Annotated in this window: 43 protein-coding genes and 2 pseudogenes (2 of these 45 running past the window's edge); 25 read left to right on the top strand and 20 right to left on the bottom strand. The window is 57.7% G+C overall.

All coding sequences use genetic code 11. From position 1 onward, the window contains the following. Both A6U86_RS12135 and A6U86_RS12130 read right to left on the bottom strand, forming a co-directional pair. Window positions 1-902: the 5' portion of an NAD(P)H-dependent oxidoreductase gene (locus A6U86_RS12135; RefSeq protein WP_068391148.1), read on the bottom strand. It extends 424 nt beyond the left edge of the window; 902 of the gene's 1,326 nt are visible here — the first part of the coding sequence; the start codon lies at window positions 900-902; its stop codon lies beyond the left edge, outside the window. 312 nt (window positions 903-1,214) lie between these two features. After that, complete coding sequence (locus tag A6U86_RS12130) at window positions 1,215-2,204, bottom strand: sugar-binding transcriptional regulator (protein WP_068391144.1); 990 nt, start codon at window positions 2,202-2,204, stop codon at window positions 1,215-1,217. A gap of 389 nt (window positions 2,205-2,593) precedes the next feature. Here A6U86_RS12130 and A6U86_RS12125 point away from each other — a divergent pair, with 389 nt between their 5' ends. The 7 genes from A6U86_RS12125 to A6U86_RS12095 are packed head-to-tail and all read left to right on the top strand — an operon-like array spanning window position 2,594 to window position 9,304. Next, window positions 2,594-4,150, top strand: a complete 1,557-nt coding sequence (locus tag A6U86_RS12125) for an ABC transporter substrate-binding protein (RefSeq protein WP_068391204.1) — start codon at window positions 2,594-2,596, stop codon at window positions 4,148-4,150. A gap of 4 nt (window positions 4,151-4,154) precedes the next feature. Beyond that, complete coding sequence (locus A6U86_RS12120) at window positions 4,155-5,102, top strand: carbohydrate ABC transporter permease (protein ID WP_068391136.1); 948 nt, start codon at window positions 4,155-4,157, stop codon at window positions 5,100-5,102. A gap of 1 nt (window position 5,103) precedes the next feature. Then, complete coding sequence (locus tag A6U86_RS12115) at window positions 5,104-5,946, top strand: carbohydrate ABC transporter permease (RefSeq protein WP_068391134.1); 843 nt, start codon at window positions 5,104-5,106, stop codon at window positions 5,944-5,946. A 4-nt stretch (window positions 5,947-5,950) separates the two neighbouring features. Continuing rightward, window positions 5,951-6,994, top strand: coding sequence for an ABC transporter ATP-binding protein (locus A6U86_RS12110; RefSeq protein WP_068391132.1), 1,044 nt, complete (start codon window positions 5,951-5,953; stop codon window positions 6,992-6,994). Continuing rightward, complete coding sequence (locus tag A6U86_RS12105; RefSeq protein WP_068391130.1) at window positions 6,994-7,986, top strand: carbohydrate kinase family protein; 993 nt, start codon at window positions 6,994-6,996, stop codon at window positions 7,984-7,986. Before A6U86_RS12110 ends, A6U86_RS12105 begins: the two co-directional genes overlap by 1 nt. A 6-nt stretch (window positions 7,987-7,992) precedes the next feature. Further along, window positions 7,993-8,685 carry a hypothetical protein gene (locus A6U86_RS12100; RefSeq protein ID WP_068391128.1) on the top strand — a complete coding sequence of 231 codons (693 nt, stop codon included), beginning with the start codon at window positions 7,993-7,995 and terminating at the stop codon, window positions 8,683-8,685. After that, a complete protein-coding gene (locus tag A6U86_RS12095) occupies window positions 8,678-9,304 on the top strand; it encodes a hypothetical protein (protein ID WP_068391126.1) in 627 nt (208 codons plus the stop codon). The genes A6U86_RS12100 and A6U86_RS12095 overlap by 8 nt, the downstream gene beginning before the upstream one ends. 112 nt (window positions 9,305-9,416) lie before the next feature. Here the strand turns inward: A6U86_RS12095 and A6U86_RS12090 are convergent. The 3 genes and pseudogenes from A6U86_RS12090 to A6U86_RS12080 form a co-directional block, all read right to left on the bottom strand. Continuing rightward, window positions 9,417-12,679, bottom strand: a pseudogene (locus tag A6U86_RS12090) (error-prone DNA polymerase). Beyond that, a complete protein-coding gene (locus A6U86_RS12085; RefSeq protein WP_083196811.1) occupies window positions 12,679-14,193 on the bottom strand; it encodes a DNA polymerase Y family protein in 1,515 nt (504 codons plus the stop codon). Before A6U86_RS12085 ends, A6U86_RS12090 begins: the two are co-directional and overlap by 1 nt. Continuing rightward, window positions 14,114-14,872, bottom strand: coding sequence for an ImuA family protein (locus tag A6U86_RS12080; protein WP_068391124.1), 759 nt, complete (start codon window positions 14,870-14,872; stop codon window positions 14,114-14,116). The genes A6U86_RS12085 and A6U86_RS12080 overlap by 80 nt, the downstream gene beginning before the upstream one ends. Window positions 14,873-15,134: 262 nt before the next feature. Between A6U86_RS12080 and dinB the strand changes: the two genes are divergently transcribed. Continuing rightward, window positions 15,135-16,226, top strand: coding sequence for a DNA polymerase IV (dinB, locus tag A6U86_RS12075; protein ID WP_068391122.1), 1,092 nt, complete (start codon window positions 15,135-15,137; stop codon window positions 16,224-16,226). On the opposite strand, the gene A6U86_RS12070 is transcribed toward dinB, so the two are convergent. Continuing rightward, a complete protein-coding gene (locus tag A6U86_RS12070) occupies window positions 16,223-16,717 on the bottom strand; it encodes an SOS response-associated peptidase family protein (RefSeq protein WP_068391121.1) in 495 nt (164 codons plus the stop codon). The two genes, dinB and A6U86_RS12070, sit on opposite strands and share 4 nt — an antisense overlap. Window positions 16,718-16,777: 60 nt before the next feature. On the opposite strand from A6U86_RS12070, the gene A6U86_RS12065 reads away from it, so the two are divergent. The 11 genes from A6U86_RS12065 to A6U86_RS12015 all read left to right on the top strand — a co-directional run bounded on the left by A6U86_RS12065 (window position 16,778) and on the right by A6U86_RS12015 (window position 26,150). Next, window positions 16,778-17,368 (top strand): SOS response-associated peptidase, encoded by a 591-nt coding sequence (locus A6U86_RS12065; protein WP_068391120.1) that lies wholly within the window; start codon window positions 16,778-16,780, stop codon window positions 17,366-17,368. A gap of 344 nt (window positions 17,369-17,712) precedes the next feature. After that, complete coding sequence (locus tag A6U86_RS12060; protein WP_141683692.1) at window positions 17,713-18,624, top strand: DUF6884 domain-containing protein; 912 nt, start codon at window positions 17,713-17,715, stop codon at window positions 18,622-18,624. Next, window positions 18,621-19,745 (top strand): DGQHR domain-containing protein DpdB, encoded by a 1,125-nt coding sequence (dbpB, locus tag A6U86_RS12055; protein WP_068391117.1) that lies wholly within the window; start codon window positions 18,621-18,623, stop codon window positions 19,743-19,745. The genes A6U86_RS12060 and dbpB (A6U86_RS12055) overlap by 4 nt, the downstream gene beginning before the upstream one ends. Continuing rightward, entirely contained in the window at window positions 19,742-21,109 is a 1,368-nt protein-coding gene (gene dpdA / locus A6U86_RS12050; protein ID WP_068391115.1) for a tRNA-guanine transglycosylase DpdA, read from the top strand. Before dbpB (A6U86_RS12055) ends, dpdA begins: the two co-directional genes overlap by 4 nt. Continuing rightward, a complete protein-coding gene (gene dbpB / locus A6U86_RS12045) occupies window positions 21,027-22,145 on the top strand; it encodes a DGQHR domain-containing protein DpdB (protein ID WP_068391199.1) in 1,119 nt (372 codons plus the stop codon). The genes dpdA and dbpB (A6U86_RS12045) overlap by 83 nt, the downstream gene beginning before the upstream one ends. After that, a complete protein-coding gene (queE, locus tag A6U86_RS12040; RefSeq protein WP_068391113.1) occupies window positions 22,142-22,774 on the top strand; it encodes a 7-carboxy-7-deazaguanine synthase in 633 nt (210 codons plus the stop codon). Before dbpB (A6U86_RS12045) ends, queE begins: the two co-directional genes overlap by 4 nt. Next, complete coding sequence (queD, locus tag A6U86_RS12035) at window positions 22,771-23,127, top strand: 6-carboxytetrahydropterin synthase QueD (RefSeq protein ID WP_068391111.1); 357 nt, start codon at window positions 22,771-22,773, stop codon at window positions 23,125-23,127. The genes queE and queD overlap by 4 nt, the downstream gene beginning before the upstream one ends. A gap of 13 nt (window positions 23,128-23,140) precedes the next feature. Beyond that, window positions 23,141-23,842: a 7-cyano-7-deazaguanine synthase QueC gene (gene queC, locus A6U86_RS12030; protein WP_068391108.1), complete on the top strand. Its 702-nt coding sequence runs from the start codon at window positions 23,141-23,143 to the stop codon at window positions 23,840-23,842. A gap of 13 nt (window positions 23,843-23,855) precedes the next feature. Further along, window positions 23,856-24,419, top strand: a complete 564-nt coding sequence (locus tag A6U86_RS12025) for a VUT family protein (protein WP_068391105.1) — start codon at window positions 23,856-23,858, stop codon at window positions 24,417-24,419. Continuing rightward, complete coding sequence (locus tag A6U86_RS12020; RefSeq protein ID WP_047519117.1) at window positions 24,416-25,330, top strand: hypothetical protein; 915 nt, start codon at window positions 24,416-24,418, stop codon at window positions 25,328-25,330. Before A6U86_RS12025 ends, A6U86_RS12020 begins: the two co-directional genes overlap by 4 nt. A 19-nt stretch (window positions 25,331-25,349) precedes the next feature. Then, a complete protein-coding gene (locus A6U86_RS12015; RefSeq protein WP_068391102.1) occupies window positions 25,350-26,150 on the top strand; it encodes an HAD family hydrolase in 801 nt (266 codons plus the stop codon). An 82-nt stretch (window positions 26,151-26,232) separates the two neighbouring features. On the opposite strand, the pseudogene A6U86_RS36145 reads toward A6U86_RS12015, so the two are convergent. Beyond that, window positions 26,233-26,424: pseudogene (locus A6U86_RS36145) on the bottom strand (DUF736 family protein); the annotation flags it as partial. A gap of 174 nt (window positions 26,425-26,598) precedes the next feature. Further along, entirely contained in the window at window positions 26,599-27,804 is a 1,206-nt protein-coding gene (locus tag A6U86_RS12010) for a DNA sulfur modification protein DndB (protein WP_068391094.1), read from the bottom strand. A 403-nt stretch (window positions 27,805-28,207) separates the two neighbouring features. On the opposite strand from A6U86_RS12010, the gene A6U86_RS12005 reads away from it, so the two are divergent. Both A6U86_RS12005 and A6U86_RS12000 read left to right on the top strand, forming a co-directional pair. Continuing rightward, complete coding sequence (locus A6U86_RS12005; RefSeq protein WP_068391087.1) at window positions 28,208-30,514, top strand: hypothetical protein; 2,307 nt, start codon at window positions 28,208-28,210, stop codon at window positions 30,512-30,514. Continuing rightward, window positions 30,511-36,846, top strand: a complete 6,336-nt coding sequence (locus A6U86_RS12000; protein WP_068391082.1) for an AAA domain-containing protein — start codon at window positions 30,511-30,513, stop codon at window positions 36,844-36,846. Before A6U86_RS12005 ends, A6U86_RS12000 begins: the two co-directional genes overlap by 4 nt. Before the next feature lie 4 nt (window positions 36,847-36,850). Here A6U86_RS12000 and A6U86_RS11995 read toward each other — a convergent pair whose 3' ends face one another. The 11 genes from A6U86_RS11995 to A6U86_RS11940 all read right to left on the bottom strand — a co-directional run bounded on the left by A6U86_RS11995 (window position 36,851) and on the right by A6U86_RS11940 (window position 53,386). After that, window positions 36,851-37,549: a hypothetical protein gene (locus tag A6U86_RS11995; RefSeq protein WP_068391079.1), complete on the bottom strand. Its 699-nt coding sequence runs from the start codon at window positions 37,547-37,549 to the stop codon at window positions 36,851-36,853. Beyond that, entirely contained in the window at window positions 37,542-40,817 is a 3,276-nt protein-coding gene (locus tag A6U86_RS11990) for a hypothetical protein (RefSeq protein WP_068391076.1), read from the bottom strand. Before A6U86_RS11990 ends, A6U86_RS11995 begins: the two co-directional genes overlap by 8 nt. Window position 40,818: 1 nt before the next feature. Then, a complete protein-coding gene (locus A6U86_RS11985; RefSeq protein WP_068391073.1) occupies window positions 40,819-41,709 on the bottom strand; it encodes a hypothetical protein in 891 nt (296 codons plus the stop codon). After that, the gene (locus A6U86_RS11980) at window positions 41,706-44,216 is read right to left on the bottom strand and encodes a DEAD/DEAH box helicase (RefSeq protein ID WP_068391070.1); all 2,511 of its coding nucleotides are present in this window, start codon (window positions 44,214-44,216) and stop codon (window positions 41,706-41,708) included. The genes A6U86_RS11985 and A6U86_RS11980 overlap by 4 nt, the downstream gene beginning before the upstream one ends. 57 nt (window positions 44,217-44,273) lie before the next feature. Next, window positions 44,274-45,656 carry a hypothetical protein gene (locus A6U86_RS11975; protein ID WP_068391067.1) on the bottom strand — a complete coding sequence of 461 codons (1,383 nt, stop codon included), beginning with the start codon at window positions 45,654-45,656 and terminating at the stop codon, window positions 44,274-44,276. Further along, window positions 45,653-46,087 (bottom strand): Mov34/MPN/PAD-1 family protein, encoded by a 435-nt coding sequence (locus tag A6U86_RS36140; RefSeq protein ID WP_369333207.1) that lies wholly within the window; start codon window positions 46,085-46,087, stop codon window positions 45,653-45,655. Before A6U86_RS36140 ends, A6U86_RS11975 begins: the two co-directional genes overlap by 4 nt. Before the next feature lie 532 nt (window positions 46,088-46,619). Further along, complete coding sequence (locus A6U86_RS35170; RefSeq protein ID WP_141683691.1) at window positions 46,620-47,117, bottom strand: hypothetical protein; 498 nt, start codon at window positions 47,115-47,117, stop codon at window positions 46,620-46,622. Between the two features lie 93 nt (window positions 47,118-47,210). Further along, entirely contained in the window at window positions 47,211-50,564 is a 3,354-nt protein-coding gene (locus A6U86_RS11955) for a UvrD-helicase domain-containing protein (protein ID WP_068391056.1), read from the bottom strand. Further along, window positions 50,561-51,202, bottom strand: a complete 642-nt coding sequence (locus A6U86_RS11950) for a hypothetical protein (RefSeq protein WP_068391052.1) — start codon at window positions 51,200-51,202, stop codon at window positions 50,561-50,563. The genes A6U86_RS11955 and A6U86_RS11950 overlap by 4 nt, the downstream gene beginning before the upstream one ends. Continuing rightward, window positions 51,199-51,993 carry a hypothetical protein gene (locus A6U86_RS11945; protein ID WP_141683690.1) on the bottom strand — a complete coding sequence of 265 codons (795 nt, stop codon included), beginning with the start codon at window positions 51,991-51,993 and terminating at the stop codon, window positions 51,199-51,201. The genes A6U86_RS11950 and A6U86_RS11945 overlap by 4 nt, the downstream gene beginning before the upstream one ends. Before the next feature lie 265 nt (window positions 51,994-52,258). Then, window positions 52,259-53,386 carry an RHE_PE00001 family protein gene (locus tag A6U86_RS11940; RefSeq protein WP_068391045.1) on the bottom strand — a complete coding sequence of 376 codons (1,128 nt, stop codon included), beginning with the start codon at window positions 53,384-53,386 and terminating at the stop codon, window positions 52,259-52,261. Between the two features lie 68 nt (window positions 53,387-53,454). Between A6U86_RS11940 and A6U86_RS11935 the strand changes: the two genes are divergently transcribed. Genes A6U86_RS11935 through A6U86_RS11925 form a run of 3 tightly spaced genes read left to right on the top strand, consistent with a single transcriptional unit; the run spans window position 53,455 to window position 57,017 of the window. Beyond that, complete coding sequence (locus A6U86_RS11935; protein WP_068391042.1) at window positions 53,455-55,107, top strand: Mu transposase C-terminal domain-containing protein; 1,653 nt, start codon at window positions 53,455-53,457, stop codon at window positions 55,105-55,107. 6 nt (window positions 55,108-55,113) lie between these two features. Next, entirely contained in the window at window positions 55,114-55,992 is an 879-nt protein-coding gene (locus A6U86_RS11930) for a TniB family NTP-binding protein (protein ID WP_068391039.1), read from the top strand. A gap of 53 nt (window positions 55,993-56,045) precedes the next feature. Further along, window positions 56,046-57,017, top strand: a complete 972-nt coding sequence (locus A6U86_RS11925) for a TniQ family protein (RefSeq protein WP_068391036.1) — start codon at window positions 56,046-56,048, stop codon at window positions 57,015-57,017. Window positions 57,018-57,032: 15 nt separating this feature from the next. On the opposite strand, the gene A6U86_RS11920 is transcribed toward A6U86_RS11925, so the two are convergent. Then, window positions 57,033-57,551 carry a DUF6428 family protein gene (locus tag A6U86_RS11920; protein WP_068391034.1) on the bottom strand — a complete coding sequence of 173 codons (519 nt, stop codon included), beginning with the start codon at window positions 57,549-57,551 and terminating at the stop codon, window positions 57,033-57,035. Between the two features lie 42 nt (window positions 57,552-57,593). Between A6U86_RS11920 and A6U86_RS11915 the strand changes: the two genes are divergently transcribed. Continuing rightward, on the top strand, window positions 57,594-57,671 hold the 5' portion of the coding sequence (locus A6U86_RS11915) for a helix-turn-helix transcriptional regulator (RefSeq protein ID WP_068391032.1). 279 nt of this gene lie beyond the right edge of the window; only the first 78 of its 357 coding nucleotides appear in the window; it begins with the start codon at window positions 57,594-57,596; its stop codon lies beyond the right edge, outside the window.

The raw sequence follows: 57,671 nt of genomic DNA, 5'->3' as shown, positions 1-57,671 counted from the left end.
ATTCGCGGATGGGACATGTCGGCAACAACGAACACGCCGGGGGCAACGCCCTTTCCGATCGAATAATCGACGACCCCTGATCTCGTCAGCACACCGCCGTCTTTTTCCGGCACAAGTACTGATGACAGCTGGTCGAGCGTGGCGGCCGGCCCGTGCATGCCTGGCTTATCCGGCACAAGACCTGTTGCGTTTGCAATGGCGGCCATTTCCACCATCGTTTTCGAACCGTCCACGAATTCCACCAGCATGCGTACATTCATGTTTCGGCGTGCCGCTTCCTCGGCGTACTGATCCGGGACAGCGTCGATATTTAACGGGTTGTTTTTGCCTTTGCCCGCTGCGACGATTGGGTGACCCATCGCTGAAACGAACTCGATCAATTCAATGCAGGAGGACGGCTCGTCTCCCGCGCCTAGAGAGTAGGTAACTCCAAGCCGCTCGGCCTCGCTTTTGAGATATGCGCCAATCGTGACGTCCGCCTCGACGTTCATCATCACGAGGTGCTTGCCATGCTCCATGGCCGCCAGGCCGATTTCCGCGCCCACGGCCGGAACGCCAGTGGCATCGATCACAACATCAATCAGTCCGCTATTGAGGATATTGCTGGAATCGGCCGTGATGGCGATCTTCCCGCCCTCAATCACAGAATTAAGCTGATCCGCCGTGCCCGCTTCGCGATGATGGCCATCAGACCGATAGGCGATATCGACGGCTTCGCGAGCACGGGCGACGTTGAGATCGCAAATTGCCCCGATTTCAATCCCGGGCATATGGGCAACTCGGGTCACAATATCTGTGCCCATTTCCCCACTGCCGATTAGACCAATACGAATAGGCTTTCCCTCGGTCTCACGACGCACGAGGTCACGTGCGAGCCCGGTTGGCGCAACGTTGATGGGCATTCCATTCCTCCCAAATTCATCCGGGATGATTGGTAATGTACATTTGTTATTCAGTCAACATGTATGTTCTGTTTTGATCCGGTGTTCCCATGAATTTGCGCGTTTTTATCGCGTCCGGCGAACATTTATCGCCGGATTAAACATTACGCAGACTATTGATAGAGGGCTTAGTCGCCAGCAAAAGCTGGTCGCCCCATGGTCGCCATTTGGCTTGAGAAATAAGGCAATGCCAGGGTGCCTACGCCGCCGCGCGGCGTAAGGGGCCGGACGAAAGGCGCGGGGCTGGGCCAGTTATTAATGCACCGACCAAAACTAGCGTGTAGCGCTAGGCGCGTCAGCCGTTGAACCGAGTAACGCGCCGGCGGTCTGTTCGTCGGTCACAAAAGTGGTCGGCTTGATCGTAATGAGAGACGCGCGAAGCGCCTCCAGCTTTTCCGGTCCTCCCGAGATCAGGATACGCTCAGGGGTGCGCCGCAGTCGCTCGAGATTCACTGAGATAACCCGAGCGTTGACCTCGTGGTCAATGACATTCCCGTCTTTGTCAATGAAGTTGTACAGAACGTCTCCGACCGCACCGGCGTCTATCAAAGAGCGGCGATCCGCTTCACTGAGATATCCGGTTCGATAACTTGTGGTCAGAGCAGAAATGCCCCCGACCGAGAGAAGCGCGACGTCGAGCTTATCCGCCATCTCAAAGATGGCGGCAAGGCCGCACCTTTCCAGCAACGCATGCTTTGTCTCTGGGCTGTCAACCACAGCTGGCGCCGTAACGAGGAAGCCCTCGCCCTTAAACAGCTCTGCGAACTGCCAGGCAAACTCAGCGGGATTGAAGCGACGGGCAGCAGAAATGCCGCCGAGCAGGGAGACGACGCGGAAGTCATCAAGAGCGGCGCCGGCAATAAATGGCAATGTGTTGTACAGAGTGCGCCCCCAACCCACGCCGACGATCATGCCGGAATGCATCATGCCCGTGATTAGCGTTCCGGCTGCCGCCGCAATCACCTTCGTCGGATCACCCTCAGCATCAGCGAAGGGCGCGACAATCACCTGCTTTATTCCAAAGGTAGTCTCCAGCTCTCTTTCAAGAGCGATCATATCAGAAAGCGCCGAAGATATCGTGACCCGGACCTCGTTGCGGCGACGAGCTTCCGCAAGAAGCCTGACGACCATGACGCGGTTGATGCCCAGCTGAGCAGCAATGTCGTTCTGCGTGTAATTCTCAATATGATAGAGCCACGCCACTCGCGCCCGCAGCCTTTCAGACTCGCTTTGGACGATGGCAAGTGGAGACGTGGTCTGCATTTAGCTTCCTTCCGGATCTATGAACTTGGTGCGGATAGCGCGATGCCGGATCCAACCTTTTCCACGACGGACCGCCACGCGCCGAGTTGTGAGTTTGTTGTCCTGTACAAGATTTATCACGCACTGGATAGATCGGCTTCAATCGCTCTCCGGACGAGCGCTGCAGTGCACAAAGGTATTTTAAATGTAGACGATGTTCTACATTCGCGAGAAACATCAGCCAAAAAAATGGTTGACAGTCGCCAAATATGAACACAATGTATTTTTTAGTAGCAATTGTTCTCGCCTTCCGGCAGGGCAAGGGCTAATGGAGCGGAGTGGAGGCCGCGCCAAACCTACTTGCCTCCATTGGCATTCAACTGATTTATTCGGACTGGGAGGAGTACAACATGACAGTTTTAAGTTCGGGCGTATCGCGCCGCGGATTTCTGAGACATACCGCAGCTTTCGGGCTCGCCGCAGGCGCAGCCTCAGCGCTCAAGCTGCCCGCGTTTGCGCAATCGGGTCTACCTGATGTCCAATCCGTTTTGGACAAAATTTCCGTTAAAGACTATGTCCGCGAGGACTACCGCAAGCTCTACAAAATGTCTGATGATCCGCTGTGGAATCCGGCGAAGGACTGGATTCGCACGGTAGACTGGGAAAAGATTCGCTCGGAGCAGACCGGAAAGACAGTCCGATTTGCCGTGGGCGCCGCTGACCAAGAGTCTGCGGCCGAGGGACTTAAACCCTTTGAACAGCTGTCGGGCATCAAGGTCGAACTTGTTCCAATCCCCGACGACAGCTTCTATGACAAGGCGGTTTCGGAATTCATATCCGGCAACGCGTCCTTCGATGCCTTGCAGTTCTTCTCGCCCTGGCTCGGCGACTTTGCAGGCCCTGGCTTCCTTGCCGATCTCAGCGAGTATGCGGAAAAGTGGAAGCTGCCGCTCGACGATTTCTATGACACTTATCGTCTGAACTACGGCTATGTCGGCGGTAAGCTCGTCGGTATCCCGTTCGACTGCGACGTCCAGATGGTGCATCTGCGCAAGTCGATCATGGAGAAGATTCTCGGCGGACCGATTGATCGAGCTCAATCGGTGCCGACTTATGAAGAACTCATTCGTATCACTGGTGAGGCCAACAAGCTCGGTGGCGGCGTAGCCGGCGTCGGCTTGATGGCAGCCCGTGGTTTCTGGGCAACTTACACCTGGGAACATATCGCGGCACAAGCCGGCCTTTCACTGTTCGACAGCCAATGGAATCCGCAACTCACCAGTGATGCCGGAATGAAGGCCATGGATATCATCATGGCTCTTCAGAAAAATGCCATCGAAGGTGTTTCCGGTGCAGGGTGGGGTGAAAACCGCGCCGCTTGGCTTGGTGGCCAGGTCGCAGCAAACATCAGTTGGCAGGACAGCGGCACGCAAGCCATGCGGCCTGATCAGTCGAAGATCGTCGACGATTTCGTGACGATCTACGAACCGCGAATCTCGGGGGGTGTATTCGCCCCGCCGAACATTGCCGGGTCGACTTCCTGCGTTGCAGCCACGTCGCAAAACCCCGAGGGCGCGTTCCTTATGCTCGCCTTCCTCACGACTTCGTCTATCATGGCGATGAACGAAGCGAATGCGAACGGCGTTGCCCCAGGCTACCGCTCGGTTCTCGCAAACGAACGTCTCCGGGCGGTCAGCCAACCCATGAAGGTCTGGGCGGACAGCCTGGAGCACGCATGGTGCGCGCCCCGTATTCCTGGGATGTTCGAAATGGAGCAGGCGCTCGGCAATGAAATCAACCGGGCGGTCACCGGTCAGATTTCATCCAAGGAAGCCCTCGAGAACGGGCAAAAGGCCTGGAAGAGTATCTTGGAGAAGAATGGCTTCTCCGGTGGAAACGCTCCCATCGCTTACGCGGACGCGGAGCCAGGACTCTATGTAGGCAAAGGCAAGGCGCTGCCTTTCTAAGATCATGACCCATTCGACTCAAAGACTTGAAACGGAGGCGGCGTTTGCCGCCTCCACCGTAAAGGTACCCGCAAGACCTCGCCCCCGCTCGGCTACGGCGCGGAAGGTCTTCCCGTACCTCTTGGTTGGACCTGCTGTAGCCTACCTGCTCGCGATCACCCTGTATCCAGGTCTGTTCGCGATGTACCAAAGCCTCTTTGTCGTCAAGTTCGTGAACTGGTCTTGGGTTGGGCTCGGCAACTACACGAGGATCATCCAAGATCGCGAATTTTGGGCGGCGTTGGGAAATACCGCCATCATAGGCGGGATCTCCCTGACCCTGCAGTCCGTGATCGCGATGACCGTAGCTTTCTTCTGTTACCGCGACCCCCTTGTCCGCGGCTGGCGCATCGTTTTCCTGATGCCGATGCTCTTTATGCCCTCGGCGGTGGCATTCATCTGGAAGCTGGCGTTTAACGACGGCCGGGTAATCTCCGACATCCTCATGTCGATTGGATTGGTTTCCAACAATGTCGACTGGCTTGCGTCCGTCTGGCTCGCCAGACTTACACTGATCGTCGCGGACGTGTGGCAGTGGACGCCCTTTCTTTTCATCATCTTCGTCGGCGCTCTTCAGGGGCAGGACGAGGAAATCGAGGAAGCGGCTCGATTGGACGGGGCCAGCTGGGGTGCAATTTTTTGGAACATCTCACTGCCGATGATGAGGCCTATCATCGTCGTCGCCGTAACGTTGCGCGGCATCGACATCACAACGATGTTCACAAACGTCTACATCATGACCCAAGGCACACCAGGCGGCGCGACGGAGACGATGAGCTACTTCATCTATCGTCAGGGCTTCAGGATGTTCAATTTCGGATACGCCTCCGCGGCATCTGTGCTGATGCTGATCTTCACGATCGTAATCGCTCAAACTGTCGTTAAGCGCGCATTCAAATCTGGGAAATCATGAGATGGCTAGCATTCGAAAAAGCGGCGGTGAAAGCCTTATTCTTCGCTACATCATACTTGTCGCATGGGCGCTCGTTTGTCTCGTACCAATCATCTGGTTCCTGACGATCGGCTTCAGGCCAAGAACGGAAATCATTGTACCAAGGCCCATTTACTGGCCCACCTGGAGCTTGGACGCCTGGCGCCTGCTCGTCAGCGACTGGCCCATAGCTTCTTATCTGCGAAATTCGGTTGTTGCGGTCGCGGGCTCTGTCGTTATTGACCTGATTCTGGCGATCCCCGCAGCCTTCGCTTTGGCTCGCTATGAGTTCCGCGGTCGGGAGGACATCGGTTTTTATATCCTGTCGACGCGGATGATGGCGCCGGCCATTGTCGCAGTGCCGATCTTCTTCCTCTTCAAGAATATGGGTCTGCTGGATTCCGTCTGGGCGCTGATGCTCATTTACGCGGCCATCAATCTGAGCCTCGTCACATGGATTATTCGCAGCTACATGCTGGATATTCCAAAGGAACTGGAAGACGCTGCCCGCACTGACGGCGCGGGGGATCTAACCATTCTTTGGGAAATAATGATCCCGGCGTGCCTTCCTGGCATAATAACGGCAGCGGTGATCGCCGCCATCTTCGCAATTAACGAATTCCTCTTCACCCTCCTCATCGCATCGACCTCGAAGGCCTATACGATGTCCGTCGCTCTCGCCAATTTCACCGGCGGCTCAGACGGGGTGATCTACAACGCTATCGCACTCGTCTCGTTCCTCGCATTCGCTCCGATCCTGATCCTCGTCGTCCTGATCCAGAAGCATCTCTCGCGCGGACTCACGATGGGCGCTGTGAAAGGATAATTCCATGGCCTCGATTGAACTCAAGAACGTCGTGAAGAGCTTTGGCTCCTTCTTTGGTGTCCAAGACGTAACCCTCGATATCGCCGATGAGGAGTTTCTTGTCCTTTTGGGACCATCCGGCTGCGGCAAAACCACGACCATGCGCATGATTGCTGGTCTGGAACAACCGACAGGGGGTGAGATCCGCATCGGCGGCAACGTCATGAACGAAGTCGATGCACGAGATCGCGACGTTGCCATGGTCTTTCAGGGCTATGCCTTGTACCCGAACATGTCGATCTACGAGAACATTCGGTTTCCTCTGAGAATGAGGCGCATCCCCAGGGACAAACATGACAGCCTCGTTCGTCGCGCCGCCGACATGGTCGAGCTCGGACCTTTCCTAGAACGCAAGCCTGGCGCGCTTTCCGGTGGCCAGAGACAGCGCGCTGCGCTCGCCCGTGCCATTGTTCGTCAGCCGCAAGTCTTCCTCATGGACGAGCCGCTTTCGAACCTCGATGCAAAGCTGCGCGCCAGCATGCGCGTCCAGATCAAGCACATGCAGCGCGACCTGAAGGTAACCACGGTTTATGTGACACACGACCAGATCGAGGCAATGACGCTTGCTGATCGGATCGTCATCATGAACAAAGGGATAATCCAGCAGATCGGAACCCCCGATGAGATCTATTCGAATCCGGCGAATACCTTCGTCGCGGGATTCATCGGATCGCCCCCGATGAATTTGGTATCGGGGGTGGCGCAAGGTGGAGTCTTCTCGGCTCCTGGCGTGAAGGTCGCCTGCCCTGCCGAGCTGTCCGGTCAGGTCACGCTCGGTTTTCGGCCGGAGGATTGCGTGGTCGGCGGCGAGAATCTCCAAGGCACGGTCTACGGCGTAGAGCCGACCGGCGATATCACTTACCTGTCGGTCCGTACTCCAGAGAAGACCTTCGAAATCAAAGCCGGCCGAGATTTCCGCGCGAAGATTGATTCCAGCGTATCGATCGGATTTGATCCTGGTCGGCTCTACTATTTCGACGGTGACGGCAACAGGATCGGAGCTCAGTGATGTCGGCGACCTTTGATTTCAGTTGCGTCGGCTTTTACACTTTCGACGCTCTTTGCCGACCGGTTACGGAAATCCCGCCGGCTGGGCAGACTCTGTTCGTGGAAGACTTTACCCTGGCCGTATCCGGCGCGGCAGGTTCCGCCGCCATTGTGGCCGCCAAATACGGCCTTAAAGTGCAGGCGGTCGGCGGAGTTGGTTATGATGACATGGGCGATTGGGTCCGGATGAAGCTCCAGTCGTTCGACGTAGACACCACGATGATGCGACGCTACGAGGGCTACTCAACGTCCTGCTCAATCGTGACGACTCGACCGAACGGCCAGCGGCCGGCACTCCACAAGCGCGGTGCCACCGATGCATTCTTCGTGTCGGATTCCGAAATTGATCGCGTTCTTGACACTAAAATCCTGCATGTCGGCGGTGTCGGTCTGATGAACCGGATGGATGACTGTGGTCGTACTGCAGAAATCATGGCTGAAGCGCGTCGGCGCGGCGTCATTACGACGCTCGACGTCTTCGCTTCGACATCCGCCGATCTCCCCAAAGTCGAAGCTCTTCTGCCCTACACGGACTACTTTCTTCCCTCTGAAGAAGAAGCTCAGGCGCTTTCGGGGTTGACCCACAACAAAGATCTTGCGGATTTCCTGCTTGGCAGAGGGGCGAAATGTGTGATTCTGACGTTGGGAGCAGAGGGCGCCTACTACCATGACGAATCGGGCCTAGAGTTTCACTCGCCGGCATTTCAAGTCGATGTGAAGTGCACATGCGGGTGCGGTGACTGCTTCAATGGCGGGTTCGCGAGCGGCCTGGCAAAAGGATTGTCGCCTCAGGATGCAGTCGAACTCGGCCAAGCGTCCTCCGCGTTGAACGCCACCGGCTTGGGAAGCCAGGCTGGCGTGGCCAATTACGATGCGACTCATGCATTCATTAAGGCTACACCGAGGCGTCAATTGCAGTATGATGTAGCGGCTCTGACAGGTGCACTGAGGTAGGTTGGTATGTCGCCCGATTTCGCTCCACAAACGACGACGCGTTTGAAAGATGTACTCCGATCGCTGCGTTATACGCTCAGAAAGGGGCGTGACACAGTAAAGGAGACAGCCCCACGGCGACTCCCGGCACCGGCATCGGAGATCGCCCTTTCCGCTCTTGGCGAGATCGAAGTGTTCGCGCGCAACGTTGATCAAATCGCGTGCAAGTTAGCGCATTCAGTGGTCGACGATTCAGCAGAAATCAAAAGCTTCAGCGATGTTATTGCTTCTGCGCGGCCGCAATACGAGTTTTCGATCGCTTTCTATGAGACAACGAAGATTGTATTGGGCCGTCTCGGCGCTAGAAGAACGCTTATCAATCAAAGCGCGGCTCTAAGGGCCTTTGGCCGAATGGCTGCGTCCCATGACGTCTACCACCTTGCAGCACAATTAACGGTGCTCCTTGCGGATGAAGGCTCAATCACAATTGATCAAATAGACAACCGATCACTCGTGACACGCCCGGAGCTAATTGTCGTCGCGGTTTTCGCCGGGATGCTTTCACTATTAGCGGAACAGGATGATGCTGATAGAGAAGCGATGATCTTCGCCGCAACGGACATAGCGGTCGCCCTTCGAGAGAAGATCATGGATTCTTATCAGAAACGCGATGCGTCCGCGTTGGCCGCGCTTTTTGAACGGTGCGCCAGCCATGTTTGATTTGTCGCGATCGGTGCACAATCTACCCCGGACTAACAAGCCGCTAAGGATAGCGGTCAGGCAATTTCGTTGGTTCAAGGAAGCGTTTCATGCACACGCGGTGTTCTGCGGCGAAACAATGGCTTGCGCCTTCTCGATCGATGACGTCAAGCTCGCGGGAGCCTTTGTTCGCTGGCTTGATAGTATCGATCGTCAGAAGCCGAAGGAGAGCACGGAACGACGTGAATTTTTTGAGTTTGTGCCGTCTCTCGTACTGCGCGAGTTGGTCGCGGACATGCCCGTAAAGGCGACGCGCCCTCCTGCCAACGTTGATCCGATATCACCGGAAGCGTTCTGGCCAGAAGGATATGTCGCGACGACGTTTTGTCTGACGGTCTATGCTGCCACGATGGGTCAGGAATTTCACAGAGATGTTCATGTCAGCCAGATCGTCGATGATCTACGAAGCTGGTGGTCATTCCGGGAGAATGCCCGCGAAGATTCGGATTATGCCGCAGGCTTTTTCCAGTTGCTGCTCGGCAACGAACCCAACTGGTGGATGCCTGGTAGTTTCGGCGCTCGCACTCGTTCTGCACGCGACGAGGTACTGAACGAGACTGTTTACAATTCCGATAGGTGAAACGACGGAAGCTTTGCTTCGGTTTGAAATCAGTTGACGCCGGCTTCACTGCGGGGCAGCATTACATAACAATTGCAGGGAAAGACGGGCAAACTCCGTCGCCGCCTCCGGATCACTGAAAATTCCGGCTTTTGACCTTCAGCGTATTGATATGAAGATCCGGCACGAACATATCCCGCGCCCGCACACCGGGAACCGGCCGCTCGCGCGAATCCGGACTTCCCGGAGAGCCATGGGCGAACTCGTCACCCCGGCCCGTCGGCGGCCGGAATGAGCCGTCGCGCTCGGCAAGGCTCGACAGGTCGGTCGAGAGATCGAAGAGCTGCTGGGCGACCAGGTGCACCACCTCCCCTTCCCGCTGGATCCTGCCATTGATCGCCATCATGCTGGCGCCGAGCACCACCCTGCGCGACCGCTCGAAGAGCTTTGGCCAGACGACGACGTTGGCCACACCGGACTCGTCCTCGATAGTGATGAACATCACGCCCTTCGCAGAGCCTGGTCGCTGACGCACCAACACCAGGCCGGCGGCCATCAGCCATTGCCCGTCACGCGCCGTCATCGCTTCGGCACAGGTTACGATCTGACGCTTGGCGAGGTCGCCCCGCAGTAAACTCAAGGGGTGCTGCCGGAGTGTCAGGCCGGTATGACCGTAATCCTCAACGACATTGTGGCCCTCAGTCATCTGCCGCAACTCGACTTCCGGCTCCTGCTGCTCAGCGATCGCCCGCGCCTCCCGTTCCGCCGCGGCGGTAAACAGAGGCAGCGGCTCGTCGCGGAGCGCCTTGATTGCCCAGAGCGCATCGCGTCGCTCGAGACAGAGAGACGGCAGGAAGGAATCGGCTTCGGCAAGCTCTAAGAGTGAGGCGACCGGAACGCCGGATCGACGCCACATGTCGTCGACGGATGCGAAGGGCTCGTCGGCGCGCGCGGTGGCGATCCGCGCCGCGTCGGCGGTCGCCAACCCGCGCACCAGACGCATGCCGAGCCGCACCGCATGCCGGTCGGTGCCTTCGATCTGCTCCAGCGTGCAGTCCCAGCGCGAGCGGTTGATGCAGACGGGACGGACCTCGACGCCGTGCTTCCTGGCATCGGCGACGATCTGCGCAGGGGCATAAAAGCCCATCGGCTGCGAATTCAGAAGCGCCGCACAGAAGACGTCCGGAAAATGGCATTTCACATAGTTGGAGGCGTAGGCGATCAGCGCGAAAGAGGCGGCGTGGCTTTCAGGAAAGCCGTAGGAGCCGAAGCCTTCGAGCTGGCTGAATGTCTTCTCGGCGAATTCTGGCGTATAGCCGTTCCGGACCATTCCGGAGACGAGCTTGTCCTTGAAGCGCGAAACGCCACCCGTGAACTTGAAGGTCGCCATGGATTTCCGCAGTTGGTCGGCCTCGCCGCCCGTGAACCCCGCACAGACCATCGCCACCTTCATTGCCGACTCCTGAAACAGGGGCACTCCCAGTGTCTTGTGGAGGACCGCCTCCAGTTCGGGTGTCGGGTACTCGACCTTCTCCTTGCCCTCGCGCCGGCGCAGATATGGATGCACCATGTCGCCCTGGATCGGCCCGGGGCGGACGATCGCCACCTGGATGACGAGATCGTAGAAGGTCCTCGGCTTCATGCGTGGCAGCATGGACATCTGGGCGCGGCTTTCGATTTGGAAGGTGCCGAGCGTATCCGCCTTGCGGATCATCGCGTAGGTCGCCGGATCCTCCTGCGGGATCGTCGCAAGGTCGAGATGCTCATGTTTGTCCTCGCGGATCAGGGCAAACGCCTTGGCCATGCAGGTCAGCATGCCGAGGGCCAGCACATCGACTTTCATGAATTTCAGCGCCTCGATGTCGTCCTTGTCCCATTCGATCACCTGCCGGTCGGCCATGGTCGCCGGCTCTATCGGCACCAGGTCGTCGAGCCGGTCATGGGTGAGCACGAAGCCGCCGGGATGCTGACCCAGATGGCGCGGTGCGCCCATCAACTGCTGGGCAAGTCGCAAGGCCAAGGCGAGACGTCTGTCCTCCGGATTGAGACCGAGGTCGCGCACGTGCCGCTCGCTCACCTCCTCCGACCAGGACCAGATGCCTGATGATAGCGCCTTGATCAGATCCTCCGGCAAACCGAGCGCCTTGCCGACATCGCGAATAGCGCCCTTGGCGCGATAGCGCGTGACGGTCGAGCAGAGCGCGGCCTTGTCATGGCCATAGGTCTTGTAGATCCACTGGATGACCTCCTCGCGCCGTTCGTGCTCGAAATCGACATCGATATCGGGCGGCTCGTCGCGCTCCTGGGAGACAAACCGCTCAAACAGGAGATCATTGGTGTCGGGGTCGATCGAGGTGACGCCGAGCACATAGCAGACGGCGGAATTGGCGGCCGACCCCCTGCCCTGGCAGAGAATGCCCTGCGATCGGGCATACCGGACGATCGAGAAGACGGTCAGGAAATAAGGCGCGTAGCGCATCGTCTCGATCAGAGCGAGTTCATGCCGAATGGTCTTCTCGACATGGTCAGGCAGGCCCTCGGGATAACGTGTCTTGACGCCCTCCCAGGTGCAGTGCTCGAGCGACTCTTGGGCGGTCATGCCCGGGATCAGCGCCTCCTCCGGGTATTGATAAACCAACTCTTCGAGCGAGAACCTGCACCGGTCAACAATCTCCTCCGTGCGCGCCAGCGCTTCCGGGTACCGGGGAAAGAGACGAGCCATTTCTTCCGGCGGCTTCAGATAACGATCGGCGTGCCGCTCGCGCTCGAAGCCGACATCATCGATCGTCTTCCTGGTCCGAATGCAGGTGACGACATCCTGCAGCTGCCGGCGGCCGGGTTCATGAAACAGCACATCATTGGTGACGACCGTCTTCACCCCGTGCTTCACCGCAAGGTTCGAGAGCTGGTGTAGCCGCAACTGATCATTCGGGCGCCGACGCAGGCAGAGCGAGACATAGGCGCGGTCACCGAAGACGCCGGCCATTTTCCTGAGCTGCACAGCGCAGGCGTCATCCGGCATGTCCGGCACCAGGACGCCGATCAGTCCGTCGGCATAGAGCGCCACGTCATCGAGATGCAGGATGCACTTTGCTTTGCCTCCCCGGCCCTTGCCCAAGGTCAGCAGCCGCGTCAGCCGGGAATAGGCGGCGCGGTCGGTCGGATAGACGAGGATCGACATGCCGTCGGACAAATCGAGGCGGCAGCCGACGACGAGCCGCAGGCCCGTGGTGCGCGAGGCCTCGAGCGCCCGACGATGCCGGCGAGGCTGTTGCGGTCGACGACGCCAAGCGCTTCGATGCCCATGCGTTTTGCGGTCGCAAACAGTTCCTCGGCCGAGCTCGCGCCGCGGAGGAACGAGAAATGCGTGGTAACCTGAAGCTCGGCGTAGCGCATCACGCAAACACTCCATGCAGGAACCATTTGTGCGATCCGGTTTCCGCATCGACGCCATCACCGGATCGAAAAATCCAGAAGCGCTCGCCGGCGTCATCCTCGACGACGAAGTAATCGCGCACCGCGATCCATTCGGCACTGCGTTTCCACCATTCGCCAAAGATCCGCTCGGAACCGTCGGCACGCTTCACCCGGCGCCGCTTGCCGCGCCAGATAAATGAGACCGGCGGATGATCCGGGAGCAGGGCAATCACTTCGATCAGTTCGGAACGCGCCAGAAGCCGGGGCGGCCTCAGCCAATGCATCGGCCACGTGGCGCCGTCCTCTTCGGCCGTGGGGGCGATGCGCTGGACGCAGCGTTCCGGGACATCGCTTGCGACCGGCGCGACACGGAAAATCCGCTGGCCACCGCGATTGCCGAGGACATCAATGAGCGGCGTCACGTCGGTGATCTGCTCCTCAACAAGCGGTGAGGCCGACTGTGCTTCGATCAGCGGTTCGGCGATGATCGCGGCCAGGCTGAGCTTCTCGATGCCGAAACCGGGCTCGATCCTTTCGATGCGATCGCGGAACAGTTTTGTCAGCCAGGCAATGTCGCGGACGGGTTTGGCCGTGCCAGCCCGAAGCGCCTGCATCGTGTTATCGACGCGGTGGATGATGAGGTCGGCACCGCGGACGCCCAGGCCACGCTTTTCGAGCTCCTGACAGAGCTGGCGCACGAGGCGGGTGACGTATTTCTCGATCGTCTCCGGTGCTCCGATCGGTTCGGCGAAGGATTTTTGGACCTCGACAAGTTCCGCCGGGCGGATCGGATCAATGGGTTCGGCGACACGTCCGAACATCTGGTCGAGACGCCGTCCGAGCTCGGGGCCGAAGCGCAGGGTCAGCGGCGCCCGTGGGGTGCCGGCGAGATCGCCGACGGTGGCGAAGCCGAGGGTCCGCAGGCTTGCTACGGTCTCGGGCGACAGCCGCAGCGACGAGAGAGGCAACCGGTTCACGGCCTTGTCGGTCTCGCCGCGCGCGACGATGACCGTCTCCCGGCTGCTGGTCCGGGCGAGCGCATGCGCGGCACCCCATGTGTCGGCGATCGCCGCACGGGCGGCGAGACCTCGACCGCGCAAGCGATTGACGAGACCCGACAGCATCAGTTCCTCGCCGCCCTGAAGATGGTCGGCACCTTCCGTGTCCATGACGATGCCATCGGGAGAATCCATGGCAACGACGGGCGAATATTGCGACAAGGCCCAGAGCGTGAGCCGCTCCAGCGCTTGAAGGTCCGCCGCCGGATCCGCATCGATCATGATCAGGCGCTGCACCAGCGCCTGCGCCTTCGCCGCCGCCATGCCGACGCGAAGGCCGAGTTTTGTCGCCGCCTGATCGGCCGCCGCAATCCAACGCTTCGAACCGCTCCTGGCGATCACCACCAGGGGCGTTTCAACGCAAAGCGCGGGATCGGCCCGCCTGATCCGGTCGGTCGGCAGCGTCGGAAGAAAGACAGATACGACCCTGGCCATCACATGCTCCGATGATGAATTCACCTCCCTCGCCGGCCCTGACCCGCATCAGCTCTGCCAGCCATCGCGCCCGCCCGATCCCGGGAACGGCAAGCGGTTCGGATGGCAGCACCGAGATGCGCCAACGGGTCGCCGCAGCCGTCGGCATGCCAAAGTCGGAGGCCTCGGTCGGCCGCCTCCATCGGCGGACGACCAAACCCAATGTCCCTGACTTCTCCGCTGCAAGCTGCAGGCGGCGCGATGCCGTCATCGGGAGGCGCACGAGCTCGGCGACGACAGCGCCGAGGCCGCCGTAGCGCAAAGCCTCTTCGAAGCTTGCGAGCACCGTCTCTTCCCTGTCGCCCTCGACGAAGATGACACGGTCGGGGTGAAGGCCGATCTGGGCGAACGCCGGGAAGAAGAGGTCAAAGCGCGTCAGGCACCAGACCACCTTGCCAGTGGTGCGAGCGGCGATGCCGCCGACGAAGAGTGCAGCGGCCGCCCCGTCGATCGCCCCGTTTCCGCCGCCAGCCACCTCATGCAGCGCGCCATAAGCTAATCCACCTCCCGGTAGCTGCGCATCGATCTCGCCCACTCCGAACGGCAAAACGCTTCGATGGCACAGACCGGAGCCTTCCAAGTTAGCGATCTTCTCGCGCAACTCGTTGAGAACTGCTTTTGAGGCGACTGCTGAAGTCATGATCTCCTTCTGACGGCAACCCGTTTTGACTTGCGAAACAGGATTATGTTCTGTATTTGTTCTCAAAGTGAAAACGAGTCAATGTGCGCTCGGCCCGCGAAAGTTGAGCGGCCAGGCGAATCCGGTGATTCCGCGAACGGATTCAAATCGATGGCAGAAAAGGGAATTTTTTCTCACAGGATTGCTCGCTGGCGCCGTAGGGCGACAAATGCGGCGCGCACGTCCCATGTCTGGGTCATGAACCGCATGGCAGAGTCAGATCATGATGAACGATGAAGGCAGCGATCGACCGCGCAATATCGTCCATGTCGACATGGATGCCTTCTACGCGTCGGTCGAGCAGCGCGACAATCCCGAACTGCGAGGATTGCCGGTTGCCGTCGGTAGTCCTGCCGCCCGCGGTGTGGTGGCGGCCGCCAGCTACGAAGCGCGAAAATTCGGCGTTCATTCGGCCATGCCGTCCGTGACCGCCCAGCGGAAATGCCCGGATCTGGTCTTCGTCAGGCCCCGATCCGACGTCTACAAGGCCGTCTCGCTGCAGATCCGCGCGATTTTCGCCGAGTATACGCCGCTGATCGAGCCACTCTCGCTCGACGAAGCCTATCTCGATGTCACGCACAATCTCAAACGTATGGAAATCGCTACGGAGATCGCCGCGGAAATCCGCGCGAGGATCAAGGCGGCGACGGGGCTCAACGCGTCGGCGGGAATCTCCTACAACAAGTTCCTGGCCAAGATGGCCAGTGACCTCAACAAGCCGAACGGCCAGGCCGTCATCACCCCGAAGAACGGCCCCGCCTTCGTCGAAAAGCTTCACGTCAAGAAATTCCACGGTGTCGGGCCGGCGACCACTGAGAAGATGCATCGGCTTGGGATCGAGACCGGCGCTGATCTCAAGGAGCAGACGCTCGATTTTCTGACGCAACATTTCGGGAAGTCGGGACCGTATTTCTACGGGATCGCCCGCGGCATCGACAATCGCCAGGTCAAGCCGGACCGGGTGCGGAAATCGGTCGGCGCTGAAGACACGTTCGCTGAGGACATCCATTCCTTCGAACCGGCGCGCGAGGGACTGCAGCCGCTGATCGAAAAGGTTTGGAGCTACTGCGAGGCCAATGAAATTGGCGCCAAGACCGTGACCCTCAAGGTCAAATATGCCGACTTCAGCCAGATCACCCGCAGCAAGACAGTTCCATCAGCACTACCGGCAATCGGCGATCTCGAGGACGTGGTGGGCCTGCTTCTCGCGCCCCTCTTCCCGACGCGAAAAGGGATACGTCTGCTTGGCGTGTCGCTGTCTTCGCTGGAACGGCGAGTACCTGTCGCGGAACCGCAGCTGCGGCTGGCGCTTTAGACGGCGAGCATTGTCTGAACAGGAGGGGTTGAATGGCGCCTGACCCGAAATGTCCCCGCCGGCGGGGGCCGCAGGATTTCGTCCTCAGGCACAAGTGCGTCGAGCCAAGCCATCCGCTGATCGCGGGAGAGGACCGCCATCTGCCGGTCGTGGAGCGGCGCGATATCCGCGTTTGCCTCAATCGTCAGGATGGCGTAGGCCTCAGGCCAATCCGTGGCCGCGGGCCGCCAGATCCCCGCGAAATAGAACCAGTCGCCGTCGGCGAGCGAGAAACTGAAGTTCCGATGGCAAAACTCGGAAGCAGGCACCAGGCATCGGTGGGTCGGAAAAGTCCGGCCTTCCGAACGAACAACATTCACTGCGCGCGGACCGCCATCGCGAGGACGAAGCCCCCATGGCAGTTCCACCATCTCCACTTCGCCGTCATGGCGTCTTATGATGACGCGGCGCTCGTCGAGCGGGGCGTCGGACTGGAAAACCTTCGCGCTCATAGTATGCAGAACATAGCAGGAACACAGCATTGAAACAATCCGAACCGAAGCGGAGGATACATGTGCAACGATTATCGGCTGATGGTGGATGTCGCCTCCATTGTCGAGGACTTCGCCGACCTCAAGATCAAGATCCTTTTCGGTGAAGGCGCGCCCAATCTTGAAGCACGTGAGGACATCAAGATCACCGACGTCGGCCCTATCGCCAGGTCAATCGACGGTGCCCGTGACGAGGTCGAGTTGGTGCAGCGGCGCTGGAGCTGGCCGGGGCCGAACAAGCGTCCGGTGTATAATTTCCGGTCGGATGGCCGGGAGTTCAATTCCAACCGCTGCTTGATCATCGCCGACGGGTTCTACGAGTTCACGGACTCAAAGGACCCGAAAAAGAAGCGCAAGGACAAATGGCTGTTCACGAAGAAGGACGAGCCGATCTTCTGCATTGCCGGCATCTGGCGTGAGACGCCGGAAGCCGGTCAGGCCTTCACCATGCTGACGATGGAGCCGGGGCCGGACATCGCCCCTTACCACGACCGTCAGATCGTCATCCTGGATCGCAGTGCCTGGGCCGACTGGCTTGATCCGACCGTTTCCGCAAAGTCGCTGATCAAGCCACTGCCATCGGGTAGGTTGGCGGTGGAGCAGGTCGGCTGATTCAAGCGTCCGCAGATCTGTCGGTTCGATGCACCCGTGTGCGCACCAAGCCTAAGCGGGGCCATCAAAAGAGAATCGAGAGATAAAGGTCGTTCGCGCTATCGCAACCGTGGTTCCCATGGGGGCCGCGCTCGTCTCGAGCCGGGCAACAGCGGTCGAGTGATTTTTCGCAGCCATCTTGCCAGCCAGCAATAACTGCGATGTCGAAAATCAAGAGTGCAGTTTCTTGGGGAGACCAAAGACCGGGTGCAGTTTCTGTATTGACCTGAATGCTGCAGCGCAGTTATGTCACTACCGACATAGGTTGCTCCAGTAAATGGGTGACGCCCACAGAGACGCCCATTATGCCCGTAATCCTCACCGCCTGCACGCAAAGAAAGCGGGTTACCCCCAATCCTTTGCTGTGCGCCCGAGATTTGCCGATCGGCACGGTAGGGCAAGTGGCCGAGACCTGGATGGCGAAGGTTGCAACTGTCGAGACCGTGGCTCCGGCAAAGGATATTTATTGCGGCCGATCATTTGTGGAAGCGAAAAAAGCGGCGGATTCCGCGCAGGCCGAACTCCATATCGTATCGGCCGGGCTCGGCCTCATCCACAGCCAGCAAGACATACCCTCTTATAATCTGACGGTTTCCAAAGGCAGCCAAGATTGCATCCTGGACAAACTCCAGGATCATGGCGACGCCGATTGGTGGGCGGCGCTTGGCGGGCACAAGACGATGAACGACCTGTTCGACAGATCAAGCGGCCTCATCATAATCGCACTTCCGTCCCCCTATTTGAGAATGGTGGCTCCGGCCCTTCAGGGCGTTTCGGACGCATTGTGTGAGAGGATAAGGATTGTCGGCGGTCGCGACGTGCCCGATCTGAACCCTCGTCTGGAGGGTGTCAGACTTCCTTATGATGACCGCCTGGACGGCCCGCAAAGCACGCTGCCCGGCACCCGGTCTGATTTCGCGTCCCGTGCCGTTCGCCATTTTGTCGAGAACGGCCTGGCAACTGCGCCACTTGCAACAGCCAAAGATCATGCCGAACTCGTTGAGATCGCGCTTGCCGGATGGGATCGCCCTTCTTCCAAGTTGGGCACGCGGATGTCGGATTCTGATCTTAAATCCATCGTCCGGGAGCACTGGTCGCGCGCCGATGGTCGGTCGACAAAGCTGCTTCGGATATTGCGAGATGAGTTGAATATCGCCTGCGAGCAGAAGCGATTTGCCAGATTAACGGCGGAGATCCGCGAAGAGAGGGCGCTATGAAGAGCGTCAAAGACAATCTGATGGTTCGGGCGGTCAAAACGCAACAAGGCGATCGTATCGACGTCTATGCGTTTTTCCTGCATGGCTCGGATCTGACGCGGATTGCCAACATCAGTCGTATCCATCGCGATGAAAAGGACCTGAAGGGCTTCCAGCGCAAGGAAATCAAAAGCCACGTCAAGGCCATCGTTGAGTTTCTAGACAGTGGCCCGGTCCTCTTCCCGAACGCTATTACCCTTGCTCTTTCATCCGACGTGACATTTGACGTCTCACGCGGCCCGAAGCCAAAAGGGCTTTCGGAAGTCGGCGTTTCAGGCACGTTGAATATTCCGCTTTTTGAGGACGGCAAGCGAGCCGCTTGGATCGTCGACGGCCAACAGCGGTCCCTGGCGCTTGCAAAAGCCAAAGACAGTCGTTTCCCCGTGCCGGTTGTCGGCTTTGTTTCACAGGATGTGCAGGTCCATCGGGAACAGTTTATCCTGGTCAACAAGGTCAAAGCGCTGGACGTCCGGCTGATCAACGAGCTGCTCCCTGAAGTCGGGTCACTCCTGCCAAAGGACCTTGCCGCCAATCGTTTGCCGAGCGAACTTTGCAATCTTCTCAATCGGCAACAGAAGTCGCCATTCTACCGCTTGATCCGACGTGCCTCCGATGCCGGTGATGAGCAGAGCGTCGTCAACGACACGGCTTTGATTGATGCGATCAAGCAAAACCTCAAGGGCCCTCATGGGGCTCTGCACCAGTATAAGCTTTCGGCGGAAGCCTATGATCCCGACGCGATGTACGAGGCACTTGCCCTATACTGGACGGCCGTCCGCGACGTATTTCAGGAGGCATGGGGCAAACAACCGACGGAAAGCCGGCTGATGCATTCTGCTGGCATCAAGGCAATGGGCGCTTTGATGGATCAGGTGATGTTGCGTGCCGATAGTTCTGCGACGCCGGAGGCCGAAGTCAGGGAGGCGCTGCATCGGATCGCGCCCCTTTGCGCTTGGACGGAAGGAACTTGGGAGGGGCTTGGCCTCCAGTGGAATGAGATCCAGGGCACCCCGCAGCACAACCGACTGCTTGCTGAGCACCTGATGCAACTCGACCGCAAGCTATCGAGGCCGACACGATGAAGTTCATTTTTGCCGACAGTCTCGATCACGTCGATCCAGGTTACGATTTTCTCCGGGACCGCTATTCTGAGGGCCGCACGCCCTATTGGGATGACGCTTATCCGCACGAGATCATGGGATACGCCCCATACAAAGGCATACTCGTTTCCCGCGGCATCGTTGGCGGCGCGGCAGTGGGCGGAAAATATACGGAAGCACAGTCAATGCGCTTCCGGCGGGTAGGCGCGCGGGAGTTTCTCCGCCTCGACAAGCCAGCATTCCAACATCTGCCGATCTTTGGCGATTGCGGCGCGTTTACATATCATAAGGAAGATAAGCCTCCTTACACACCGGAGGACACGGCTGAATTTTACGACGATGCGCGGTTTACCCACGGCTGCTCGGTCGACCATATCATTTTCGATTTCGACGAGAGCCTTACCGGGTTTGAAGGCGGCACTGAAGAAGCACGCCGGCGATTTGAGATCACGCTTGAGAATGCGGCCGCGTTTCGGACGGCAACGCAGCATATGTCAAACCGCTTCACGCCGATGGGCGTCATCCAAGGCTGGTCCCCTGGAAGCATGGCCGAGAGCGCGCGCCGTCTAGTCGCGATGGGTTACGATTATCTGGCCCTTGGCGGTACCGTTCCCCTGAAGGCGGCGCAGATCAAATCCTGCCTAACGGCGATCCGAGCCGCCATTCCGCAAAGTACCCGCCTTCATATTCTAGGTTTTGCGAAAGCTGATGAGATCCATACGTTTGGCTCTTTTAACATCACCAGTTTCGACACGACGTCGCCGTTGATCCGCGCGTTCAAGGATGCAAAAGCGAACTACTTCCTTCCGACAAAGAGCGGTAAACTCGAATACTACACAGCCATCCGCGTGCCTCAGGCGCTTGAGAACCCCAAGCTGCAGCGGCTTGCAAAGCGCGGCTCACTCAACCAAGAGCGGCTTGTTTCTATGGAGAAAACCGCACTCGCGGCTCTCCGCTCCTACGATCGCGGCGAAGCGCAACTGGAAGAGACGCTCGACAGCGTCTTAGCCTATGCCACGCCCGCGGTCATGGGGACGACGATCGACGAACTACCCGGCGCCAAGGCAGTCAAGGACCTTCGCGATCGCTATGAGCGAACGCTTCGTGATAGGCCTTGGAAGCGGTGCAGTTGCCCCATTTGTTCCGCGCTTTCGATCGAAGTCGTGATCTTTCGAGCGAGCAATCGAAACAAGCGGCGCGGCATTCACAATCTGGGCGTCTACGATGCCCTGGTCGACCAACTCCCAAGCAATAGTGGCCGAAATGACAACATTGAAATTCCAAGCGATCAGAGCCAGACAGAGCGAAGCGCACACAGTTCTTTCATTTGCAGCGCTAGCGTCTGATCTCCAGAAGTTTGCCGTTATCGAGCGGGTTGCGCGCGATGATGCAGGCGCGCTCAGCGGTTTTCAGCGTCCACAAATCGCCGGCCATATTCGTGAGATCCGTGATTATCTGGAAAAGCCGGAAGCAATTTTGCCGAACCCGATCGTCGTTGCTTTTACAAACAGCGTCCAGGTATTCGATCAAAGCGCCGACGGACGCTGCACGGTTGAAATCGACATCGCCGGCGGAGCACCCGGCATGGTAGTCGACGGGCAACAGCGGCTCACAGCACTCGGGCAGGTCCACGAGAAAGATTTCCAGGTCTTCGTGTCCGCGATCATCTGCCGCGACGACGAAGAACTCCGCCGGCAGTTCGTGTTGATCAACAATACCCGGCCGCTGCCGAAGTCGCTGATTTACGAACTGCTGCCAACCGTCACAGGCCTGCCCCGCCGCCTCGGCGACCGGTCCGCTGCCGCAGATATCGCTGCACGCTTGAACTATGACGAAAAGTCGTTGCTGAAAGGACAGGTGTATCAACACACCAACCCGACCGGCATTATCAGGGACACCGCGATCCAGCGTGTAATCATCAATTCGCTGAGCGACGGTGTCATGCGCGAACTTATTCGCGAGCCCGACGGCGCCGATCTTTGCTTCAAGTTGATCAGCGATTTCTATGGCGCTGTGCAATACGTTTTCCGAAAAGAATGGGTCGATCACACGCCGAAGACCTCTCGGCTCGTGCATGGCGCAGGAATCATGTCTCTTGGCTATGTCATGGAACTGTTGGCTTTGCTTGACGGGGCAAGAACGTCAGATGAGTTTTCCAAGGGCCTCGCCTGCCTGATCGACAACACAGCCTGGACGTCGGGGGAATGGAACTTCGGCGAAAACGACAGGCGCAACTGGAAGTCTGTTCAGAACGTCAATCGCGACATCGTCACGCTTGCGCAGTACCTGGTTGGCATTGTTCGAGCTGACATCAAGCGCCGCCGTAGCCAGGCGACAGATACATCCGAGACTGCTCCGCGAAAACTGGTGGGCCTATCATGACCTATTCTGTCAAGGAGTTGTTCAAGACGCTCCAGGGAGAAGGTGCCCAAGCTGGCCGCGCCGCGGTATTTTGCCGTTTTTCTGGTTGCAATCTTTGGACCGGCCGCGAGGAAGACCGACATAAGGCGGTGTGCCAGTTCTGCGATACGGACTTCATCGGGACAGATGGCGAAGGCGGCGGCAAGTTTCGTGACGCCGGCGAGCTTGCTTCGGCGATCGCTCGGACATGGGGGAACGTGGAGAGCAGGCGCTATGTCGTCTTCACCGGCGGCGAACCTCTTCTGCAAATCGACGATGCGCTGATTGCGGCGGTCCACGAACACGGTTTCGAGATCGCAATCGAGACCAATGGAACGATCGACCCGCCGGATGGCATCGATTGGATTTGCGTCAGTCCGAAGGCCGGCGCGCCACTCAATCTCAAATCCGGCAGCGAACTGAAACTGGTTTACCCGCAAGCGCAATTGCTTCCCGACGATCTCCCCGACGTCACCTTCGAGCATTACTTCCTGCAGCCGATGGACGGGCCATATCAGATCGAGAATATCGCGGCAGTGACGGCATTTTGTCTTGAAAATCCCCGCTGGCGACTCAGCTTGCAGACACACAAAATGATCGGGATCCCATGAGAATCACACAGGCATTTACATTTGAGGCGGCCCACAGACTTCCGAATGTGCCGACAACGCACAAATGCCATCGCATGCATGGGCATTCTTATCGGGTCGAACTACAGCTCAAAGGCTCCGTTGATCCACAAACTGGATTTGTGATCGACTTCTTTGATGTGGAGAAAGTTTTCGGGCCGGTTCTCGAAAGCCTCGATCATCATACACTCAACGATATCGACGGTCTCGAAAACCCGACGGCGGAGAATATCGCTGTCTGGATTTGGCAGAAGGTCAAGCCGCTGCTCGACGAACTGAATTCCGTGAAGGTATTCGAAACGCCATCCTGCTGGGCGGAATTTGAAGGCAATTAAAAGGAATCGGGCGATGTCGACGACTGCACTGGTGCTATTTTCGGGCGGCCAAGATTCAACGACCTGCTTGGCCTGGGCGCTCGACCGCTTCGAGCGCGTGGAGACCGTTGGTTTCGATTATGGTCAGCGCCATCGGATCGAACTCGAATGCCGAGACGCGTTGCGCGCTAAAATGAGCGAGCTTAATCCTGTGTGGGCAGATCGCCTTGGGGATGATCACACGATATCGCTCGCCGCACTCGGTGAAATCTCGGACACGGCGCTGACGAGTGGCATGCAGATCGAAATCGCCGAATCTGGGCTTCCGAACACGTTCGTGCCGGGCCGCAATCTGATCTTCCTGACCTTTGCGGCGGCTTTGGCCTATCGGCGCGGCTTGAAGCATATCGTCGGCGGCATGTGTGAGACGGATTATTCCGGCTATCCCGATTGCCGCGACGATACGATCAAAGCCTTGCAGGTGGCACTCAATATCGGAATGGAAAAGCGGTTCGTGATCGATACACCGCTGATGTGGATCGACAAAGCGCAGACCTGGCAATTGGCCAAGGATCTCGGCGGCCGGGCACTGGTGGATGTCATCGTCGAGGACAGCCACACCTGCTATCTCGGCGAGCGCGGCGAGCGTCATGATTGGGGTTACGGGTGCGGCACATGCCCGGCCTGCGACCTGCGGGCGAAAGGCTATGAAAAGTTCGTCGCGGAAGAAGTGTGACAAGGAGAGCGGGATGAATACGCGAAACAGACAGTGGATTGAGGGCGGGATTTTTCTGGCTGGCTTCGCCGCCTGCATCCCGCTCGCCAATTATATGATTGGCCATGTTGGCACGATATGCGTACCTGACGGTCCCTGCCTCATCCCCGTCGGCTTTGGTCTGACGGCACCAAGCGGGGTCCTGCTTGTCGGGCTTGCGCTCGTTCTACGTGACCTGGTGCAGCGGCGCCTCGGCCTTTTGTGGTCACTCGGAGCGATCATTGTTGGCGCTTTCCTGTCGACGACCTTCACGGCGCCGTCTTTGGCGCTGGCCTCTGCAAGCGCCTTCCTGATCTCCGAGTTCGCTGACCTGCTGGTGTTCACGCCTCTGCAGAAAAAGGGCCTGGTCAAAGCGGCCTTTGCAAGCAGCATTGTCGGCCTCATCGTCGATAGCGTGATGTTTCTTTGGCTGGCATTCGGGTCGCTTGATTTTCTGGCTGGACAGGTTGTAGGGAAATTGATCATGGTTGTAGCGGCGCTTCCAGTACTGTTCTGGATCCGCAACCGCGACCGACGATTGGGGCTGATGGCAGCATGACGACAGAGGCTGAGGATAAACTGGGGTGCATCCAGGCCGTTTTTGAGGCCATTAGGGGTAAGTCTATCTCCTTCTTTCCTCGAGCCGACGACAATCGCGCCCCGGGCAAGCTGCGGACGCTTACCGACAAGGAAGCGATCGAAGCAATTGGTGCCGAGGTTAAGCAGTTGGCGCCTGACAAAGACTCCCTTGAGGCTGCGTTGAAGGTCGCTCGCGAGTCTCTCGACGAAGTCACTGCCCAGACCGACTATCAGGACGGAAAAGCGACGCGGTTGCTCACCATCTTGACCTTTATGTCCGCCTTCTCCGGACTTGCCTTCAATCGACTCGCGGATGGCTATCCGCTCTCGATTATATCGTGGGCCGATAAATGGTCAGCAATCAACAGCGGCCTGGTTGTCGTCAGTTATCTGCTCTTCGCAGCGTTTGCCTTGCTCGCCACGTCTGGGGCTCTGGTGACGTTTCATGCGATCAGGGCTCGCTTCCGCTATCCAAGAGCAGCCGCGAAGGACAAGCCTCCAGTCTCGATGCTTTTTTGGATGGGGATCTCGCGTACTCAGCCAAACCGGTGGGCAAAAGCCTTCGTTGACCCCGCCGATGCGACAAAAGTCGCACCGGAACTGCGGACGGAATACCTTAGGAACTATATCGTCGAAACCTATCTGATCGCCGCTAAGGTCGCTGATAAAGTGAGGTTTCTAGAGCCGGCGCAGCGCATCCAGTCGTGGGCTATCACGGCCCTGTTCTCTTGGATTATCATAACGGCTGGCGTATTTGCCTTTGTGCATCCGGTAAAAAAAGAGTCTAATCCGGTGATTCGAATAGAAACGCCGATTTCCTCGGTGTGCATTACTGGTGGAAACAATGTCTCCACGGCAGCAAACGGCCAGCCTTGCAGCACCTCGCCCTGACACGGGTCGCGCGGGACCATTGGTCCTGATTGATGCGGATAACACCCTCTGGGACACGGATGGCGTTTTTGCCGAAGCGCAGTTGGGTCTTCTAGACGCTGTCGAGCATGCCGTCGAGTTGACTGGTCCTGAGGTCGATCGCCTAGAGTTCGTCCGGGAATTCGATCAGGAATTGGCTCAGAGGCATCATCTTGGTCTTCGCTATCCTACGCGCCTGCTCATCGATGCGTTGACGCTCGGGCTACGGGGCGTGGATTTTCAAGAGGCCGTGCGGCGTGCCTGGAGCAACGGTGCGGATTCAGGTCTCGGCCGTGCTGTGGTGGCCAACATCGAGAGCGAGTTCTTCGCAAACATCGCAAAACAGCCAACGCTCCTTGTCGGCGTCGTGAAGGGTTTGCGCGACCTTGCCTCGATCGGCGCGACGTCGGTCGTTTTCACGGAAGGGAGCCGCAAGCGTGTGATGCGCACGATCGAATCGCACCAACTCGGCGAGTTCGTTGATCGTGTCTTCGAAGCGCCAAAAACGGTACGCATGTTCGAGCGGGTGAAGAAACTGGCAACGGTCGGCCAGTCAATCTATGTGATTGGCGATCAGCTTACCCGCGACATCCGACCGGCAAACGAGGCTGGCGTCAAGACGATCTATATACCTGGCGGCTTTCAGCCGAAGTGGGAGCTCCAGGCCGGCAGCCTGCCGACATTCCAAGCTCGCTCGTTCGATGCGGCGGTTTCTTTCGTCCTTCGTTCAGAAGATGAGGCCCGCCCGGCGAATGGAGCGGGCGAAAATCGGGATTATTTGCGGGTCCAGAACAGGACGTAATCCTCGCCGACCAAGACCAGTCTGCACCACTAAATCGCTTGCGGGAATGCCGGGTCGTCGAGTATCCCACGAGGTATCTCTTCCTTGTCCGGGTCTTCTTCTTCCAGGCGGCACCGACTTCGGATTGGCTGCGGTAGACGGGGTAGTCGGGCGCATCGGTGGCAGATTTTGCCTGAACGGGAAGAATGCGGGTTGGCAAACCCGGGTAGGTGATACGCTCGATCACCCCTTCATATACTCCATTTTCCTTTTTGAACTTTCCAAGAGTTGCCATGGTCCGTCTCCCTTTCCCCCGCAACATGCGGGGCGACCTTCCAGCGGGAGCGGGCGCGGGCCGATCTCACCGCGGAGCGGGAAAATCGCCTCGGACCTCGGATCGCGGCTGCTCCAGTCACGAAAAGGGGCGGTTTAGCCGCCCCCTCGCTTTGTCGAGATTGACCTGTCCAATTTAGCTTGGGTCTTGTGGTGCAGCATTGACAAGGGCGCCGACCTCGCCGGGACCGGCGACGAGCCCACCCTTTCGCAGGATGTAGCCGGCGGTGGCTTTGATGCCTGGGCCTGTATTGTTGACCCGGTCGCCAACCATTGCGATACCGTGCCAATGACCGCCCTTCTGCCAGTCGACAGCACGCAGGCAGTGGGCCAGGTCCTCCGACCAGTCGTCTCTTTCATCTTTGATCAAAGCGGCCGCGGCAGTCGCGATTGCCTGCCAGCCAAGCCCGAAAGCAAAGACGTATCCGGTGGTGTTCTTAGCCTCGTCGCCCTCACGCAACTCGCGCGCCGACACATTGCCGTTCATCAACCGGTCCCATTCCGGGAGATTGTCGACAACGACCTCCCATACGTCACCCAGCTTTTCCGCCACGGTGCCTACCCGATCCTCGTTGGGATCGAGTTGACGAAGACTGGCAATTTCCTCAGCGTCTTTATATTTTGGCCCGTAGATGGCCTCAAGGAGAATATGATGGGCCTGCACCAGCGTGCCCATCGTAATGACGTCGGGAGACTTCCTTGCCAACGAATTGGATAGTTCATTGACGCGTTTGTCGAAGAGTGCGACGTCCTTCATAATCCGCTTGGTAATGATGACGATGGGGTCGCGGCTTTCGAACGCGTAACCCATCGACTGAGACACCGGTTTTGCATTGAGGTTGAGGTCACTAAAATGCTGACGCAACCTATCCTTATCGACATAAGCCAAGAGCACGACAGGTACTTCTTGCGACGTCATGCGTGCCCTGTCCTGCTTTAAAGCGTCGATGATTGCGGCGGTGCGATGCTGACCGTCGGCCGGAAACATATCGATGCTCTCGTCGATTTCGAGGATCCCGATCTTGCTGTCAGGTGTGATCGGGATGAACTTGAAATCCGGGCCTTCCTTGAGCGGGTTTCCGCTGGCGGGCACCAGAATGAGGGCCAGCGACGAGAAGAAAGCGTCATCGCTTTTGAGAAGATAGGGAACGATCTCGTTGTTGACGCGCGCCTTGTTCAGCTTTCGCTGGGCCTCTTGCTCGCCCTTGCCCCCGAAGACTTCGTCCCAATCGGTATTTTCCGGTAGTTTGACATATTTTGAGATTGCGGAGAACGACAGGCTTCCCAGCCAGTATTCTGTCGAGAGCGTCTTCCCTTTGACGACGGGAATCTGAATCGCCATGACAAATGTGTTCCTTTCAACAGGGACATTTTTGAGGGCCGAGAACAGTGCGGAGTTCCTCGCCCTCTCTCGTTGTGGGATCGTTCCGGCGAACACAGCGCGATTTTTGGCGACCCGATCAGCTATTTTTTTTGACCATTTTTTGCCGGGTGGCCGCTAGGTTTATCTGCCGATTGACCAAATCAACTTGTATGTCACCTGTCGTATGTCTGTCAAATTCACATCTGGAAAGATACTTGCGTGTCTAAGAAGAATACCTACTGCTTTTGACGGTATACCATCAGGAGTTGGAGGTCCCCCGCCATCGTAGCGGAAATCTTGCAATGAAAGCATGCGCTTGCGTCCTCGGCCGCGGGTCGGCATCGTGCGAACGGGAAAACCGAATCGCAAGCGTGAGTTGAGAATGGGGAAGGGCTTCAGCGCATCTACCATCAAATCCTGGTTCCAATATCGATGCGAGCGCAAGGTCCGCTACGAACTCTCTTCAGATGTCGAACTTGCCGCGATCCCGATTGTTAAGGATGTGCGGGAAAAACCTTGGGCGATACTGGGAAACCAGTTCGAAGAGAGGGTCGTCCGGCGGCTTTCGCACGAGAGCAGCGTTTTGAAGCCTTCTTTCGGGGATGATGCCCTGAGCGAGGTTTTGACTGGTGCCTTCCTCAGAGGAAAACGTCCGGAAGCCTATGCTGCGCAGATGAACCTGCGCCCGAGCGGGCCGGCCAGTTTTCTGGAGGGCACCGGCCTTTATCTCAATCGCAATCTTGCCGACCTGATACGTCGGTCGCCGTCGGCGACCTATCCCGGCCGGACCGAACTGACGATTATTGACGTGAAGGCCACCCGCCGGGCCACGGCATTCCACAAGACCCAGGTCGCATTTTACGCGCGCGTGCTGCAGGCTTTGCTGCAGGAAATGAAAGTTTCCGATACCTCAATCAGCAGGACTGGTGAAATTTGGCGTATCAAGGACGATGGATCAGCTTCCTCGGACGAATGGCAGGTAGAAGCCTTCGCGCTCGATCCATACATTCGTCTGGTTGACGACTTCTGCGCGAACCATCTTCCGGAGATCGCCGCAAAGCAGGTCGGCGTCGGTGTCGACCGGACCTTTTTCCACGTCTACTTCAAATGTGAGCAGTGCAGCTTCTTAGAACACTGTCGATCGGCAATCGATGACCATAATTCTCCGTCAACAAGGGATGTCTCTGCCGTTGCTGGTTTGACCCATGAAGCAAAACGATCACTCCAGCGTCTCGGCGTGACCTCAGTCGGAAACCTCGCCACCGCAAAGGGGTTGGCGCAGGCGCCTGGAATCAGCTGGTCGCTTTCGAGACGAGCAGGGTTGCTGATCAATCGGGCGGCATCCCTGGCAAGCGGTTCCATCCTGCGGACTGAAGAGCAAAATACCTATCTCATGCCGCCTCGCATTGACGCGGCGCTCATCATTTCTGTCGACCATGATCCGGTCGACGACCGCATAGCTGCACTCGGCTATCGTCGCATTGACCATGGAGTGATTCAGAATGAGGTCATTAAAGTGGCTCGGTCGGGAGATACCCGGGACGAAATCGCGGCGATCGTGGATGTGCTGGCCGCCCTGATCGCCGACCTAACCGCTATCGACACCCATAACGAGGCCGTTGACGGTGATGATGATAGGTCCGTTTACGCGCACATCCTCTTTTATGAGCCTTCCGAAGTCCTCAACCTCCAGACCGCCATCGGACGACACTTAGAGGACGAGCGGATCCGCACCGGACTGCTTCACTTGGTGCGGCTGTTCCCGCCCGATGATCTCGTGCCAGAGCCGGAGTTTCGTGGCGTCCATCATCTGCCCGCGACGGCGATGAGGACGGTCATCGAGCAGTTATGGGCGCTGCCCGTTACCGTGGCATATGACCTTCGTCAGGTCTCGCAAGCCGTCTTCGGCCGCGACGATCCGCGCGCCTATAAGCCGACACCACAATTTGAAAGACCGTTCTCATCGCTGCTGTCGATCGACATTGTTCGCGATCTCCGCGAAAACGGGGAGGTCCGAACGACGTTTGACGATGTGCGAAACGACGTCGCTGATCGCCTATCTGCTTTGCAGGCTCTTACGAATTGGACATTGGAGCAAAACAGACAGGCGACCACCAAGGGAAAGGCGCTTCTGCGTTTGTCTAAAAGGCCTTTCCGGTTCCAAGCCACATTCGACCCGTTGAATGCAGTCGATCTCGACGTGCTACTTGCCTGCGAATTGCTGGAGAATCGCGCCGGGATGCTCGACGCGCTGATCAATCTGGCGCGACCGGCACAACGCCGCCGCGATTCCGGAAAATGCTTCGCGAACCTTTATTTTCGAGATGCTCAAAAAAAAGGGGGGAAAGTCTTCATTCAGTTCGACGTGCCGATCGAGAGCCAAAGCGCCGAACTCAATGCGGGCGAGTTTGGTTTGATCCTCACCGACGATGATCCAGACAATCGCCTTAACCCCGCCCTCTGGCCGGCATTCACCTGCCGGATCAGACCGCCGTCAAATTCCTCCCTCGCCCAGCCGGGAAATTTGCGCCTGGAAATGCCGCGGACGATCTTCGAGGGACCACTGTTTCAGAGCGTCTTGCAGAGGAACGCCCGAAATAACTGGTTTGTCGACAAGGCGTTTTTTGACGTGAACACGGATCGTGCCGCACGGTTCCTCAGCTACCTTGCCGCGGGAGAAAACCGGTGAATATCCGCAACCAGATCCTCTCATTTCTACGCGATCCCGCGTCGTTTTCTCGAAATGCGGATGACGCCGATGTGTGGATCTCCGGCCTCACAGATTTTGCGATACCCAATCTCTCCAAGGACGGCCAATATCCTTTGCGTCCAGCGCAGGTGGCCGCTTGGCAGGGGCTTGCTCCGGTCAAGACCGGTCTCATTCTGGGGCCACCGGGAACCGGAAAAACGCATCTTTTGAACTGGTTGATACTTGGCTACATCCATGCCCGGAAAGCTGCCGGGCTTCGTGCAAGGGTCCTCGTGACCGCCTTCACACGAAACGCCATCGGTAATGTTGTTGATGCTGTCGCCAAAAGCGCTTCTGAACATTGCCCGGGTGAGATCGAGGTTCGTTACTTCGGCAATGGTCCAGCCAACGGCCTTCGACTGGATGTGCAGCACCGAAAAACGATCAGCAATGATACGGTTGGCGCTGCTCTTGGCGATCTCAACAGCGACGCATTCGTTTTAGGGGCATCCGTCTGGACGCTAAACCGGCTGCTCGGCTCAGCGAGCAATGGCGACGGTTTCACCTCCGACATGTTCGACCTGGTTTGCATCGATGAGGCCTCTCAAATGGTCTTGTCTCATGGTTTGATGGCAACGGCCGGGCTTCGTCTCGATGGCCGGCTTATAGTGGCCGGCGACGACCGTCAGCTACCTCCAATCCGCTCGGGCCGGGAAATAAGGATGGGCGAGCGCCAATTGGGCGGCTCGCTGTACGGCTTTCTCAAATCTGCTGCCGTGCCGGAGTTTGCACTCGACGAGACATTTCGGCTTAACCAACCCCTCGCCGCCTTTCCAGAGAGCAAATTTTATCCCGGCGCCTATCAATCTGCGGTGCCTCGATCCCGACTGGAATATGTGCCGGAGTGGCGAGAGGGTCTGGAAGATTGGGAAATTGCCGCGCTCGATCCCGACTATCCGGTCGTGGTGATGCTGCATGATGGCCCATCGGCCGCGACCACTAGCCCCTTTGAGGTCAGTGTTGTCTCGCGCCTGACGGAGAAAATTGCAGAGCGCCTTGCGATGCGAGATCAAGCCGGTGGTCCGCCTTCAGACTTTTGGTCAGAGCGTCTGGCAATCGTCAGCCCGCACCGCGCGCAAAATGCAGCGCTCCGCAATGGGCTGCCTGCAGGCCTTCGAACCGATGCCTTTGTCGAGACCGTTGACCGCATCCAGGGCAAGGAACGGGACGCAATATTTCTGTCCTATTGTGTCTCGGACCCGGAATTTGCCGTCGCGGAAGCGGATTTTATTTTTGCGCCAGAACGATTGAACGTTGCTGTCACACGGGCGCGCAAAAAACTTGTCGTGTTGATCGGGCGGCGGCTGCTTGATTCCGTTCCCACAGATCAGGAGCAAATGGACAAAGCGGAGATCCTCAGGGAGTTCGTCATGAACGCGCCGGTTCGAGGTACCGCGTTGATCGCGAACGCAGCCGGTTCGAGCGTGCCAGTGGAGGTCAGATCGCTCGGGTTCGCAGACAGTCGGGCGATAGAGCCTTTCAAGCCACTGGATAGCCCAGATAGTTCTGAAGATGAACGTCTCCCACCAGATCTCGAACTTCTCCTCAGTGCAGTTCGACAGGTGTCACTTGTCGATCCGCACGGCAGCGCGACAATTTCGAAGATCCAGCGGGCGTTAGCACGACGGGACGATGTGCTTCCTGGACTCGGGAGGCTTCATGGGCTGGGATACATCGGGCTGGAGCATCGACCGGGAGCCTATGGCCACTTCTGGCGGGCGAAGCCTTTCGAACAACGCCGACGCGTTTACGATCTGGAGATCGACACCGTCCGGCGGACACTCAAGGACGTTATCGCCCGCAATAGCACAGGTCAGTCGCTGGCATTTTATGACAATGTCCGAAAACCTTACGCCTGGATGGATGGCGAAGGCACAGACTGCCTGAAGGCTCAGATCGACCGGCTGCAAGACGAACAGCTTGTCGCCTGGCGAATTACCGGTACCACGCGGATGCTCGAATGGACTGACAAGACATTTGAGCAAAATGCAACACCGCTGGAAGAACCACCGGAACTGTCCGAACGCGACTTTGAACTCCTGAACGCCTTGGAGGACATCGAAGCCAAGCGCATTAATTTTGGCGTCTTCGAAGGATGGGTCTCCACCGCCGGCGTTGCGGACGCCGCCCATCGTTCGCGACTCGAGGTTTCAGCCTCGCTGCCGAAACTGGCGGCGAATGGCTGGTTGATGATGGCCGGCGACGGAAGGATCCGCTCCCGCATGGCAGAGCTTGCCCGCGAGATCAGATATGTGAAGCAGCGCTTTGAGAGCGATGATGCCGACGAACGGCCCTTTCTCGTCCGCAGCCTCAAGGTGGAACTGCGCGATCGCAACAAGCCGGACCGAAACATCGCTCTCAAGCGCACGATTGAGGATGTAAAAGATCCGCTGCCCCATGCTCATGCGGATGCACTCGAAGCATTGTATCGCATGCTCGAAGGACTCTGGGGAGTGGATCCAAAAATTGCAGGCTTTCAGGCACGAAGTCTTGAAACGATATCGCGCGCATGGAGCGCCCAGGAGAGCGGAGCACTGGCGATCGCCGCCGATACCGGATCAGGTAAGACGGAAGCGGCGATCCTGCCACTGATTGCTGCCGCGGCGGCGGACTATTCGTCTGGAAAACGCGGCGTGCGTGCCATCCTAGCCTATCCACGGGTTCGGTTGGCGACCAATCAGGCTCAGCGCATCGCAAGTTATCTGTCCAAGTTCAATGCCCAGGAAGGCATGCCGGTTCTTACGCTTGGCGTGCAAATTGCCCAGGTGCCAAGAACGTTCGCGAACCTGCATGATCGTGATCTCGCCGCTGGATGGAGTGACCTCGGCGGGAATGAATTCAGCTTTCCGCTATTCAACTGTCCCCATTGTGCGTCTGATTTGTCCCTCCAGGTCGATGGGGGGCGGGAAAGCGCAGACCGGCTCTCTTGCACGGCCTGCCGATGGTCGTTTGACGGCTGGATGGGGTCGAAGGAGAAGCTGCAGCGTACGCCACCGGCTTTCTTTCTCCCGACGACAGACTCCCTTCACCAGTGGATGCATGACCGCAACTATGGTCGAATCTTCGGTGACGACCCGAAGTGGTTCACCCCCAAGGTTTTAATCGCCGACGAGATCCATCTTTACTCTCACATCCATGGGGCCCAGGTCGGTTACACGTTTCAACGCCTTGCGGCTCGGGTGAGGTTAAATAATCCTTCTGAGCCAATGCTGATGATCGGGATGAGCGCGACGCTCGGTGACCCTGGGATGGCTTGGGCGAAATTGATCGGTCACCCGAAAAAAGCCGAACTGGTGACGCCTCTGCAGAACGAGAAAACTAGCAATCCCAGAGGTCGAGAGTATTTCTATTTCATCCAGCCCGAGGTCGAGTCCCGCGGCAAGGATATTGCCGGGGCATCGACGTCTATCCAGTCGATTATGTGCCTTGCCCATGGCATGCGACGAAGGACTGGAAAAGCAGGCGGTTTTCGAAGCCTCGTCTTCCTTGATTCCATCGATAAGGTGCGCAGGCTGCATGCAGCATATCAAGACGCGGAAAACCATGCTCTGGCGAAACTCCGGATTACAGAATTTCCGGACGATCCTGTCACAGGCGCCGAGCGTACCGCTTGCTGTGGGGAGCCGCATGGCTGCGACTCGTTTCGAAACGGCGAATGCTGGTTTTTCGCCGCAAACGATCAAGCGCAGACCTCGGTCGGCGGGCGAAAGCTTCCAGGCAGCCCCTTGGCCGTCGCCGCTCAACCGATATTCTCCGGTGCGACCGGTCGCGTAGAAACTTTGATCCGTTCCTCCGACATCGTTTTTACGACCTCCTCGTTGGAGGTCGGCTATGATGATCCGGATATAACGATGGTCTACCAGCATTACTCGCCGGCAAACCTTGCAAGCTTCGTTCAGCGCAAAGGCCGTGGCGGGCGAGGCGCCGACGATCGTCCGACGACGGCCGTAACGCTTTCGATCTACTCGAACCGAGATACATGGTGGTTTCAGAATCCGCGCGAAATGATCGAGCCGACCGGCTTTGAGACCCCAATGAACCCGGGGAATTTCTTCGTCAGGCGTGGCCACGTCTTGGCAGCAACGCTCGACGCCCTGTCCCGATACCAGCGCAGAGAAGGCGTCGCCGTCGACTTTTGGAACCCCTCAGCCTTCGCGCTCGAGAACGCGTCTCACTTTGTCGAGATGATTTTCGGCCAACACGTGTGGCGGGAATTTGGCAAGGATACGCTTGCCTCATTGTGGCAGGCCGCCGCCGAAAAGCTCAACGATCGAAATTCGCATGACCAGGCCAATGTCTTGCGAACCCGCTGCGACTGGATCCCGGACCTCTTGTTCGACACGATCAACCTGCCACGGGTGATTGTCGACGTGGCGGGAAAGGAAGAGCGTCAGGAAGACGTCATCATCGGACTTGCAACACTGGCGCCCGGAAACGCGTCGAGGCGTTATGACGGTTCAGATGTCGTTTGGATCCCCCCGGCAAATGGGGGTGAACCTTGGTTCACGCCGGGCGACTACGAGACCGGCTATCGTTCTAAACCCTTCGGCGACGACGCAAATGAATGGCTGACCAGGCTTCCGGATGATGCCAAGGACCTCCTGAAGGATCTGGTGCCGGATTATTTCCGACCGGGTCGTGTGACGGCCTCCCGGTTAGGGCAGATGTTTGGAGCAACTTGGCAGTCGGACTGGAGCATTGACGGGGCGGTTGCGCGGCTTTCGCCTGCGGGAACGGACAAGGCGAAGCGCGTGCGGCATGACTCGCGCAGTACCCTCCGTGGCTTCCCGATCGTCAAGAAGCAAGACGATTCCGCGACACTGTTAGATGTCGGTCAACTCGCGCCTTGGATTGACCAAATCCAGTATTTCCGGGGTGACGGCGTGGGTGGACAGCGGACCGGTCTTGCTCTTGCCAAGGTCTATTGGGGCGCTGACGCCGAAGCAAAACTCGAAGACCTCCGTCTGGATCCTGTCGTGTTCACGCAGACGTTCACCGCGCCCGGCGACAAACGGCCGATGCTGCATGGCTATCACGTGCAGACGGAGGGGGTAAGCTTTCGATTTAAGACGACGATGGTCGACAAGGTCGTCGACGCAGAACTCGCGCACCTCAACGAAGATGAAAAATCGAAGCGCTGGCGATCCGGGCAGATGCTTCGCTTCTTGATCGAAAGCAAGGCCACCTTTGCAGGCGTCAACGCCTATGAGGCCATGCGGGGGGCGGAAATCATCGTCAGTGCGGCCGCCGATCCTGAGCTGCGCCGTAAACTGGCACGCCTGCGTACTTTTTGGGGCGCAGAGGCATTGCACAGCTTGTTTGAGGAGACGCGAGCAACGCTTCTGTCTCAGCACCCGCTTTTGACGGCAACGCGAGTCCGGGCTGTCGCAAATTCGCTCTCGGACCAACGCTTTCAAAAGATCTTCCAGGATGCGATTTCTTCGGTGAACGATGAATCCGCATTCCGGCGATACCTGAAGAGCACGATCGTCCACAGTCTGTCGAACCGGATCAAAGCATCATTTTCGCAATTCGGCGGCGGCGACGAGAGACGCGTTATCGCTCACGCTCGCTTACCAATTCAATTTAAAGAGTTGCAGGATCTGGAGATTACGGTTTGCGAAGCCGGCGCGTTCGGCGACGGAACAGCGCGATCGTTCGTTGCGAACTTCGCGGAATTCCGCGATCAGTGGGCCGATGGTCTGGGTAGATGTCCCAATGCCGAGGAAGATGCGGCCTACCAACGGTTTTTCGACAATCGACAACATCACCCAGGTTGGCGAGAGTTAGACCCATATGATCCAAGTTCTCTCGCCACAATTTCTGCGGCGCTTGGGCTCCAAGCAAAGCCAGTTCCGAGTTCAATTCTGCGAACCCTCTATGGAAGCGAGACCATCGGGTCGGAGCGCTTCTCGCTCTATGACCTCGCAATTTCGGTTGATGACGTGAAAAGCGATTTCGTGAGCCGTGTTCAGAGACGGCCAACTGTCTGGGAGTTGGCAAGCGCTGCTGTAAAGCGAGCTAAGGATCAGAGCGATGGTGATCTGGGAAAGCTTCTGGTGGCTTATGAGGGGTTGGAAGACGCCATTCTTGAGGAGGCCCTGAGCCCAGATGGACGATTGGCAGACCAGGTCGTGAGACTGAACACGTCACTTTGCTACGACGGCTGCAGGGCATGCGTTCACCAACCGAGCGACATGATGAGCGACAACATGGTCGAGTCCTCGACGAGCCGAACAATGTTGCATCGGTTCCTTTGCACGCAGGCATAGAAACCTAAGCTATTGGGCGTACCTCAAAGAGATCAAGTGCATCATGCTCCGACAGCCAGCGAAAAACGTCTGGCGATACCGATCGGAGTTTAGCCTGGCCCTGTGCCAGGCCGGTCAAGAAATTGTCGACCTGCTCGTCAGCGGTGAATGATGTCTTTTCGGTCTCGAGCTGCGCACGTTTTTCGATGAGCTTTACGATTGCGGCTTTGAATTGATCGACCTGCATCACAGATAAGGTCGCTGCTGCCTCTTCGTTGAGTTTGATCATCCTGGCGCCGAGAGTGCTGGCTTGATCGATCTTCGACAGCAATTGTCCAAGTGATTGGAACGGTCGGTACTCCGCGGTTACCTGGGACCGCCAGCGCAGCTTAATCGCTGTAACCGCGTTGCTGATCGTTGTTTTGAAGGGTGGAATGTGGCGCTCGATTTCCTGCAGCACACTGGCGTCGTCCGCGGTGACCAGCAGCGAGGCCAGGTGATTGGCGTCCCCGATCAGATCGTCCATTTTCTCGACTTCTTCTGGGACGCTGCCGAATCCGATCATTCGGGCAATCTCGAAAATGTCTGAAAGACGTTGAGCCGCCGCAGTAATTTCGCCCAGTTGTAAGGCTACCCGCGACAGGCTCTCCCCGAGCGACCGGCGCTCAAGCGCGGACGGCAGTTGCGGAACAAGTGTCTCCAGTTCTTCCAGCGCGTCAGTCATCGCGTTTTCCTTGCTGTTTGAGGACCTGCGCAATGATGTGTCCGACATCATTAACCTGCCCCAGCGAGAATGATCCACGTCCGTCGTTGATGCAGTCTTTAACATGTCCAAGAAGCTGACTTGCCACCTGATCGCCGAGTTTTGCAGCGTCAAGGAAGATGCCAAGGTCCTTGGATGGCGCTTGACTGAGTTGCGCCAGTCCCAGCGCTGTGCTTGCATCGCGATGCTCCGCAACCAAGACCATGAAGTCCTCGGCGGATTGATCAGCTGCCAGTTCGATCCGCGCCCTCGCTCTGCCATATTCGGACTTCCAGGTGGTAACGCTTTCCGGGTTCGCGCGTGGCAAGAGGTTGGCGACTGAGGTGATGACCTGGTCGACTCGCATCAGATGGGCTTGGATCGTTCTTCCCCGCAACAAATCTTGAAGACTTGTCGCCCGCGACTCGAGTTGCTGGCGCTCAATCCGCGTGATTTGCCCAAGGCTGTTTTTAAAGTGCGATACGATTTCCCTTATAGTATCGAACTCGGAAACGTTGGTATCGAAGGATCCTGACGGCGTCTCATCAAACCTCAATGTTTGCCGCAAGCGCGCGATCGCGCCTGCGACCGAAGAGACGTCAGCTAAGCCGAACCCAGGTGACCCGCCTTGCGGCATTGAAATCATTGCCCGGAGAGCATCGCGTAGCGTGTCGTGATGAGACCTCGTCCTGTTGAGGAATTCCTGCCAAGGCGCGCATCGCGTGGCAGGATCACTTTCAACCGGTGGCTCCTCGGACAGAATGCCCCTTAATTGTAGGAAATGCGGATCGTCCGGGTTTACAGTTCCTCTCAGCCATGCACGGGCAACCAGGATTTGCGTTACGATGGGAATGGGGTTCCATCGCTCTTCGTTGATCTTTCCCAGCCTCCGATCAGCGTAGTCGGAGAGCAATCCTTCTAGCCTTGTGGTAAGAACGGTCAACGAGTGACGATGGAAAGCAATGTCGTCGAATGACATGCCTCGATCGAGTTGCAGGCTCACGACCGCTTCCAAACCTCGCCAGAGCCATTCTTCACGGGGAATGGTGAGGTAGGCGCGCTGCGGAGGCCCGGTTCCCTCAATCTTCACCTGTTGCTCGGTCAGGATCCGCTTCTTTGTGTAGGGATCAAGACCTACACGCCGAGGATCGATCTCAGAGAGAATGTGGAAGACGGCGGAATTGTAGACCGTGGGAGTCTGTGGCTCACCGTTTATCTCCCAGCTTCTGATTTCATCCAGCCGCGTTCGCAAATCCGACTTCGCAATCAGCTTTTTCGCAGACGGCGGCTGCGGCGTCCGCGTTTGTGTTGGCGCGGGTTGTGTCAGAATAGCCCGTACCATCGGGTCCTTGGCCGGCACAGTCTCACTAATATTCTCATGCACAATGGCGGCTGCTGGGGCGACGGCTTGAACCGTGGCCGGTGGCTGCGCGATATCAGAACCCTCTTTCAGCCCTATCCAAGGCAGGCTGAATGCCTCGAAAACCGACTTGGATACGCCAGCAAAATGAAGGTCACCCGCCTCGTCCGCGACCGTGTCGGCGCGCTCTTTGTCACCCCAGTAGGCTATTATCCGCCGTGTTCTCGCAAGTTCTGTGGGGTGTTCGGAAAGCTGGTTGGTAAGCACGGCGCTGACGCGCCGACCGAGGTTGCGACTTTCCGCAACCAAGGCCGCATTTTCGGTCAACCCTGTGGGAAACTGTCCCTCATTGATAGCCTTGGCCTGAAGCAGATTCGGGCTCAAAACGGCCTGCAGCATACCGCGCGGAGTTTTCCAGGTCATGCCATTGTCGCGATCATTCAACGCGTCAAAGAAGTGATCAAGCGCAGTTTGGGTAAAGGGGTATAGCCCGACACCATCGACCGCGCCGAAAGTCGCGTGACATCTTGCCCTTGCGTCGCAATTATCGCATCTGTTTGGAGGCATCACGGCACTGTCCAGCCAGAGATCCTCCCGCCACTTAGAAAGCGCTACAGGTCCGGCCCTCACTGCCGACAGGTAACGAGACACGAACCCGAGCCGATCATCGGCGTTTCTGAGTGTCGCCACATCCTGCAGTTCACCGTCCTGCTGAGCCGATCCCAGATTGATTTCATGGGTGATGCGGGCACGGTAGTTTCCGTGCAGCTTTTTGTAGTAACCTGGCGTAACGCCGACCACCGAGATCAGCGGACACATATCGGATGCACCGTCGGCACCTCTCGTCTCCGCATTTGTGACCAGAACGTCGATCAAGCTGTCGTCAATACCTTCCCAGCTGGTAATATCCTCGAGCAGAAGAACCAGCCTTTGTCCGCGCTCGGCCAGAGCAACGCGGATCTGACGGAATAACTTTTTCAGACCCTCGGCGGAAACACCGAGTAGATTTTGGACCGCATCATTTCTGCGCCGATTAAGGGCACCTACGAGCTTCATTGATGTCGGGATCTGAAGGCTTTGCTCAGCAGCGATTTCGTCTGCTGTCCATCCGGCCTCTCGCAGATCTGCGATCAGGGCCGCTTCGTCAATAAGTTTGCGGGCGAGCCGTTCTGTTTGCCCCATCACGCCGCTGTTGAATACTGCTCCACAATGCTTTGCCAACTCCTCGATGTCGAAAGCATCAAAACTGGCTGACTGTGAGTTCCGTTCAGAATCCTCGCCACTTCCCTTCCCCTCCATCAAGGCGAGGATGCGTGCGGGGCCTTGCCAGTTGTGTTTGATGGCCGGCAGATCGATGAGATCCCCAGGACGAACGGTCCGGCACCACTCAGCGTCCTCGAGAGGCGGGTCAAAATGATCGGGGTGAAGGGCATTCGCCAGGTTGCTGAGGAGCAAGTTTGCCCGCCCTCTATCTGTCGCGCGATGACGCTGACCCATTTTGTCGAATAGATCTTTAAACTCAACGGGCAAGCGTTCGCGCATTTGTCCGAGTGCGCCTTCAAGACTTCCGTCGGCGCGCTGGAGCAACAATTTCACGTCGTTGTTCCTCGGCCAATTAATGGACAGCCAGCGAATGAGGTGAGATTTACCGGAACCAGGCTCGCCTTGGACGACGCAGAAGGCGTGCCGGCGCACGCTGTCAGACAGGACGTCCAAGAGCGCTGCCTCATTGCGCCCATCGATCTCGCCGCCATGACTTCCGGAAATATCAAAATCGGTAATAGGAGAATGGGTGGCGAGAAAAACACCCTCGTGACCCTCAAGGGCTTCATTGCTGATAATCGCCGTTGCGTCGTCGACCCGCCAACAGGCTTTCATGGGAGCATTCATACTATGCGCCTCTCCTCACCGATACGGCATAAAATGAACTGACTATGTGGGTGGCATTGCGAGCAAGTCGGTAATTCGAAGACATATCGCCGAGAACCTGAAGCTCGAGAGTGCCATCGTCGTGCAGGTCCCGTAGTGCTTCGGATAGGATGGGCGACAACTGGTAGGGATCTGGCGAGAAATTGATGCGTTTGGCAGCGTCCGAATACATCCGGCCGCCATCGATAAACGGCATTCTCTGTCGCAGCGCTCTCAAAAAATCTTCTGCGGCAATGGAAGTTTCGCGCTCAACATCGAGCCGTGCGATTTCGCGCCTCAGTCGTCGAGCCATGTCGACCTGATATTGTGGAATAACAGCTATCTCTTCCGTAAGCCCCAGGAAAACGAGCCATCTGCGCCAAAACGGCACTTTGACCGAGTTCATCCTCCGATCTCCATCGTCATCCGCTCCCGGAGGAAGTCCTTTTTGGGCCTTGTCAGCGAATTCGTTGTTGTTCAGCTCCAGGATCCAACTGAGGTTTTGGCGTCTTGCGGACTCGCAAGCAACCCAGGCCAAGAGTTCCAAAAGGACAGCGTCCTTTTCTTCCGCGGCGAGACCGATCAAATGGTCATAAAGCCAGTCGGCAAACGCTTGATAGGTTTCGGCCCCACATGTCGGATTGAGTTGCAACTCATGGCCAACGGTTAGGACGGCGCCCATACTGGTTGCCGCGCCAAGAACCTGCTGAAACGCCATAGGCTTTTCGCCGATCGTCTGCTCGTCCTTCTTGAACTCCGGATTGAGCCATGCCGCAGCGTCGGCGCGACCTATCTTTCCATCACATTCTCGAAGAAGCGCAACAAGCGACCAGACCCGTTCCGACGTTCCTGACGGGGACGACAACATGCTCATCTTATTGTTTCCATGATTGAAAAGTGCTCCAGTGCGTCTTCGAAATATGGCGCACGCGGCGATAACGTCTGGTCGAGCCGACGTCCGTCAAGTTCAGTGCTTGGACTTGTGACGACAAGGAGCGGATCGGGTAATATACCTGCGTTCTTCCAGTCCTTGACTGTGCTCAGCACCTGTTTCGAAGTTGCCTCGTGCGGTCGCAAGAGGACGGCGGTCGGCAAATTGGTAATGCCGCGAGGATCTCGGATAACGCTGCTATGATTGATGATGAGGCCGAGGCGAGCTGCGGAGTGCATCAAAGCTTCCGCGCATGCATTGGCCAGGTCGTCCGGCGCCAGCAACTGCTCTATCCCGGCGGCCGCTAGACGATCAGTGAGCGACGTTAGATGTTTGCTTAGTGACGAATCTCCCGGAACAAGAAGAGTCACGCCGGGAGGAAGTTTTAACCGTTTAGACGCCATGTCTGCCGGCCAGGCGTCTGCCAAAACCCGGTATGGAGTATTAAGTGCAGGGATCTCGCCTCTTGCTCGACAGCCCGGGCACCGGCCGCAGGGAAGAATTTCGTCCGTATGCCTGTCTTGCAGGAGTTCAAAGACATCGCGCAGCACGCATGTTTTATCCGCCCGCCTCATCACATTAATGAACTGTCGGACGTCCTCTCGAGCGCGTGCCTGCTCGCGGTCTCTAAGTGCAAAAACGCGGTCCCAGATTTTTACAGGATCGTAGGCAAGGAGGCCGGGCTCGCGAACCTCCACATCCCAGGCAAAGCGATTCGGCTCTTGCGTGCACGAGACGACATCGACCATTCGCGCGCGCTGAAGCAAGTTGATAATGCTCATATTCCAGCGACGATTATGGTCGGTCGAGATCGTTATGCCCTGACGGATAGCGTCAAGGTTGATGGTCATCGCTCGCTTGTCATCGATCCAACGACCGTTGTAGCTTGACTGGACCATCGCTTCCCAGCGAGGAACGGCCAAATCGCGGGTAATCCAGGAGCTTGCTGCGGTGGAGCGTGCGTGCGTCGTGTCATCGATGACATTGTCGGTTTTCGCGTCCGTGAAAAGACAGATCGCTAATCCCTGTCTGCCGTCTCGGGCCGAGCGGCCAATTTCCTGATACCAGCGGGCCGGACTATCGGGAAGGCAAGCGTGGATGACGGATCTGACGTTTGCTTTATCGACACCCATGCCGAAGGCCGACGTTGCGACGACGATGTCTAGTCTATTTGCCGCCCAGTCCTGTACGATCCGATTTCGTTCCGAATTCGAGGACACCTCACCGCTAAAAAGAGCAATGCGTTCATAGCCACGCTCGCGCAGTCGATTGTAGAGTCCGCTCGCACTGAGGCGTAAGTCACGGGACCCACGATCCTCGTCTTCGTCGCCGGCAAGCGTGGTATATACGATCAGGGGTCGCGGGGCCCGATCTAGCACGAAATCGAGAGCCTCCAGGCGCGCGTCGGCAGTATCGTAAGCCTGGATGACAATATCGAATTCTGATCGAGGGGTTGCAGCATCGACTTCGGCCCATCCACGATCTGTTTGGTAGGAGGCACGCAGAACGGCGCGAGCGGCCGGTGGCAACGTCGCAGACAGCAGAACGCATCGCAGATCTCGGTTTTTATCCCTGAGTTCTTGCACAAGACCGGGAAGCCGCTGAAAATCAGGACGGAACGTGCGCCCCCAATTTTCGATGATATGCGCTTCATCAATGAAAATGGCTGAAAGGTGGGCTTTCAGTGGCCTAAGTTTTTGCGTAGGATTTGTGGCGGCTTCGACCAGATGCTCGCGCGCGGCGCCAAAGGCGATTTCCGGTGACATAAGGAGGATCGGGATTTCACCCTGTCGGAAGGAATCGACGACATTTGCCCGCTCGATCGGCGCCATTCCTCCGACGAGAGCGCGGCTCCCTTCCAAGCCGGGGATAACAGAGAGTGTGCGCTCGTGATCCAACGCCAACGATACTGTTGGCGTGATGACAACGACGCAACCGCCGGCATTCTCCTCCCGCAATTTGGCGGCCATCAACTGGAAGAGCAGGCTCTTGCCTGAACCCGTCGGCAAACAAACCATCAGCGATGCGCCAAAGGGCATGGTGAAAAGCGAGCGGACGGCGGCTTTCTGACCTTCTGAGCGATAGTCCAGGTGCTGGGTATGCCTGAGGAGCATTGCGTCGGGCGGAAGATGCTCGCGATGGCGCCGCAAGGAGACATCCAGGTCGTGGGCGGCCCAAAACCCTTGTGGTGCTCGGTCATCCCGCTCATCCAGTAAGCGAACGGTGGATGAGTTTATGGCGAGACCGAATCGGGCGGCGGCCTCAAGCTCTCTGTCTGAAAAGTCCAATCGGGCTTCTACACGATCCATCCTGCCACCCTTAAGGCGCACAATGGATCGAAGAAGCGCGAACTTATCCGCGATCGACATGGCCTGGGCGAGGCAGGCGTTCAATCGAGCCGTCTCGCCGTTCAGCCATTCTTGTGTATCTGAAGAATCACCAAAAGACATTGCGCGAGAGCATAGCATAGTCTCTGCTACTTCTGAGTTAATTCCTCTCATCGTAAACTACCTTCTACAACGCAGGTTAGCAAAGCCATAGCTCCAGGGTCGACTTTCTTTCTCAGATGGCACGGACATAAGTTCTCGCGGCGTTTTCAACGACAAATCAACGACCTCCAGTTCGGGGCCACCATGGACGCGTCGCGCCAATTCAGCCACGACCAAGCAAGCAGTCACAAGACCGACGAATGGTGCGCCGACGGTTCTGGTCGCAAGCTGTACTAAGCCGCATTCGTCAAGAGCACCTGCCTCCAGCAAGGCGTCATATGCTCGCCCGTGTCCGGCAGCGCGATCGTGCTCAACACCGCCCCATTTGTTTCTACTCGTGACACTGGCGGGGAAGGTGTGAATTCGAGCCGCGACATATTCGTCTGGACCCGCGCCGAGCCCGGCTTCTACAACAAGCTTAAAACCACCTTCATCGATCGCAGCTCGGGCTGTTAGATTGTCAACACCACACAAGGCCACCTGCGGGTCATTATCGGTCAGCCGGAGGTTGCCATCAAATTTACGTTCGACGATGCGGCTTTTAAAACCCCGGCTTTCCGCCCACTCCGCCATCGCCCTCGTTTTCAACTCACCAACGCGGTCGCTCGACGTAAGGACCGATGTGCTGATGTTAGACTTGGTCAGCCTATCGAAGTCCTGAAGCGTGATCTCGACATCCGATGGATTATGGTAATCGAGTAGCCCAAAAACCCAGAGATACGCTTGGCCCAAATGACCAAGCCCTATGAGCCATAGACGGCTTGGCATGGCTCGGATCTCCGGTTCACCACCATTCGTCTGCCAATCCGAGGATGACGGATTCCACAAAGAGAAGCCGACAACGCGGCGGCAGGCGACTACATAGCCGCGGAGATTTTGGAAAATCTCGCTGATGGCCAGTGCCCCAGCCAAGGTAGCACCGAGAACAGAACCTGCGTGTTCTTGAATCCGCTCGCAAGCACCGGAGGGCCCGACGCCGCCGCGCCATCCGTCGAAAGTGGCGACGATGTGTAGGCCAGGCGATGCGGATGACAAATTCACGCTACCCAAGACGATGGTCGGACTGTCGTCTATAGAATTCTTCGACAATTGACCGCCAAGGCCCAAGACCGCCTCACTGAGCGATGAGCCCAGGCCCGGGAGGTCAACCAGAAGCGGTGCCTCCGGAAGGGCGACGACGTAAACGCCGCCAAGTAAGGTGCGTTGACCAGCGTTCACCATGGTCAAAAGAGCAACTTGATGCGCTCGGGACGTTGCTATCTCGGGACCTACCAGAATATTCACGCGATAGCGCTCGAATAGAGCGTATCCGTCAGCCACTGTTTCCGCTTCGCCCGTGTCCAGCGCCATTTTAACGCCGCGATGCAAATCATCCGACGTGATCGTGTTGATATTGCTCATCTGAATGTTCCTGTCTTGAGAAGGCCACGCGCACCCCAGCCACTGAGGTTTGTCCACTCATGATCGCCCTCATAGCGATACACACCGAGTTGGTGCCGCCAATGCGGGCCTCTAGCGAAATTGGGCACGATGATCGCAATATGACCCGATGCGGAGACCATGGGGCTGGTCCTGTCAGAGTCGCTTTGTCCGGGATGGCCCGGATGCGTATGAAGATCGGCAAGGACTTCCACCCTCGCCTTCCTGCATTCAGACCACAGGCGATCAAAGGAGTCCGCGTAGAGCACACAGACGCCAGTGGAATACGCTTCCCGGTCAAGGTCATCATAGAAAACCCAACGGGAAACGATGCTCCGACCTTGTTCGCGCTTACCCAGCAGAAAGGCGCCGGCCTCATGATGCTCTGCACCACGGCGACGAAGCTCATTCATACCTTTTAGCCAGCTGGAGCGAGGCACGATGATTTTACAGTTGGACATTGCGCACTCCTGTATAGTCATCAGAATTGAGTAGTTCGTGCAGGGCTTGGAGAAATTGGGGGATCCCATCCTCGGGACGCCAAATTAAATCCGCATGTTCCTGGAGCCAGTTTGGATGGCCGACGAAGCTCGCGCGATCACAAGGTATGTACAGACAAGTACCAGCCATCCAGTCGGTGCGAAAAACCGCAGGAACCCGAGCTTTGCCTGTCGGCCAATCACCGAAGGAAAGGGGCCCGTTTTTTGATGCGTCCCAGGGGCAACTCGTTGGTGCAGTTTGCGGATAGCCTGAGCATTCGAAACGGAAGCAGTAACTGTCTGGGGATCGAGGACGCGGCGCTGCCGCGACCTCGATTATCACGTTGGGCCAAGACACCTCTCGGAGATGCCAGCGGCCCTTGTGGTGCCCAAGCAGAAACGAGCCCCCAGCTAAATCCGCCATCAGAGAACGCTGATCCGGAGCAATGAAGGCAACGCTCATTGCTTAGCCCTCCACGCGCTTGCGAGGAACCAGGGTGAATTCCAGCGAGCAAGTGCCTTTCGGTGCCAGCGTGCCGATCGGTACATCCTGGTCAGGACGGTGGCTGGTGCCAGCTATCTGAAGCACATGTTCACTGGCATCGACCGGCTTCATGCCGATTTCGTCAACGAACCAACGCTTGACGCGGCCGACGGTCACGGCCGGATTGAACTTGCGATGTTCGGTGCGAGCGTTGAAGCCGACGGTCACTTCGATATGACGGCAGCGATGAATGATGACCCGATCATGGTGCTTGATACCCTGATCCTTCAAAAGCACATCGATTTCCAGGGCATGTTCACTCTCTTCAAGGAAGATAAGGGCATCACCACGGATGTCTTCAGACAGTTTACGCTCACTGACAATCCGGATGAGATCGGTTGGCGTGGCGGCATGAGGCAACTCAATCAGTTCGATAGCTTCAGAGCCTTCGACCTGCACGAAAAGCGTTATGGTGTTCATAGTGTTTTGCCTTTGCGTTAGCTGCGGCTCTGGGCCGCATACCAACTACAACCGGCATTTTCGGGCTATCGGAAAAGCAGCCCGAAATTTTCTTCAGGTCGGCAACTTCACGCCGTCCGAGGCACAGACAAAGTAGTATGCGCATGTCGGGCAACTACGGTCCGAGGTAATGGGGTCAAACCGACCTTGCGCGATTCCTTCAAAGTTTTTTTCAATTGTCTCAGCTATGGCGTGGTTTGCTTTCCCTCCGCCAGCCCGATCCCCCGTCAGAAGCGAGACATGTTCGAAATTCACAGAGAGACCAGGGTTTTCACGGGCGACGATGGAAAAGATTAAGGCATCGCGGGTCCGCATCTTTTCAGATTTCGAAAGTCGGCTAGCCTTGAGGCGCTGGACCATAATCTGCGATCCATTGATCTTTATATTGTCGGCGTTGGTGACGACACTTTTGCCGGAGATCAACATTTGGCGGGTCGGCTGCAATTTTGTCCCGACCAACTCTTTCTGGGCCAGCCCAAGCATCAGGTTCGCGGTCCTCTCATAGAGGATACCATGGGGATGATCAGCGGGTCCCTGCTTTAACCAAGTTTCCGCAAATTGTTGCTGGAGGCCGCTCCATCCGACTTGGGGCGTCTCTTGCAGCCATTTCACAGTCGAGCGAACGACCGACATGAACTTCAGATAGGGACCTCGTTCTGTCCTGGACCGTAGTTTGAGAACATCCTGATAGTAAAATTTCCTTGGACAGTCGGCGTAACGCTCGACAGCCTCGACCGACATTTCCTGAATTTCATCAGTATCGCAGTGCAGAGCCGCAAACGGGGGAGCCATTACTCCCTCCAATACCCAATTCGGAGCTGGCGGGTTTGGTAGTTTGTGACTAATCGGTTCGAGCAAAATAGAAGGATTGGGCCGTGGCCAGCCGCCATATCGGTTGGAACGCGAAAGACTTAAGACGTCTCGTGCCCGCGACAACGCGACGAAGAACAGACTTTTCTCCTCCATCTCGGGTGTAAGAAGGGGGTCATTTTCAATTAAGCCGTTCGGTGGTGGGCAAGGATCATATCTTTTTCCCGAAGGAAAGAATGACGGGCTCAAAGCAGGTACATGCACGACCGGAAACTCAAGGCCTTTGCTGGCATGCACTGTCATCAGGCGAACGGCGTCGATGCCAGCAGCCGCAGAAGGTAGTCGGCGGAATTCCTTTTCCTCGTCCAGGATTTCGAGACGCCGCACGTGTTCCAGGAAAGAGCGTTTTGGGTCACCCTTTGGTGGGTGGTGCTCGAAAGTTATCTGCAGTAGCTGGTAGATGGCGAGCCGACGCTGCTGCGCTGAAACTGTATCCTCTATGATGCCCGGTTCCAAAACCCCATGCTTGTTGAATAGGTAGTTGGACAGCAGCAGGTGAGGCGAGGTCCTGAAACCTACTCCAGCCAAATCACGGGCGAGCAAGCCCAGACCAGCTATGCCGTCGGGGGACAAGCCTGTTGGGTCAATCCCGGCGTGCAGCATCGCCAGCAGACTGTGATCGCCCTCGCTAGCCCGGTGCAGCACCGTAACGATATCGGTGACCGGAATACTGTATCGTGCCCATTGCCCTACTCGCAGCAGGCCCAGTCCATCATGGTCGGCCGCCACAGACAAAAGTGAGAGCAAGTCCCGAATTTCAGGGCGCTCGAAGAAGTCACCAAAATAGAGGCTCGGAATGCCAGCCCGTTCGAGGTGAGCAACAAGGCGGACCAACGTGCCATGGGATCTCGCCAGTACCGCATGATCTTTATAGGACCCTTCGGCCGCGATATAATCCTGAATGGTGACTGCAATTCCTTGGTATTCGGCTTCCCTGGTAGCCGCCACATGAAAATCGACGGCGCCGGTGCTTTCACCGCGATTTGGCCTGAGCTCCTGAGCCACCGGACCATTCTGAATTGTCAGCGTTCGGCCGAAAGCCTCAAAGAGAGAGACAATTCGACCGCCGGAACGATAATTGACCTCCAGATCAGTCGGAGTTGGCGCTCTGAAGAGTTCCTGGAACCTGGACATATTGATCGGGGAGGCACCACGGAAACGGTAGATGGATTGCTTCACATCACCGACGACCCATGGTCCGCGTGATGGATCTGCCAGTATCTGAAGGAAGGCACCACTGGCCTTGTTCATGTCCTGATATTCATCGACAAGAACATTCGGATAGGTGCTTCTCACCTGATCAGCGATATCCGGCCGTTGGTCGAAAAGTTCGATTGGACGGAGAATGAGATCTCCGAAATCGACAATTCCACGCTCGACCAAGGCATCCTGATAGATCCGATAAACACGCGCGACTTCAAGCGCCTTTGCAGACGCTTCAGGATCGGTCTCGTGCATGGACTGGGCGTAGGTGGCATACATCTCTGGAGAGCACATCTCGTCCTTCGCGCGACTGATCGCTGCAAGGATGGACTTCAGACCGCGCAGAGGCTCATACAGATCAAAATAATGATCGAGATCCAGCTCTGGCATGAGCTCTTCGAGTAAGAACAGCTGGTCAGTTCGCGTCGCCAGCTCGGGCGCATCGTTCGGGCCGATCTCGGACCAGAATAGTCTGAGGGTTTCCAGGCCAAAAGCGTGGAAAGTACCTGTCCATACCCCGGCGCTCTTCGGGCCGATACTAGCTCTGATACGCGATGCCAAATCAATCGCCGAGTCATTGGAATAGGTTAGAGCTAGGATCCTGCCTGGCGCTTCACCGCCTTCAATCAGATGCGCAACGCGGCTCACAAGTGTCCGCGTCTTACCCGTGCCCGGACCAGCTCGCACCTGATGCGGCCCGGGAGGTGCCTGAATAGCTTTCATCTGACTGGAATCCGGCTCGGGCTCTTGCCGTGGATCGCGAACTGGAGGATCGTCGGGAAGCAAAATTGCGTCCGCTAGCTGCTGAAGCACCAATTCAGGCGGCACCTCAAGTTCTCGAGCGATTTCTTCCGCCGTCGCGTTTCTAGATAAATAATGAGCTTTAAGTTTGTCTCTGGGTAACAGGAATTCACGGGCGAAGAGGTTGGCTTGAGCCTCGCGTCGTTGCTTCGGACTATACGCATCAGTTTCACCGACGGCCGAGCTTTCTGGTTCAGTGGGCGTCCATTCGTCGATATCGTCGTGATTGCACCCTCCGACCTCATCATGAAGCCTATGGTGCCCAAATTCGTGAGCCAGGCAGAAATTTTCATCCGCGGGTGAAAGGTCGTTCGCGCAATAGATTTTCGGCGGCTCCGGAGACGCGGCGGGAGCGTAGGTCGCGCGCGCTCCGTCCAGAAGTATGTTGGTAGATGCTACCAGTTTGACGGAGACGCCAGTTGTTTCCGCCGCCTTTTTGAGCAACGCGGCGGCTGCGACCAGCTCCGAAGCTTCACCAGCAAGTTCAGCGTGCCAGCTTCGCGCCTGCGACCGAATCTCGTTCCAACTGCTCATGGAGGTCCAGTCCCTTGATTTATTGATCGAAGCCAGGCGTCCTTTTGCGCCGGCGACATCGATGACGCCTCGATTGCTTCTTTGAAGGTTTCGGTTTTGATCACCGCCGGTTTACGGCTCTTTTGCAGCGCACGGGCAGATGTCGGGCGAGGAGCGAACGAAAGCGAGGTCCAAATCTCGTGAATGGTCGCATTGAGAAAATGCGCCAAACTCTCGGCTAGGTTTCTCGGAATTTCCTTCGCAGGAATGCGGCAAAGATCAAGTTTCGTGATGATCTCCTCGTCTATACCCACCACGTCCGCGAGCGCTGCAAACGTCATGTTTACTGCTCCCGACAACTGCGCCAACGTTCTGGGCTGCTTTACAGTCATTGAGGCGGACTTCACTTGGCGGGCATGTAGAAGATTAAGGGCACGACTGACACCAATGTTCGCGAAACGTTCCACGCGGGATTGCTCGGTTTCGGCGTCGCCCATTTCAGATTGAACTGCCCATTCGGCGAAATAGTCAGTCAGTTCATTGGCGAACGAGGGATACCGAGCGATCCAATGCATTAAGTTTGCGTGGGTCGGAGTCACCTCCTCTTCAAGAAGAAACGTGAGCACATCGTCAAATGTGACGTTTTGATTAGTTGTCATTGTTCTTCTCCGTAGGCCTCACGCATCTCCTCCTCCGCGCGTTCGATCCAATACTGGACCGTTCGGCGTTGAGATTCGACGAGGCCAAAATAATGCAAAACCGAAGGAACGCCCGGATCGGCGTTCCACATGGGCCATTCGCGCATCTTGCGCAGTATGAAAGCTTGACGATGGCGTGGATCGGTTATCGCCTTCAACAAGCGCCTCACGAGACCTTGATCGATGCGATCAGCCAGCAGGCTGTAGGGGTCATTCGCCGTGGCTACTGTATCGAGAGGGGCGACACCATTTTTCGTATTGGACTCGGTTAAGACACTATATCGCGCTGGATGGTGCTTGTACCGCTTCGACGATCGAGCGGCGAGTTGCTTTACCTTGTCGTCAAATGCAATCTCCAGGTACTCGGACGCCTTTGTTGGCACTTCCAGGAATATAAGTTCGGTCAGAGCTTCCGCGACCTCTGCGTCAATTATCTCGACCGTCGCCCGGTCGAATTGTTGACTGAGATAGCCGAGATTGTTTGAGGCACGGCACATTATAACGTCCACCAACCGTCCAAAAAACCTTGTGTCCGAAGTTACACGGCGTAGGAGATACACCAGAGTCTGCGACTTCCAGCGCGAAACATTCGCGAATATCAGGTTTTCCCAGGTATCGGGGGGGTGTTGGATCACCTCAGCGATCTGGCGCTCCACATCGGGAAAGCGAGCGTACGCAGGCCCTTTGAGCTTACTGTGGGTAAGCGGATCAGGGCATTTAAGCGGCCCAGGCTTTGGTTCGACAGCGTTCATACCTCCTTCAATCCCCATATCTGCCGAATCGGAAAAATCTATTTGAAATTATTTCACGCTGCACGAACTCGCCCGTCAAGGTAGTAAGATGCAGCGAACTCGTTCTGTCGTCGCCGATTTTCGGGTGAAATTACGGGAGCGGATATTCTCGTGTGAACATCTGCGGTGAGCTGAAAGACATTCGCAGTCGCCTATGTTCAAGAATATCGCCTACCTAAGCTCCAGTCACAAAATCACCCAAGGCGCAGGCACGATCGCCGGGAATTTATACTATCCCCCATGCGCGAAACCTCCCCCTCCCCGTCATCTCCCTGAGCCCGAGCTCACCGACGATCCGCAGCGCGGCCTGCGGCGTCACGTCGATCGCCTTGGCCACCATGCCGGTGGAAACAAGCGGCCGCGACATCACCAGTTCAATCAGCTCCGGCAGCTTTGACGTTTGGCGCCGGCCGATCAGCCGGCGCTCCATCGCCTGCTGGGCAAGGGTTAGACGGTCGTGTTCCTTGAGGCCGAGCTCAGCGGCGGCAGTCAGACCTGAGAGAACGGCCATCAGCCGGATTTCGCGATCGCGATGCCGGCGGCGATCGACAGGTATGGTTTTAAGACCGAGATTGAACGCGGCCAGGTGCGCCGTCGTGGTGAGGCCCGCCTCGCGCAGAATGGAAGCCGCAAGCAGCCGGCCGAGCCAGGGCGCATGCTGCAGCACGGATAATTCATTCCAGGCGTCGAGGGCGACAATCGCCTGCAACACCGGCGGAAAACCGTCGAACTCGCGCAGGGCCGCCCGCCATTCCCCGAGCCGTTCGTCCTCGTCCCAGTCGAGATCGTAGACGAACGGATCCTTTTCGCGGGAACCGACGCGGTTCGGCGTCTTTGCCTGTTTGATGGCCGCTTCCGATCGGGCCAGCACTGCATCGATGGCAGCGAACTCGGCGTCGAGCGGGCTGGCAACGTCAGTGATATCCTCCCCCTCCTCTTCTCCGGCCGTGACGGCACCCGGCTCGGCGGTGTCGATTGCCGCGGTGCTGTCGGCGTCCTGTTCCTTCGCAGACACGCCGGCGACGAAGTCGTGCCCGCGCAGGCTGCGCAGACCATCGGGGCTGAGCGCCCAGCCGGGCGGCTGCGATGCGATCCGCCGACGTGTACGCAGCACGTCGCGGGCGATGGTCAGCTCGTGCGTGGGCGCGCGGATATCGGCGCCGGCATCGTGCAGCACCAGGTCCTCGAGATGCACCAGTTCGCCGTCGATCCACAGCGAGGCGCAGGCGTCTGCGAAGTGCGCGCGTTCGATCCAGCCCGCGCCCACGGCTGAGCGGGCGATGCGCTCGTCGAGCCGCGCCAGGGCGCTTTCGGTGTGGGTTTTACCTTGCGATGTCAATTTGGAAAATGTCACGCCTCCGTTAGGTTTAGCTGGTAAATACGACGCAATTTTCCGCTAACGATTTCAGCGAGAGCTGCCGTTTGCCAAAGCGATTGCGCGTTCGAGCACCCAAGGCAGCCCCGACCGTCACGGACGAGCAATGGTCGGCGGCGCGACGTGCCGCCCGTGAATTGGACAAGATTCTCGATGACGGTGGTCCAAGGCAGCATGCCGTTGCTCGGGCCGCCGCCGAGCTGCGCCTGACCACCCGCCAAGTCTACAATCTGCTCGCACGCTATCGCACCGTGCGAATGGTAACGGCGTTGCTGCCGCGCACCCCCGAAATCCGGCGCTCGCGGCTTCCGGCCGAAGTGGAGGCGATCATCAGCACGACGTTGCGCGAGCAATGGCTGGTACTGGAAGCGCCCCCACTTGCCCCGGTCGTTGCCGAAATCCGTGCTCGCTGCGAAGAAGCCGGCCTGGTCCTGCCGTCCTACGTTTCCGTCGCTCGGCGAATTCCGGCATTGTTCGGACCTGAAGAAATCGCCAGGAAGCGATCGGCCAATCCAAAGCACTTGCTGCGCCTCAAACCGCGACCGGGTTACATCCACGCGGCGCACCCGCTGGATGCCTGTCAAATCGACCATACGCCGGCCGATATAAATTTCGTGGAAGTCGTCGACACAAGCGGTGTGTTTGTCGGTCGACCCTATCTGACGATCGTCACGGACGTTGCGACGCGATCGATCCTCGGCTTTTGCCTGACACTGGAAAAGCCGTCGGTGCTGTCTGTCGCACTTTGCCTCGCCCATGCCATGTGCCCGAAGGACGCCTGGCTTGCCGCACGGAACCTTGATCACCCATGGCCGATGTTCGGTCGGCCACGGTTGCTCGTCACGGACTCGGCGAAAGAATTCAAAGGGCACGCGTTCCAACGCGGCTGCGACGATTGTGGCATCCGCATCCGATACCGTGATCGCGGTCGGGTACATCAGGGAGGCGTGGTCGAACGCCTCCTGGGCAAGCTCAACGCGGTTCTCACCACCTATCCGGGGTCGTCCGGCCGATCGGTGGCCGATCGTGACGGATATCCTGCCGGGCAGCATGCCCGACTGAGTTTTGGGGATCTTGAGCGTTGCGTCGCTCTGGCCGTAATCGATCACAATCTTCAGGAAAATTCCAAGACGCTGAAGGTGCCGATCATGGAATGGCGGCAGAACAGCAAGAACTTGCCGCGCTTCGATGACGACCCGCAACATGTGTTGTTGTCGTTTCTGCCGGGAACCGAGAGACAATTGTCGCCGCAGGGCATCAGCATGTTCGCCTTGCACTATTATGCACCCTGGCTTGGCGTTCTCGTTCCGCAGCGCGACCGGCTTGGAAAACTGGAAATCCGATACGATCCTCGCGACATCAGCCATGTCTACGTTCGAGATCCGGAAACCCGGCAATATCGGCCTGTCGAGCGGCGCGACGGTCGACTGAACTCGCTGACGCTGTGGGAGTTCGAGGCGGAGCGCGCCCGTCGGCGCATGGTAAATCGACGGTCGAGCGTCGAACAGGTAGCGTTCCGCCGGGAAATCGCCACCATAGCCGCCGCCGCAAAACCGTCGAAGAGCCAATTGCGCGATTCCGTTCGCGCCGCACATGCCGCGGCGGCGGCAAAACCCTATTCAGCCATGCGGTCACAGGAGCCGGCGACGACCGAACATCATGTTCGTCAGAAACGCACATTGCCGGTCGAAGATTGGTGAACAGGCGTGTCAGGTCATCTCCTTGAGCATGTGCGCTCCTATCTCGATCGTGATCCGGACGAACGCATCGCCTACGTCCGTGCTTCGCGATGGATCGGACATCAAGTGGCGCAACACGCCCATCGACGGCTGGCAGATCTGCTCTCACGGCCCCCGTCGTTGCGCACGCAGGGTCTGATGCTGGTCGGCCCATATGCCAACGGCAAAACGATGATCGCCGAGCGGTTCGCCGTCGAACACTTGAGGCGCTCGCCCGAGCAGAGAGTCTGGATGATCCAGACCCGCGAGGGCGCCGGTCTCGGACACTTTTACGGCAGCATTCTCCAAGCGTTGCGAGCTCCCGGCGGGGATCTTCACGACGTCAGACGCAAGGCCGAGCAGCTCGACCATTTGCTGGCAACTGTCAAACCGAGGATGCTGATCTTCGACGAATTCCACAATGCACTGCGCGGCCGCTCGCGCGATGTCGAGGCTGTCTTCGCCTTTCTGCGACGGATCGGGCGGCAGTACGATATTTCGCCGGTGCTGATCGGCGAGGTGGCCGTCTACGACTTCATCAACGCCACCAGCGAAATGGCGAGCCGTTTCGACTTTCTTGCCGTTCCACGCTGGCAGTATAACGAAGAGTATCTCATGCTTCTGGACAGCCTGGAGGCGGCCTTGCCGCTCGCCCAGGTTTCGAATCTGTCAGATGAGCCGTTGGCGCGACGCATATTCAATCTGTCAGAAGGATTGATCGGCGAGACCGTCGCCATCGTCACGAAGGCGTTGATCGCCGCGATACGCTCGGATGCGGAACGCATCACCAAGGCAGGGCTCAACGAACTCCACTATGTACCGATCTCGCAGCGGCGCAGCGCTGTTCTGCGCGAGAGCCTGCTGTGATAACCTCGGAGCGCGCTCCCGCGATTGCCATCCGCGAGCGATACCAAGAGGTGATGTCCGACCGATGGCCGGTTATCGTGCGGCCGCAGCCTGACGAGTTGCTATCGAGCTGGGCGCATCGGCTGGCATTTGCAAACGGCGTAGCCCCTCGGTCATTCGGCCGTGTGCTCGGCTTCAGCGCCGGGATGTGGTCTGCGTCCCTCGACATGAATTTCCAGACCGACGCTATCAATATCCTCACGGCCCACACCGGCATTCCCCTGCCACGACTTTTCGCGATGTCCCTGAAGGGATCGCCGCTGAAGCGCCTGCTCCTCCCCCTACGCGATGATGGACGCCGCCTGAGTTCGACCTGGCTGCAATTCTGCCCGCAATGCCTGGCCGAAGATGCCCAGCCCTATTTTCGCCGGCAATGGCGTCTGGCGACCAGGATTTCGTGTCCGCACCACCGATGCGGACTGCGTGATCGATGCCCGTCCTGCCGCAGTCGCATCGCGGTCTTCGGTCAGCTTGAGCTTGTCCCGCAGCATTTTTGTGCCGCCTGCGGGTTCGATCTGCGGCGGGCATCGACGAGTTTTATCAGTCCGAAAATCCGATCGCTGGACCGGTGCATTCACGATATCTGCAGGCTGGAGGCAATCACTGGCTCGCTGCTTACCAATTCCCTTCTCCGAAGCCTTTTGGCCATTCCCGACTTCTGTGGCCAATATCCGATGAAGTCTCTGGTCAGCCTGTCCACATTGGCGCGCATTCGATGTTTCGAGCGGCTCGCGATGCGGCCGAATGACTGGCTGATAGAGGATGACGATGCTGTGGTCGCGCTTTGGCGACGGGCCATCCTCTCGGCGGATGGATATGCTTCCCTGATCGGCTTGCTTGCGAACGCTCTTGAGCGCAAGAGGCTACGGCTCCGTCCTGAAAAACGCCGGCAACCGACGACTGAGCTTTCCACGTTGCTGACAGCCTACTTACGCATGATGGAAAATCCCCGCCGTCGGTCCGCTCCAGCAGAACCGGCGGCCTGACGATTTCCTCGGCCCCTAGCCGCAGCAGGCGCTGTTTCCGCTCGTGGGTCCACAGCACGATGATGCCTGCTGCTCGGCCAGCCACCGGTCGCGTGGCTTGCAGCTCGCCGGTCGCGGCGAGAGCTCGACATGGACCGCGCCGGCGCGGAGCGTCGGCATCGACGCACAATACAGTTGCATCGGCTGGACGCCATCACTGACCTCGAATGTCAGCTTGGCGCTGTCATCAAGCTTCACATGCTCCGTCACCTTCCGGATGATCGCATGGAACTTGCCCGCCGGCATATGAGTGCGGTCGCCCTCTTCGATATCCCAGAGCTGAATGAATATCTCCGCCCATGCTTCCGGATTGGCGCCGCAGTCGAGCGCCGAGAACTGTCCGGCCTTGACCTCGGTGACATGGTAGCCGGGTTTCACCGGCCGGCCGTCGTAATAAAAGACCAGCGGCGAATCCTTGGCGCCCGAGAGGATGCTCATCAGCTCGCCGAGGGCGATATCATCCTTCTGCATTTTGCTGTTGTCGATCGCGTTCATTTGCGTTATTCCTCGTTTCAATGATTCAAGGATTGTTGAAATATGGATCAACGTCAAGCCCTCATCGCATTCGGCGCGCTTTCCCAGGAAACCCGGCTGCAGGTGATCCGCATGCTTGTC

The sequence above is a fragment of the Rhizobium sp. AC27/96 genome, from assembly GCF_001692325.1.
In the GTDB taxonomy this organism is placed as follows: domain Bacteria; phylum Pseudomonadota; class Alphaproteobacteria; order Rhizobiales; family Rhizobiaceae; genus Rhizobium.
This window is presented reverse-complemented; position numbering and strand designations above follow the sequence as displayed.

What these genes read in the sequence shown, in the direction of transcription:
- dinB (WP_068391122.1), top strand. Translation starts at nt 15,135, where the DNA reads ATGATGAACGATGAAGGCAGCGATCGACCGCGCAATATCGTCCATGTC.
- A6U86_RS12100 (WP_068391128.1), top strand. Translation starts at nt 7,993, where the DNA reads ATGTCGCCCGATTTCGCTCCACAAACGACGACGCGTTTGAAAGATGTA.
- A6U86_RS12060 (WP_141683692.1), top strand. Translation starts at nt 17,713, where the DNA reads ATGCCCGTAATCCTCACCGCCTGCACGCAAAGAAAGCGGGTTACCCCC.
- dpdA (WP_068391115.1), top strand. Translation starts at nt 19,742, where the DNA reads ATGAAGTTCATTTTTGCCGACAGTCTCGATCACGTCGATCCAGGTTAC.
- A6U86_RS12120 (WP_068391136.1), top strand. Translation starts at nt 4,155, where the DNA reads ATGACCCATTCGACTCAAAGACTTGAAACGGAGGCGGCGTTTGCCGCC.
- A6U86_RS12110 (WP_068391132.1), top strand. Translation starts at nt 5,951, where the DNA reads ATGGCCTCGATTGAACTCAAGAACGTCGTGAAGAGCTTTGGCTCCTTC.
- A6U86_RS12130 (WP_068391144.1), bottom strand. Translation starts at nt 2,204, where the DNA reads ATGCAGACCACGTCTCCACTTGCCATCGTCCAAAGCGAGTCTGAAAGG.
- A6U86_RS12115 (WP_068391134.1), top strand. Translation starts at nt 5,104, where the DNA reads ATGGCTAGCATTCGAAAAAGCGGCGGTGAAAGCCTTATTCTTCGCTAC.
- A6U86_RS12005 (WP_068391087.1), top strand. Translation starts at nt 28,208, where the DNA reads ATGGGGAAGGGCTTCAGCGCATCTACCATCAAATCCTGGTTCCAATAT.
- queE (WP_068391113.1), top strand. Translation starts at nt 22,142, where the DNA reads ATGACCTATTCTGTCAAGGAGTTGTTCAAGACGCTCCAGGGAGAAGGT.
- A6U86_RS11950 (WP_068391052.1), bottom strand. Translation starts at nt 51,202, where the DNA reads ATGACAACTAATCAAAACGTCACATTTGACGATGTGCTCACGTTTCTT.
- queC (WP_068391108.1), top strand. Translation starts at nt 23,141, where the DNA reads ATGTCGACGACTGCACTGGTGCTATTTTCGGGCGGCCAAGATTCAACG.
- queD (WP_068391111.1), top strand. Translation starts at nt 22,771, where the DNA reads ATGAGAATCACACAGGCATTTACATTTGAGGCGGCCCACAGACTTCCG.
- A6U86_RS11920 (WP_068391034.1), bottom strand. Translation starts at nt 57,551, where the DNA reads ATGAACGCGATCGACAACAGCAAAATGCAGAAGGATGATATCGCCCTC.
- A6U86_RS11925 (WP_068391036.1), top strand. Translation starts at nt 56,046, where the DNA reads ATGTCCGACCGATGGCCGGTTATCGTGCGGCCGCAGCCTGACGAGTTG.
- A6U86_RS11990 (WP_068391076.1), bottom strand. Translation starts at nt 40,817, where the DNA reads ATGAATGCTCCCATGAAAGCCTGTTGGCGGGTCGACGACGCAACGGCG.
- A6U86_RS11945 (WP_141683690.1), bottom strand. Translation starts at nt 51,993, where the DNA reads ATGAACGCTGTCGAACCAAAGCCTGGGCCGCTTAAATGCCCTGATCCG.
- A6U86_RS12020 (WP_047519117.1), top strand. Translation starts at nt 24,416, where the DNA reads ATGACGACAGAGGCTGAGGATAAACTGGGGTGCATCCAGGCCGTTTTT.
- A6U86_RS11985 (WP_068391073.1), bottom strand. Translation starts at nt 41,709, where the DNA reads ATGAGCATGTTGTCGTCCCCGTCAGGAACGTCGGAACGGGTCTGGTCG.
- A6U86_RS36140 (WP_369333207.1), bottom strand. Translation starts at nt 46,087, where the DNA reads ATGAATGAGCTTCGTCGCCGTGGTGCAGAGCATCATGAGGCCGGCGCC.
- A6U86_RS12105 (WP_068391130.1), top strand. Translation starts at nt 6,994, where the DNA reads ATGTCGGCGACCTTTGATTTCAGTTGCGTCGGCTTTTACACTTTCGAC.
- A6U86_RS12025 (WP_068391105.1), top strand. Translation starts at nt 23,856, where the DNA reads ATGAATACGCGAAACAGACAGTGGATTGAGGGCGGGATTTTTCTGGCT.
- A6U86_RS35170 (WP_141683691.1), bottom strand. Translation starts at nt 47,117, where the DNA reads ATGAACACCATAACGCTTTTCGTGCAGGTCGAAGGCTCTGAAGCTATC.
- dbpB (WP_068391199.1), top strand. Translation starts at nt 21,027, where the DNA reads ATGACAACATTGAAATTCCAAGCGATCAGAGCCAGACAGAGCGAAGCG.
- A6U86_RS12085 (WP_083196811.1), bottom strand. Translation starts at nt 14,193, where the DNA reads ATGGCCAGGGTCGTATCTGTCTTTCTTCCGACGCTGCCGACCGACCGG.
- A6U86_RS11975 (WP_068391067.1), bottom strand. Translation starts at nt 45,656, where the DNA reads ATGAGCAATATCAACACGATCACGTCGGATGATTTGCATCGCGGCGTT.
- A6U86_RS11955 (WP_068391056.1), bottom strand. Translation starts at nt 50,564, where the DNA reads ATGAGCAGTTGGAACGAGATTCGGTCGCAGGCGCGAAGCTGGCACGCT.
- A6U86_RS12070 (WP_068391121.1), bottom strand. Translation starts at nt 16,717, where the DNA reads ATGAGCGCGAAGGTTTTCCAGTCCGACGCCCCGCTCGACGAGCGCCGC.
- dbpB (WP_068391117.1), top strand. Translation starts at nt 18,621, where the DNA reads ATGAAGAGCGTCAAAGACAATCTGATGGTTCGGGCGGTCAAAACGCAA.
- A6U86_RS11995 (WP_068391079.1), bottom strand. Translation starts at nt 37,549, where the DNA reads ATGACTGACGCGCTGGAAGAACTGGAGACACTTGTTCCGCAACTGCCG.
- A6U86_RS12065 (WP_068391120.1), top strand. Translation starts at nt 16,778, where the DNA reads ATGTGCAACGATTATCGGCTGATGGTGGATGTCGCCTCCATTGTCGAG.
- A6U86_RS12010 (WP_068391094.1), bottom strand. Translation starts at nt 27,804, where the DNA reads ATGGCGATTCAGATTCCCGTCGTCAAAGGGAAGACGCTCTCGACAGAA.
- A6U86_RS12095 (WP_068391126.1), top strand. Translation starts at nt 8,678, where the DNA reads ATGTTTGATTTGTCGCGATCGGTGCACAATCTACCCCGGACTAACAAG.
- A6U86_RS12125 (WP_068391204.1), top strand. Translation starts at nt 2,594, where the DNA reads ATGACAGTTTTAAGTTCGGGCGTATCGCGCCGCGGATTTCTGAGACAT.
- A6U86_RS12080 (WP_068391124.1), bottom strand. Translation starts at nt 14,872, where the DNA reads ATGACTTCAGCAGTCGCCTCAAAAGCAGTTCTCAACGAGTTGCGCGAG.
- A6U86_RS11980 (WP_068391070.1), bottom strand. Translation starts at nt 44,216, where the DNA reads ATGTCTTTTGGTGATTCTTCAGATACACAAGAATGGCTGAACGGCGAG.